At 71.6% G+C, this 49,485-nt stretch carries 55 protein-coding genes, 1 pseudogene and 1 riboswitch; of the genes and pseudogenes, 34 read left to right on the top strand and 22 right to left on the bottom strand.

Annotated features, from left to right (window positions below; translation table 11 throughout):
- Positions 1-101: 101 nt before the first annotated feature.
- The 6 genes from AB0B57_RS29745 (at position 102) to AB0B57_RS29770 (ending at position 5,797) form a co-directional block, all read left to right on the top strand.
- On the top strand, positions 102-386 hold the full coding sequence (locus AB0B57_RS29745; protein ID WP_357077067.1) for a GlsB/YeaQ/YmgE family stress response membrane protein: 285 nt from the start codon (positions 102-104) through the stop codon (positions 384-386).
- A gap of 248 nt (positions 387-634) precedes the next feature.
- Positions 635-1,921, top strand: a complete 1,287-nt coding sequence (locus AB0B57_RS29750; protein WP_357077070.1) for a sugar ABC transporter substrate-binding protein — start codon at positions 635-637, stop codon at positions 1,919-1,921.
- On the top strand, positions 1,918-2,904 hold the full coding sequence (locus AB0B57_RS29755; RefSeq protein WP_357077073.1) for a sugar ABC transporter permease: 987 nt from the start codon (positions 1,918-1,920) through the stop codon (positions 2,902-2,904). The genes AB0B57_RS29750 and AB0B57_RS29755 overlap by 4 nt, the downstream gene beginning before the upstream one ends.
- Entirely contained in the window at positions 2,901-3,731 is an 831-nt protein-coding gene (locus tag AB0B57_RS29760; protein WP_357077076.1) for a carbohydrate ABC transporter permease, read from the top strand. Before AB0B57_RS29755 ends, AB0B57_RS29760 begins: the two co-directional genes overlap by 4 nt.
- Positions 3,732-3,746: 15 nt before the next feature.
- A complete protein-coding gene (locus tag AB0B57_RS29765; RefSeq protein WP_357077079.1) occupies positions 3,747-4,388 on the top strand; it encodes an MOSC domain-containing protein in 642 nt (213 codons plus the stop codon).
- Positions 4,389-4,603: 215 nt separating this feature from the next.
- Positions 4,604-5,797 (top strand): low temperature requirement protein A, encoded by a 1,194-nt coding sequence (locus AB0B57_RS29770; protein ID WP_357077082.1) that lies wholly within the window; start codon positions 4,604-4,606, stop codon positions 5,795-5,797.
- 6 nt (positions 5,798-5,803) lie between these two features.
- On the opposite strand, the gene AB0B57_RS29775 is transcribed toward AB0B57_RS29770, so the two are convergent.
- The 3 genes from AB0B57_RS29775 to AB0B57_RS29785 all read right to left on the bottom strand — a co-directional run bounded on the left by AB0B57_RS29775 (position 5,804) and on the right by AB0B57_RS29785 (position 9,148).
- A complete protein-coding gene (locus AB0B57_RS29775; RefSeq protein ID WP_357077085.1) occupies positions 5,804-7,006 on the bottom strand; it encodes a low temperature requirement protein A in 1,203 nt (400 codons plus the stop codon).
- A gap of 157 nt (positions 7,007-7,163) precedes the next feature.
- Complete coding sequence (locus AB0B57_RS29780) at positions 7,164-8,066, bottom strand: phytanoyl-CoA dioxygenase family protein (protein WP_357077088.1); 903 nt, start codon at positions 8,064-8,066, stop codon at positions 7,164-7,166.
- 221 nt (positions 8,067-8,287) lie between these two features.
- Positions 8,288-9,148, bottom strand: coding sequence for a hypothetical protein (locus AB0B57_RS29785; RefSeq protein WP_357077091.1), 861 nt, complete (start codon positions 9,146-9,148; stop codon positions 8,288-8,290).
- Positions 9,149-9,526: 378 nt separating this feature from the next.
- Between AB0B57_RS29785 and AB0B57_RS29790 the strand changes: the two genes are divergently transcribed.
- Positions 9,527-10,291: an SDR family NAD(P)-dependent oxidoreductase gene (locus AB0B57_RS29790; RefSeq protein WP_357077094.1), complete on the top strand. Its 765-nt coding sequence runs from the start codon at positions 9,527-9,529 to the stop codon at positions 10,289-10,291.
- A gap of 60 nt (positions 10,292-10,351) precedes the next feature.
- Here AB0B57_RS29790 and AB0B57_RS29795 read toward each other — a convergent pair whose 3' ends face one another.
- Complete coding sequence (locus AB0B57_RS29795) at positions 10,352-11,161, bottom strand: enoyl-CoA hydratase-related protein (RefSeq protein ID WP_357077097.1); 810 nt, start codon at positions 11,159-11,161, stop codon at positions 10,352-10,354.
- 19 nt (positions 11,162-11,180) lie between these two features.
- Here AB0B57_RS29795 and hemW point away from each other — a divergent pair, with 19 nt between their 5' ends.
- Entirely contained in the window at positions 11,181-12,404 is a 1,224-nt protein-coding gene (gene hemW, locus AB0B57_RS29800) for a radical SAM family heme chaperone HemW (RefSeq protein WP_357077213.1), read from the top strand.
- 87 nt (positions 12,405-12,491) lie between these two features.
- Here the strand turns inward: hemW and AB0B57_RS29805 are convergent, their stop codons facing one another.
- The gene (locus AB0B57_RS29805; RefSeq protein WP_357077216.1) at positions 12,492-13,172 is read right to left on the bottom strand and encodes a DUF4870 domain-containing protein; all 681 of its coding nucleotides are present in this window, start codon (positions 13,170-13,172) and stop codon (positions 12,492-12,494) included.
- Between the two features lie 110 nt (positions 13,173-13,282).
- Between AB0B57_RS29805 and hrcA the strand changes: the two genes are divergently transcribed.
- The 3 genes from hrcA (at position 13,283) to AB0B57_RS29820 (ending at position 16,265) form a co-directional block, all read left to right on the top strand.
- On the top strand, positions 13,283-14,305 hold the full coding sequence (hrcA, locus tag AB0B57_RS29810; RefSeq protein WP_357077100.1) for a heat-inducible transcriptional repressor HrcA: 1,023 nt from the start codon (positions 13,283-13,285) through the stop codon (positions 14,303-14,305).
- Between the two features lie 75 nt (positions 14,306-14,380).
- Entirely contained in the window at positions 14,381-15,529 is a 1,149-nt protein-coding gene (dnaJ, locus tag AB0B57_RS29815; RefSeq protein ID WP_357077219.1) for a molecular chaperone DnaJ, read from the top strand.
- 1 nt (position 15,530) lies between these two features.
- Positions 15,531-16,265 (top strand): 16S rRNA (uracil(1498)-N(3))-methyltransferase, encoded by a 735-nt coding sequence (locus AB0B57_RS29820; protein ID WP_357077102.1) that lies wholly within the window; start codon positions 15,531-15,533, stop codon positions 16,263-16,265.
- A 16-nt stretch (positions 16,266-16,281) separates the two neighbouring features.
- Here the strand turns inward: AB0B57_RS29820 and ppk2 are convergent, their stop codons facing one another.
- Together ppk2 and AB0B57_RS29830 are read right to left on the bottom strand one after the other, a co-directional pair.
- Complete coding sequence (gene ppk2, locus AB0B57_RS29825; protein ID WP_357077105.1) at positions 16,282-17,193, bottom strand: polyphosphate kinase 2; 912 nt, start codon at positions 17,191-17,193, stop codon at positions 16,282-16,284.
- 72 nt (positions 17,194-17,265) lie between these two features.
- Positions 17,266-18,027 carry an SDR family oxidoreductase gene (locus tag AB0B57_RS29830; protein WP_357077108.1) on the bottom strand — a complete coding sequence of 254 codons (762 nt, stop codon included), beginning with the start codon at positions 18,025-18,027 and terminating at the stop codon, positions 17,266-17,268.
- A gap of 46 nt (positions 18,028-18,073) precedes the next feature.
- Here AB0B57_RS29830 and AB0B57_RS29835 point away from each other — a divergent pair, with 46 nt between their 5' ends.
- The 7 genes from AB0B57_RS29835 to era all read left to right on the top strand — a co-directional run bounded on the left by AB0B57_RS29835 (position 18,074) and on the right by era (position 24,175).
- The gene (locus tag AB0B57_RS29835) at positions 18,074-18,433 is read left to right on the top strand and encodes a histidine triad nucleotide-binding protein (RefSeq protein ID WP_238678505.1); all 360 of its coding nucleotides are present in this window, start codon (positions 18,074-18,076) and stop codon (positions 18,431-18,433) included.
- Positions 18,430-19,815, top strand: a complete 1,386-nt coding sequence (locus AB0B57_RS29840; RefSeq protein WP_357077112.1) for a serine hydrolase domain-containing protein — start codon at positions 18,430-18,432, stop codon at positions 19,813-19,815. The genes AB0B57_RS29835 and AB0B57_RS29840 overlap by 4 nt, the downstream gene beginning before the upstream one ends.
- Before the next feature lie 131 nt (positions 19,816-19,946).
- A complete protein-coding gene (locus AB0B57_RS29845; protein WP_357077115.1) occupies positions 19,947-21,005 on the top strand; it encodes a PhoH family protein in 1,059 nt (352 codons plus the stop codon).
- Positions 21,006-21,020: 15 nt separating this feature from the next.
- Complete coding sequence (gene ybeY, locus AB0B57_RS29850) at positions 21,021-21,494, top strand: rRNA maturation RNase YbeY (protein WP_357077118.1); 474 nt, start codon at positions 21,021-21,023, stop codon at positions 21,492-21,494.
- On the top strand, positions 21,470-22,894 hold the full coding sequence (locus AB0B57_RS29855) for a hemolysin family protein (RefSeq protein WP_357077222.1): 1,425 nt from the start codon (positions 21,470-21,472) through the stop codon (positions 22,892-22,894). The genes ybeY and AB0B57_RS29855 overlap by 25 nt, the downstream gene beginning before the upstream one ends.
- Positions 22,887-23,273, top strand: a complete 387-nt coding sequence (locus AB0B57_RS29860) for a cytidine deaminase (RefSeq protein ID WP_357077121.1) — start codon at positions 22,887-22,889, stop codon at positions 23,271-23,273. Before AB0B57_RS29855 ends, AB0B57_RS29860 begins: the two co-directional genes overlap by 8 nt.
- 5 nt (positions 23,274-23,278) lie before the next feature.
- Positions 23,279-24,175, top strand: coding sequence for a GTPase Era (gene era, locus AB0B57_RS29865; RefSeq protein ID WP_357077225.1), 897 nt, complete (start codon positions 23,279-23,281; stop codon positions 24,173-24,175).
- A gap of 210 nt (positions 24,176-24,385) precedes the next feature.
- On the opposite strand, the gene AB0B57_RS29870 is transcribed toward era, so the two are convergent.
- The gene (locus AB0B57_RS29870; RefSeq protein ID WP_357077123.1) at positions 24,386-25,192 is read right to left on the bottom strand and encodes a DUF4097 family beta strand repeat-containing protein; all 807 of its coding nucleotides are present in this window, start codon (positions 25,190-25,192) and stop codon (positions 24,386-24,388) included.
- Positions 25,193-25,294: 102 nt separating this feature from the next.
- On the opposite strand from AB0B57_RS29870, the gene recO reads away from it, so the two are divergent.
- The 5 genes from recO to AB0B57_RS29895 all read left to right on the top strand — a co-directional run bounded on the left by recO (position 25,295) and on the right by AB0B57_RS29895 (position 28,550).
- Complete coding sequence (gene recO, locus AB0B57_RS29875; RefSeq protein ID WP_357077126.1) at positions 25,295-26,161, top strand: DNA repair protein RecO; 867 nt, start codon at positions 25,295-25,297, stop codon at positions 26,159-26,161.
- Between the two features lie 4 nt (positions 26,162-26,165).
- On the top strand, positions 26,166-26,978 hold the full coding sequence (locus AB0B57_RS29880) for an isoprenyl transferase (RefSeq protein WP_357077130.1): 813 nt from the start codon (positions 26,166-26,168) through the stop codon (positions 26,976-26,978).
- 71 nt (positions 26,979-27,049) lie between these two features.
- On the top strand, positions 27,050-27,235 hold the full coding sequence (locus AB0B57_RS29885; protein ID WP_179780512.1) for a hypothetical protein: 186 nt from the start codon (positions 27,050-27,052) through the stop codon (positions 27,233-27,235).
- Positions 27,236-27,444: 209 nt separating this feature from the next.
- Complete coding sequence (locus AB0B57_RS29890; RefSeq protein ID WP_357077133.1) at positions 27,445-27,792, top strand: hypothetical protein; 348 nt, start codon at positions 27,445-27,447, stop codon at positions 27,790-27,792.
- Positions 27,789-28,550 carry a pirin family protein gene (locus tag AB0B57_RS29895; RefSeq protein ID WP_357077136.1) on the top strand — a complete coding sequence of 254 codons (762 nt, stop codon included), beginning with the start codon at positions 27,789-27,791 and terminating at the stop codon, positions 28,548-28,550. Before AB0B57_RS29890 ends, AB0B57_RS29895 begins: the two co-directional genes overlap by 4 nt.
- Before the next feature lie 159 nt (positions 28,551-28,709).
- Here AB0B57_RS29895 and gndA read toward each other — a convergent pair whose 3' ends face one another.
- Both gndA and AB0B57_RS29905 read right to left on the bottom strand, forming a co-directional pair.
- Positions 28,710-30,152, bottom strand: a complete 1,443-nt coding sequence (gene gndA, locus AB0B57_RS29900) for an NADP-dependent phosphogluconate dehydrogenase (protein WP_357077139.1) — start codon at positions 30,150-30,152, stop codon at positions 28,710-28,712.
- Positions 30,153-30,339: 187 nt separating this feature from the next.
- Complete coding sequence (locus tag AB0B57_RS29905; RefSeq protein ID WP_357077142.1) at positions 30,340-30,636, bottom strand: thiamine-binding protein; 297 nt, start codon at positions 30,634-30,636, stop codon at positions 30,340-30,342.
- Positions 30,637-30,928: 292 nt separating this feature from the next.
- On the opposite strand from AB0B57_RS29905, the gene AB0B57_RS29910 reads away from it, so the two are divergent.
- Entirely contained in the window at positions 30,929-31,417 is a 489-nt protein-coding gene (locus tag AB0B57_RS29910) for a hypothetical protein (RefSeq protein ID WP_357077145.1), read from the top strand.
- A 132-nt stretch (positions 31,418-31,549) separates the two neighbouring features.
- Here the strand turns inward: AB0B57_RS29910 and AB0B57_RS29915 are convergent, their stop codons facing one another.
- The 3 genes from AB0B57_RS29915 to AB0B57_RS29925 all read right to left on the bottom strand — a co-directional run bounded on the left by AB0B57_RS29915 (position 31,550) and on the right by AB0B57_RS29925 (position 34,551).
- The gene (locus AB0B57_RS29915) at positions 31,550-32,350 is read right to left on the bottom strand and encodes an energy-coupling factor transporter transmembrane component T (RefSeq protein ID WP_357077149.1); all 801 of its coding nucleotides are present in this window, start codon (positions 32,348-32,350) and stop codon (positions 31,550-31,552) included.
- Positions 32,347-33,843 carry an ABC transporter ATP-binding protein gene (locus tag AB0B57_RS29920; protein ID WP_357077152.1) on the bottom strand — a complete coding sequence of 499 codons (1,497 nt, stop codon included), beginning with the start codon at positions 33,841-33,843 and terminating at the stop codon, positions 32,347-32,349. Before AB0B57_RS29920 ends, AB0B57_RS29915 begins: the two co-directional genes overlap by 4 nt.
- A gap of 114 nt (positions 33,844-33,957) precedes the next feature.
- Positions 33,958-34,551, bottom strand: coding sequence for an ECF transporter S component (locus AB0B57_RS29925; RefSeq protein ID WP_357077155.1), 594 nt, complete (start codon positions 34,549-34,551; stop codon positions 33,958-33,960).
- Between the two features lie 75 nt (positions 34,552-34,626).
- A riboswitch (TPP riboswitch) is annotated at positions 34,627-34,731 on the bottom strand.
- A 106-nt stretch (positions 34,732-34,837) separates the two neighbouring features.
- Here AB0B57_RS29925 and AB0B57_RS29930 point away from each other — a divergent pair.
- The 5 genes from AB0B57_RS29930 to AB0B57_RS29950 all read left to right on the top strand — a co-directional run bounded on the left by AB0B57_RS29930 (position 34,838) and on the right by AB0B57_RS29950 (position 40,004).
- Positions 34,838-35,668: an alpha/beta fold hydrolase gene (locus AB0B57_RS29930; protein WP_357077158.1), complete on the top strand. Its 831-nt coding sequence runs from the start codon at positions 34,838-34,840 to the stop codon at positions 35,666-35,668.
- 29 nt (positions 35,669-35,697) lie between these two features.
- Complete coding sequence (locus tag AB0B57_RS29935) at positions 35,698-36,504, top strand: AAC(3) family N-acetyltransferase (protein WP_357077161.1); 807 nt, start codon at positions 35,698-35,700, stop codon at positions 36,502-36,504.
- The gene (locus AB0B57_RS29940; protein ID WP_357077164.1) at positions 36,501-37,250 is read left to right on the top strand and encodes an SIS domain-containing protein; all 750 of its coding nucleotides are present in this window, start codon (positions 36,501-36,503) and stop codon (positions 37,248-37,250) included. Before AB0B57_RS29935 ends, AB0B57_RS29940 begins: the two co-directional genes overlap by 4 nt.
- Before the next feature lie 139 nt (positions 37,251-37,389).
- Positions 37,390-37,893 carry a DUF6328 family protein gene (locus tag AB0B57_RS29945; RefSeq protein ID WP_357077167.1) on the top strand — a complete coding sequence of 168 codons (504 nt, stop codon included), beginning with the start codon at positions 37,390-37,392 and terminating at the stop codon, positions 37,891-37,893.
- Between the two features lie 104 nt (positions 37,894-37,997).
- Positions 37,998-40,004 carry an acyl-CoA dehydrogenase family protein gene (locus AB0B57_RS29950; protein WP_357077170.1) on the top strand — a complete coding sequence of 669 codons (2,007 nt, stop codon included), beginning with the start codon at positions 37,998-38,000 and terminating at the stop codon, positions 40,002-40,004.
- Positions 40,005-40,147: 143 nt separating this feature from the next.
- On the opposite strand, the gene AB0B57_RS29955 is transcribed toward AB0B57_RS29950, so the two are convergent.
- The 8 genes from AB0B57_RS29955 to AB0B57_RS29990 form a co-directional block, all read right to left on the bottom strand.
- Positions 40,148-40,315 (bottom strand): hypothetical protein, encoded by a 168-nt coding sequence (locus AB0B57_RS29955; RefSeq protein WP_357077173.1) that lies wholly within the window; start codon positions 40,313-40,315, stop codon positions 40,148-40,150.
- 198 nt (positions 40,316-40,513) lie between these two features.
- A complete protein-coding gene (locus AB0B57_RS29960) occupies positions 40,514-41,122 on the bottom strand; it encodes a hypothetical protein (RefSeq protein WP_357077176.1) in 609 nt (202 codons plus the stop codon).
- Positions 41,123-41,173: 51 nt separating this feature from the next.
- Positions 41,174-41,578, bottom strand: coding sequence for a Fur family transcriptional regulator (locus AB0B57_RS29965; RefSeq protein ID WP_357077180.1), 405 nt, complete (start codon positions 41,576-41,578; stop codon positions 41,174-41,176).
- Positions 41,575-41,874 carry a metalloregulator ArsR/SmtB family transcription factor gene (locus AB0B57_RS29970; protein ID WP_355030824.1) on the bottom strand — a complete coding sequence of 100 codons (300 nt, stop codon included), beginning with the start codon at positions 41,872-41,874 and terminating at the stop codon, positions 41,575-41,577. Before AB0B57_RS29970 ends, AB0B57_RS29965 begins: the two co-directional genes overlap by 4 nt.
- 37 nt (positions 41,875-41,911) lie before the next feature.
- Positions 41,912-42,784, bottom strand: a complete 873-nt coding sequence (locus AB0B57_RS29975) for a metal ABC transporter permease (protein WP_357077185.1) — start codon at positions 42,782-42,784, stop codon at positions 41,912-41,914.
- Positions 42,785-42,787: 3 nt separating this feature from the next.
- Complete coding sequence (locus AB0B57_RS29980) at positions 42,788-43,549, bottom strand: metal ABC transporter ATP-binding protein (protein WP_357077188.1); 762 nt, start codon at positions 43,547-43,549, stop codon at positions 42,788-42,790.
- Positions 43,546-44,490: a metal ABC transporter substrate-binding protein gene (locus tag AB0B57_RS29985; RefSeq protein ID WP_357077191.1), complete on the bottom strand. Its 945-nt coding sequence runs from the start codon at positions 44,488-44,490 to the stop codon at positions 43,546-43,548. The genes AB0B57_RS29980 and AB0B57_RS29985 overlap by 4 nt, the downstream gene beginning before the upstream one ends.
- Before the next feature lie 54 nt (positions 44,491-44,544).
- On the bottom strand, positions 44,545-44,802 hold the full coding sequence (locus tag AB0B57_RS29990; RefSeq protein ID WP_357077194.1) for a hypothetical protein: 258 nt from the start codon (positions 44,800-44,802) through the stop codon (positions 44,545-44,547).
- Between the two features lie 29 nt (positions 44,803-44,831).
- Between AB0B57_RS29990 and AB0B57_RS29995 the strand changes: the two genes are divergently transcribed.
- From AB0B57_RS29995 to dusB, 5 genes are all read left to right on the top strand, one after another.
- Positions 44,832-45,173, top strand: a complete 342-nt coding sequence (locus AB0B57_RS29995; RefSeq protein ID WP_354979695.1) for an antibiotic biosynthesis monooxygenase — start codon at positions 44,832-44,834, stop codon at positions 45,171-45,173.
- A gap of 24 nt (positions 45,174-45,197) precedes the next feature.
- A complete protein-coding gene (locus AB0B57_RS30000; RefSeq protein WP_357077199.1) occupies positions 45,198-45,677 on the top strand; it encodes a hypothetical protein in 480 nt (159 codons plus the stop codon).
- 114 nt (positions 45,678-45,791) lie between these two features.
- A complete protein-coding gene (locus AB0B57_RS30005; protein ID WP_357077200.1) occupies positions 45,792-47,171 on the top strand; it encodes a glycine--tRNA ligase in 1,380 nt (459 codons plus the stop codon).
- A gap of 141 nt (positions 47,172-47,312) precedes the next feature.
- Positions 47,313-47,996 carry a hypothetical protein gene (locus tag AB0B57_RS30010; RefSeq protein ID WP_357077203.1) on the top strand — a complete coding sequence of 228 codons (684 nt, stop codon included), beginning with the start codon at positions 47,313-47,315 and terminating at the stop codon, positions 47,994-47,996.
- A gap of 87 nt (positions 47,997-48,083) precedes the next feature.
- On the top strand, positions 48,084-49,256 hold the full coding sequence (gene dusB, locus AB0B57_RS30015; protein WP_357077207.1) for a tRNA dihydrouridine synthase DusB: 1,173 nt from the start codon (positions 48,084-48,086) through the stop codon (positions 49,254-49,256).
- Between the two features lie 142 nt (positions 49,257-49,398).
- Here dusB and AB0B57_RS30020 read toward each other — a convergent pair.
- Positions 49,399-49,485: pseudogene (locus AB0B57_RS30020) on the bottom strand (phytochelatin synthase); the annotation flags it as partial.

A 49,485-nucleotide genomic window follows, 5' to 3' on the forward strand; every position in this document is an offset into this window, starting at 1 on the left:
TGGCTGGAGTCGGTTTGGATTTTCTGTGGGGCGGGCACTTAGCGGTCACGACAGGAAGCACACACCTCGTGTGACAGACATTCTTTGTAAGGAGGGTGGCCGTGGAGCTCACCGTCTGGGGCATCATCACTGCGATCGTTGTTGGTCTCATCGTCGGCGCGCTCGGCCGCCTGGTTGTTCCGGGCCGGCAGAACATGCCGATCTGGCTGCACCTGCTGATCGGTATCGGCGCGGCCCTGCTCGGTACGGTGCTGGCGCGGGCCGTCGGCATCGCGACCGAGACGAGCGGCATCGACTGGACCGAGTTGCTGGTGCAGGTGGTGGTTGCCGCGATCGCGGTCGCGTTGGTGGCCGGCGTTGGTGGCCGGCGCCGCGTCACCCGATAACGACCTGGCATCACCTGGCGAGGCAGCACTACCGCAGGACAGCACGATGGAAAGAGCGCCCGGCCGTGAGTCGGGCGCTCTTTCGTGGCATGTGCCCGACTTTGGCCCCATGGTGGAGCGCCGTTCGTCGGGCCTCTGCGATACGGTCGCGACGCTTTGGCCGGTCCCGCCCACTGTCGTAAAAGAATTCTCCGTACTAGGGTGCGGCGGAGAAGGTTAGTTCCAGGCGGCGCGAGGGGAGAAGTGGCGTGAACAGGTGGAAGCGGTTGGCCCCGGTCACCGCCATGGTGGCCTCGGCCGCGATGGTGCTGACCGGCTGCGGGGGTTCCGGTGAGGACGCGGCCGACGACAGCAAGCTCACGGTCTGGATGATGGGCGAGGGCGGCGACGCGCAGAACGCCTTCCTCGACTCCGTCGAGACCGAGTTCCGCCAGAAGCACCCCGACACCGACGTGGTGGTGCAGTACATTCCCTGGCTCGAGGCGCCCAAGAAGTTCCAGGCCGCGCTCGCCGGGGGAGAGGGCCCGGACATCACCGAGCTGGGTAACACCGAGACTCAGGGCTGGGCCGCCCAGGAGGCGCTCGCCGACGTGAGTGGTCGGATGGGCGGCTGGGCCGACGGCAAGGATCTGCTGCCGGACCTGGTGCGCAACGCGCAGCTCGACGGCAAGCAGTACGGCGTGCCCTGGTACGCGGGCGTGCGCGCGATCTACTACCGCACCGACTGGTTCGCCGAGGCCGGCGTGCAGCCCCCGAAGACCTGGGACGACCTGGTCACCGTGGCCAAGGCGGTGCAGGCGAAGAAGAAGGGCACCTACGGCATCGCCCTGCCGGGCAACTCGGAGCTGCCGTTCTACTCCTTCCTGTGGGGTGCCGGCGGCGAGATCGCCAGCAACCAGGGCGGCACCTGGAAGTCCGGCTACACCACGCCGGAGGCGCAGCGGGCCGTCAAGTTCTGGACCGACCTGGTGACCGTGCACAAGGTCGCCCCGCCGGCGGCGGCGGGCTGGAACGAGATCGACGCGCGCACCCAGTTCGCCACCGGCAAGGCCGCGATGGCGTTCGCCGGCAGCTGGCAGCAGGGTGCCATCAAGAAGGACAACCCCGAGATCGAGAAGGTCTGGGGTACGTTCCCGATCCCCGGCCCGGACGGCAAGGCGGCACCCGGTTTCGCCGGTGGTTCGGACGTGGCGATCTGGAAGGACAGCGAGCGGCAGGACCTGGCCTGGGACTACCTGACCGTGCTGCTGAACAAGAAGAACGCGCAGAGCTTCGCGAGCAGCCTCGGCTTCTTCCCGGTCTACCAGGACCTCGTCGCCGGTGACACGTACGCCAACGACAAGGTGATGGCGGCGTTCGCCACCACCATGCAGAACACCAAGCTCACGCCGCTCACCCCGAAGTGGGTGGAGGTCAGCCGGACCAAGACGGTGACCCAGGCGATGAACAGCTCGGTCATGAAGGGTCAGAAGACGGTCGAGAAGGCTACCGCCGACGCGGCCGGTGAGATGGAAAGCATTCTCAACGCCAAGTGACCACGCTGACCGAGGCGCCAGAGGCGGCCGCCGCGCGGGAGACCCCCGCGCGGCGGCGTCGCCGGGTGGACCGCCTGCCCTACCTGCTGCTCCTGCCCGCACTACTGATCATCGGGGTGCTGCTGCTCTGGCCGCTCGGCCAGGTGGTGGTGATGTCCTTCTACCGGCTGAACTCCGTGCGGCAGCTGCGCGGCGATCGGGAGTGGCCGTGGGTGGGGCTCGGCAACTACGCCGACATCCTCTCCGATCCGTTCTTCCTGACCGTGCTGCGCAACACGGTCCTGTTCGCCGCGGCCAACGTGCTGCTCACGATGGTCCTCGGCACGCTTGTCGGGCTGCTGCTCAACCGGCTCGGCCGCAAGATGGCGACCTTCGTGGCCAGTTGCGTGATGCTCGCCTGGGCCACGCCGGCGCTGACCGGCACCATCGTCTGGAAGTGGATCTTCGACGACACGAGCGGCCTCGTCACGTGGTTGTTCAACGCGCTGCCCGACGGGCTCTCCAACAGCCTGTTCGGTCGGAGCGACTGGACCGGCTATGGCTGGTTCAACTCGCCGCTGCTCTTCTTCGCCATCCTCACCCTGGTGGTGGTCTGGCACTCGTTCCCGTTCATCGCGGTGAGCGTGCTGGCCGGTCTCAAGAGCGTGCCGAGCGAGCTGCACGAGGCGGCCCGGGTGGACGGCGCCAGCCCCTGGCGGGTCTTCTGGAAGATCACCTTCCCGCTGCTGCGCCCGGTCTTCGGGATCCTGATCGTGCTCTCCACCATCTGGGACTTCAAGGTTCTCACCCAGCAGTTCGTGCTGGCCGGCGGCACCCAGGACCGGCCGACGTTCATGCTCGCCATCTACTCGTACGCCGAAGCCTTCTCCCCGCCGCCGAAGTACGGACTCGGCGCGGCCATCGCGGTGATCCTCACGCTGATCCTGCTGGTGGTCACCGGCTTCTACGTACGGATGGTGCTCAGGCAGGAGGACGAGTCGTGAAGAAGGTCGCCCTCAACGCCGCCGGGCTGCTGGTCGCGCTCTTCGCGGCGTTCCCGGTCTACTGGATGATCTCCACCTCGCTGAAGCCGAGCAACGAGATCTTCTCGGCCACCCCGCAGCCGGTGCCGACCCACCCGACGCTGGCGCACTACCGGGAGATCCTGACCGGCAACCTGATCCCCGGCGTGAGCTTCCTCGACTTCTTCCTCAACAGCGCGCTGGTCGCCGTCTCCACGGTGGTGCTCAGCGGCCTGGTCGCGTTGCTCGCCGCGACCGCGGTGGCGCGGTTCCGCTTCAAGCTGCGGACCAGCTTCCTGATCATGCTGCTGGTGGTGCAGATGATCCCGCTGGAGGCGCTGGTCATCCCGCTGTTCCTGATGATCCAACGGTTGGGGCTCTACAACACCCTGCCCAGCCTGATCCTCACGTACCTCGGTTTCTCGCTGCCGTTCGCGGTCTGGATGCTGCGCGGCTTCGTCGCCGCGGTGCCCAAGGAGTTGGAGGAGGCGGCGGCCATCGACGGCGCCAGCCGGGCCCAGATCTTCCGCCGGGTCCTCTTTCCGCTTGTCGCGCCCGGCCTGGTGGCCACCAGCATCTTCTCCTTCATCACGGCGTGGAACGAGCTGATCTTCGCGTTGACGTTCATCAACGACCAGGGCAGCTACACGCTGCCGGTGGCGATGACGTTCTTCTTCGGCCGGGACGACACCAACTGGGGGCCGGTGATGGCCGCGTCCACCCTGTTCACCCTGCCGGTCATCATCTTCTTCCTGCTGGTGCAGCGCCGGATGGTCTCCGGTCTGGTGGCCGGAGCCGTCAAGGGCTGACCTAGGCTGACCGTCATGACGGGCAGGGTGGCAGCGGTGAACATCGGCGTGGTGACCGAGGCGGAGTGGGCCGGTGACGCGAGCGGCCGCAGCGGCATCGACAAGCGGCCGGTGGATGGCCCGGTGACGCTGCTCACCGAGGGCGTGGCCGGTGACTTCATCGGCGAGCGGGCTCACCACGGCGGGCCGGAGAAGGCCGTCTACGCGTACGCCGAGGAGGACGCCGCGTGGTGGGCGGCCGAGATCGGCCGGTCCATCCGTCCGGGCGGCTTCGGTGAGAATCTGACCACCTACGCGGTCGATGTGACAGGCGCGGTCGTCGGCGAGCAGTGGGCCGTCGGCACGGCGGTGCTCCAGGTGACGGTGCCACGCACCCCGTGCACAACGTTCGCCGGTTTCTGGGGGGTGCCCGACCTGATCCGGCGCTTCACCGTCCGCGCCACGCCGGGGGCGTACCTGCGGGTGCTGCGCGAGGGCGAGGTGGGCGCCGGCGACCCGATCGAGGTGGTGGAGCGGCCCGCGCACGGGGTGACCATCGGCGAGGTGTTCCGGGCGATCACCCTGGAGCCGGAGTTGCTGCCCCGGCTGCTCGACGCGACGGACCTGCCGGAGAAGCTCCGGGACAACGTCCAGCGCCGCCTCGCCTCCCGGCGCTGACCACGGGCCGCACGGCCCCCACGCTCCGGTCCGGGCCGCGACGGCCCCACGCCCTGGTCCGGGCCGCGATGCCTCCGCGCCCCGATCCGGGCCGCGGCGGACGGCGGGCAGGCCACCGGTTTCGGTCCCGAAGACCCGGATGACGGGGCCGACCGCCTGCGGTTGCCCGTATCGTCCCCATCGGGGGTGTGCGGCGGGGGGCCGGGTGGTGCGCGATGTCGATGGCAACGGACGGCGGTGCCGCCGCGGCGGCACCAACCGACCCGAGCCTGCGGCGTCCGGCGTTCCTGGAGCTCTTCTTCGACCTCGTGTACGTCTTCGCCCTGACCACTCTGGCGACCATGCTGGCCGAGGACCTGACCTGGACCGGCATCGCCGAGACGCTGGTGCTCCTGCTCGCGTTCACGATGATCTGGGCGTTGACCGTGTGGACGGCCGACACCATCGACCTGACCCGCCCGTCCGGGCAGGTGCATCTCATCGGGGTGGCGGCGGCCAGCCTGCTGTTGGCCGCGGCCGCGGCCGACGCGTACGGCGATCACGCACTGCTCTTCGCGATCACCTACCTGGTCATTCCCCTCAGCACCACCGCCTACTACGTCGTTGTCGTCTCGGGCCGGACCGTGCCGCGTTCGACCGTCCGGATCCAGACCTGGAAGTCCATCGCCGGTGTCGGCTGGATCGCCGGGGCGCTCGTCGGCGGTTCGGCCCAGTTGCCGATCTGGGCGTTCGTGATCGTTGTCGAGTACGCCGCGGGCGCTCTCGGTTGGCCGCTGCCCCGCATCGGTCGCTCACAACCGCTGGACTGGCGGCTGGTCGACGCGCGGGTGGCCGAGCGCTACCGGCAGTTCGTCATCATCGCGCTCGGTGTGTCGATCTTCGTGACCGGAACGACCTTCAGCATGGGCGAGTACACGTTGGAGCGCGCCTGGGCGCTGCTCGTGGTGTTCGGCACCGTGGTGTTGATGTGGCGGATCTACATCTACCGTGCCGGTGAGCTGCTGACCGACGCGATCGCCCGGTCGACCAACCCGGCGCTGCTCACCCAGTCCGCCGCGGTCACCCATCTGATCATGGTGGCGGGAATCTCCGGTGCGGCGGTCACCAGTCACCTCGTGGTGGGCCGCCCGCTGGGCGAGACTCCACAGTCGTGGGCCGCGGTCATCCTCGGCGGCCCCGCGTTGTTCCTGCTCGGCCGGGGCGTACTCGACTTCACCGTGTTCGGGCGGATCTCGCGGTCCCGACTGGCCGGTGTGGTGCTGCTGGCGGGTCTGGCGCCGGCCACGCCCCTGCTGCCGCCGGTCGTGGTCGCGCTGCTCGCCACGACCGTGCTGGCCCTGATCGCCGTGGCGAACCTGGTCAGCACCCGGCGACACGCCCGTACGCCGGCACCGCCGATGCTGCGCTGAGACCCCTCATCGTGCCGGCGCGGTGGCCTCGACCGGTTCGCGACGTGCCGCCAGCCCCTCCCCGACCAGGGTGAGCAGCAGGACCAGGTTCGCCACCACCAGGACGGTCAGCGGCGGCAGTGGGATCATGGAGGGCGCCGCCAGGGCGCCCAGCAGCACGATCGCCAGCACGGCGATCGCCAGCACCCGGGACCAGAGGATCCGGGCGGTCACCACGGCATCGAACAGCACGCTGCCGAGCAGGAACAGGACCGGTCCGCCGAGGATGGCCACCATCAGCTCCACCGACGTGCGACCGAACGGCCGGGTGATGACCAGCGAGGTGCCTGTCGAGACGACCACCACCCCGGCGACCATCACCAGATGGGTGTACGAGGTGGAGGTGCCGGAGCGGACCCGCTCCACCGTCGCGACGCCCGGTGGGGCCAGGATCCGCCGGATCCGCTGGAAGTAGAGCTGGAACAGCAGGACCGCGCTGACGAACGCGACCGCGCAGGTGGTCACCTCACCGGCGGTGAACCCGCTGCCGGCCAGCCCCCTTCCGGTGCTCAGGATCAACTCGCCGAGCGCGACGATGAAGATCGCCCGGTGCCGCTCGGAGAGGTGCAACCCGGTGAAGATCTGGCTGGCCAACTCGGTACGCCCCAGCCTCGGCGTCGGCCAGCCGATCCGCGCCGAACCGAGGTCGACCGCCACGGCGAGCGACCAGAGCACCAGGCGGGCCGTCTCGTCCACGAACACCCCGGCCACCCAGGGCGTCACCGTGACGCCGAACCAGAAGAAGACCCGGATGCTCCGCGCCTGGATGGGCCGGTTCACCCGGGTGCCGGGGATCAGGACGGCGTCACGGACCAGGCGGATGCCGAAGTACGCGGCGACGAACAGCCACCCGTACCGGCCGAAGGCGTGCGGTGTCGCGATCGCCATCAGCAGGGTGCCGAGCATGACCAGCAGGACTGTCGCCTGGATGATCGGCAGTCGGGGGTCGAACAGGTCGGTGAGCCACGCCGTGAGCACCCAGACCCACCAGGCGGCGAGCAGGAGGACCGCGGTCTGCGCCGCGCCCCGAACGGTGAGGTTCTCGGCCAGGCTGGTGGCGAGCCGGGACAGCATGAAGATGTAGACCAGGTCGAAGAAGAGTTCCAGGAAGGTCGGATATTCCGGCTCGCCGCGGCGGCGGAGGATCCGGGGGAGCGGAGCGGACGTCACTGCGGCTGCCCTCCTGTGCCACCCCGCACCCCGGGCGAGAGCCCCCCGACCCTGCGTACCCGTCAGGCTACCGACAGTGCGGCGTCGGGTGGCCCGGAAGTGGATACGCGGCGGCCCCCCGCCAGCGTTGGCGGGGGGCCGGTGGTCGCGCGGGTGATCAGCGGAGCCAGGGGATGTTTCGGTCGAGCAGGCCGCGCTCCTTGAGCTCCCTGCGCAGCGGGATCTCGTCGTCGACGTACCCGTCCCAGTTGATGCCCCAGTAGTTGGCGGTGTGGGTGCCCTCGCCGATCAGCTGGCGCTGCACCGGGGTGCGGTTGCGGTACCACTCGCCGTTCACGTCGGGGTGCAGCTCGTCCAGCGGACGGATCCACCGGTAGGTGTAGCCGACGAAGAGCATCTTGCGGGTGATCGTCGACAGGTTCGTCGAGCGCGAGTGCCACTGCCGCCGGTCGAAGATGAAGGCGTCGCCCGGGTTGGCGGTGATCTCCACCGTGCCCTCCGGGTCCGGGTTCTGCACGGTGAGGTCCGCCGGCCGGGGCAGCGAGTTCTTCAGGTGGCTGCCCGGGATGACCTTGGTGGCGCCGCGGCCGGTCTCGGAGAGGTCGGACAGCACGTACGCGACCTTCAGCGAGAACATCGGGCGGGGCAGGTTCGGGTCCATCGTCTCCGGGTCGGAGTTCTGCCGGTACCCGTCCTGGTGCCAACCCCAGTACGGCTTCTCCGGCTCGGCGGCCGGCGGGGTGACGTCCAGGTGGTTGTGGTGGGTGTAGATGTTCCAGCCGGCCAGCCCCCACATGTACGGGAAGGCGATCGGGTGGGTGAGCAGCTCACCGAAGAGCTCGTCGCGCTCCAGGAAGCCCAGCAGGTGCAGGGTGCCGTCCTTCTTGGTGGTGCCCTTGGCCTGCTCCTCCGCGTAGACGCGGTCGACCGCCGCCTCCAGCGCCGCCCGGTGGTCCTCCGTCAGGACGTTTCGCAGCAGGAGGAAGCCCTGCTCGTGGAACTCCTTGCGGTCAGTGTCGCTGATCGGTTCGTAGCCGGTCCGGTCGCCGTAATCGAACACCGCGTCGTACCCCTCCCCATGAGGTGAAACCTTTTCTGGCACAGGCCGCCGATCGTAACGCGCTGGCCAATGCATCGGGGAGGGCGTGTTGCGCGAGTGGCCCGGGAGGGAACCCCGCGCAGCGGGAAGGCTGCGTACGGTGAGATCTTCGTGATCAATAGGGGGTCTTGCGGGTTTTTGTCCGATTGTGCGGTCACTGCCGGTTAAGAGATCCGGCCCGATCACCCCTCGTCGAACACCTCGGCCACGACCTGTCCGCCGGAGTTCTGCTGGCCGGTCACCCGACCCCAGGTGCCGTCCCGGGCGGTCCACTCCAACTCGCCGAAGCGGACGCGCTTCACCCCGTGGTCCTGTGCGTGCGAGACCAGCCAGTGCGCGTACCGCCAGCCGTCGCGCGGATCACCCGCGGTCACCGTCAGCCCGGTCGGGTCGTTCGGGTCGACACCCTTGAGGCCCCAGTCCAGCACGAGGTTGCGGGTGAGCTGCGCGGCCGCCGCCGCCCCGTGCATCACCGGGGTACGCCCCACCGTGCAGGCGACCGCGCCGGTGGCGTCGCCCATCAGTGCCCGGCTGAGCACCTCGGAGTCGTCGGCCCATTTCTGGTAGGCCTCGGGGAAGGCCGAGCGCTGCACCCGCTGGGCGGCGTCGGTGACGCGCATCTTCTCCCAGCCGCGCACCTTCTTGAGTGCCGCGTAGAACCGGTTGGCCGCGTAACGCGGGTCGCGGATCTGCGCCGAGGTGCCCCAGCCCTGACTCGGCCGCTGTTGGAACAGGCCGACCGAGTCGCGGTCGCCGTCGGCGAGGTTGCGCAGCCCGGACTCCTGGTACGCGGTGGCCAGCGCGACCACCACGGCCCGCTCGGGCATGCCGCGCTTTGCGCCGATCGCCGCGATGGTGGCCGCGTTGGCCATCTGGTCGGCGTCCAGGGCCACCCGGCCGTCGGCCTGCACGGTGCACTTGCGTGCCGCCAACGGCAGCCGCAGACCGCCCCCGACCTGCCGGACGACGAGCCAGATCGCGATCACGGCGACGAGGATGAGGACCACTCCACCCGCAACGGCTGCCCGAGTTCGCACCCACACCCCTTAGATCGACAAGTCTGCCAAGCGTACGTCCCCGTCGCGCCCAACGGGCCGTCCAGGCCGGCTCGGCGGCTCCGTCCCGGTTCGGGGTCGGCTCCGCCGGCGCGTTCCGATCGAGGCATTCCCGCTCCGGCCCCGCTCTCACCTGCCCGTATGGCTCTCGCGCACACCCTGACTCAACGACAATCCGAGAGGTCTGGTGCCGGTTGTCGTTGCCCAGGTGATCGGCGTCCGCCGGCCTGTCGTGCGTGTCACCGCCTCGGCCGGGCGGGGAAGTGGTTGACCGGTCAAGGAGTTACTACGGTTGACATGTCAATCGCTGACCCGCCCGGTACGCGAAAGCCGACCGAGTTGGGTCACGGAGCAAGGAGGAGTTCCATGGGAACGCTCGACGGCAAGGTTGTGCTCATCACCGGCACCGGCGGCGGTCTGGGACGCGTCGCCGCGCAGATCTTCGCCCGCGAAGGCGCGAAGGTCGTCGGGGCCGACATCCAGGTCGCCGGCAACGACGAGACCGTCGAACTCGTCCGCGCCGCCGGCGGTGAGATGACCGGCATCGCGCCTGTCGACCTCACCGATCCGGACCAGGTGCGCACGTTCGTCGAGGACGCCGCCGCGGCCTACGGCGGTCTCGACGTGGTCTACAACAACGCGGCCGCGCTCCGCTTCGGCCCGATGCCGGACTTCTCCGTCGAGGACTGGCGGTACACCATCACCGGTGAACTGGACATTCCGTACTTCGTGTCGAAGTTCGCCTGGCCGCACCTGGTCCAGCGCGGCGGTGGCGTCATCATCAACGCCGCCTCCATGGCCGGCCTGATCGCCGGTCACGTGCCCCCGATGGTGGGTCACACCGCCGCCAACGCCGGCGTCATTGGCCTGACGCGTCAGCTCGCGCTCGAAGGCGCGCCGCACGGGATCCGCGCGGTGGCGGTCAGCCCGGGGCCGATCATCAGCCCCGCAAGCGAGCGCGACCTGGGTGACAACCAGGCGGCTCGGGACGCGATCACCGGCAAGACGCTGCTCAAGCGGTTCGCCCAACCCGAGGAGGTCGCCGAACTGGTGGTGTTCCTCGCCTCCGACCGGGCGTCGTACATCACCGGGGCGAACTACCCGGTCGACGGCGGCGCGACCGCCTGGTGACCCGACCGGATGGCCCGGGGCCGCCACCGCACGCAGGCGGCGTCCCCGGCACCCCCGGTCCTACCCGGCATGATGGCCGGCACCCCCGTCCACAGCGGCCACCCATCGAGCTAGTCTTTTTTCTCGGAAGGCCGTGACCCCCTCGCGTCCCTCGTCGGACAGGAAGTACCCGGTCGACAGGGCGGACAGCCGGGCCAGGTCGGCACGCAGTTCGGCGGTGCCCGGCCGGCGCAGCAGCTCCTTCGCGCCGGCCAACGCACCGGGCGCGCCGCGCACCAGCGAGTCGCAGTAGCGCCGCACCGCGTCGTCCAGCCCGTCCGCCGGGACCGAGGCCGTGACCAGGCCGATCTCGGCGGCCCGTCGGCCGTCGAAGGTGTCGCCGGTCAGGTACAGCTCGGCGGCGGCGCGCGGGTGCAGCCGGGGCAGCACGGTCGCCGAGATCACCGCCGGGATCACCCCGATCCGTACCTCGGTGAACGCGAACGTCGCCTCGTCGGCGCAGACCGCCAGGTCGGCGGCGGCGATCAGGCCCAGCCCGCCGGCCCGCGCCGGCCCGCCCACCCTGGCCAGCACCGGCTTCGGGCACGCCCAGAGCGCCGCGAGCACGTCACCCAGCATGCCGGCCGGCACGGTCCCGCTGGTGTACGCCGCGGCCGTCTCCTTCAGATCCGCCCCCGAGCAGAAGACCGGGCCGGTGTGGTCGAGCACGATCACCCGAACCGCCTCGTCGGCGACCGCGTCCGCCAGCCCGGCCAGCAGCTGGTTCATCAGGCCGGTGGAGAGCGCGTTGCGGTTGTGCGGGCTGTCCAGGGTGAGGGTGGTCACCCCACGGGCCGTGGCGACCCGCACGAGGACGTCGGGAGAGGTCATGCCGGGCACACTAGTGGCCATGCCCGGCCTCCTTCCAGATGGTGAGACCGTCCCCGTCGACGGATCGCTGCCCGCCACCGCCACCGCTGCGGTCGGCGCGCGCGGCTTCGGCGTGTACGTGCACGTGCCGTTCTGTGCCAGCCGCTGCGGCTACTGCGACTTCAACACCTACACGGCGGCCGAGCTGGGCGGCGGTGCCAGCCGCGAGGGGTACGCCGACACCGTGCTGGCCGAGCTGACGCTCGCCGCCCGGGTGCTCGGTGACACCCCGCCGCCCCGGGTCGACACCGTCTTCGTCGGCGGTGGCACACCCACCCTGCTCCCCGCCGACGACCTGGCCCGCATCCTCGACGGCATCGACCGCACCTGGGGGCTGGCCGCCGACGCCGAGGTGACCACCGAGGCCAACCCCGAGTCGGTCACCCCGGAGTCGTTGAAGCTGCTGCGGGCCGCCGGCTACACCCGGATCTCGCTGGGCATGCAGTCCGCCTCCCCGGGGGTGCTGGCGATCCTGGACCGCAAACACAGCGCCGGCCGGGCCACCGCCGCCGCCCTGGAGGCGCGCGACGCCGGATTCGAGCACGTCAACCTGGACCTGATCTACGGCACCCCGGGGGAGCGGCCCGAGGACTTCGCCGCCTCGCTGGAGCAGGTCGTGGCCGCCGGGGTGGACCACGTCAGCGCGTACGCCCTGATCGTCGAGGACGGCACCCGACTCGCCGCCCGGATGCGGCGCGGCGAGCTGGCGTACCCCAGTGACGACGTGGCCGCGGACCGCTACCTGGCCGCGGAGGCCGCCCTCGACGCGGCCGGGCTCTCCTGGTACGAGGTCTCCAACTGGGCCCGCAGCGACGACGCCCGGTGCCGGCACAACCTGCTGTACTGGACCGGCGCGGACTGGTGGGGCCTGGGGCCGGGGGCGCACAGCCACGTCGGCGGGGTGCGCTGGTGGAACGTCAAACACCCCTCGGCGTACGCCAGGCGGTTGGCCGCGGGCGAGTCTCCCGGCCTGGCCCGGGAGGTGCTCACGGCCGACGAGACGCACATGGAGGACGTGATGCTGCGGCTGCGGCTCGCCAGCGGCCTGCCGCTGGCGGTGCTCGACGCGGCCGGCCGGGCCGGCGCCGAGCGGGCCCTGGCCGAGGGCCTGCTGGCCGCCGACGAGTACGCGGCCGGCCGGGCGGTGCTCACCCTGCGTGGGCGGTTGCTCGCCGACGCGGTCGTGCGTGACCTGCTGCCCTGAAGCGGGCCCGCCGCCCCGGGCCGAGCAGCGGTGCACCGGGGTGCGGCGGCAGTGCACCGGACCGGCCGGGGGAGCGGCCGGCCCGGGTCACTTGATGATGTTGGCCGAGAGCGGGTAGCGGTAGAGCTGACCCTCGTTGGCCTTGACGCCGGCGATGATGCCGAACACGGCACCGAGGATGATGGCCGCCCCGACGCCGAGGAAGCCGATCACGATGCAGGACAGCACCCAGCCGACCAGGCCGACGATCGACCAGATGAGCTGGAAGTTGAGCGCCGCCACGGCGTGCGCCCGGGCCGTCGGAGACTGGTTGCCGCGGGCCAGCAGCGCCACCAGCGGGCCGATCCAGCCGAGCACACCCCCGCTGATGATCATGCCGGCCGCGCCGCCGAAGTGCGCGACGAGCGCCCAGGTCTTGTCCTCGTTGTTGGCGTAGCCGCCGCTGGGGCCGCCGCCGGTCGGATATCCGCCAGCGGGGTAGCCGCCGGGCGGATAGCCTCCGGGCGGCGGATAGCCACCCGCCGGAGGGTAGCCACCTGACGGCGGTTGGTCACCGGTGGGTGGCGGATAGCCACCGGCCGGGGGATAGTCGCCCGGGCCAGACGCCCCGGACAGTGGTGCGGTGGGTGGCTCGGCCGAGGGGTACGAACTCGGCTCCGGCGGATAGTTGCCGGGGTCACCCGCGCCGGGAGGGCGAGGAGGTTCAGTCATGGGTGTCACGGTAGGTGCCCGTGGCAACGCAGCACCAGAGGGGCCACCGTTGATCATCGCGCCGGTGGGTACGCCGAAGTAGACTGGCACTCGTTACAGTCGAGTGCCAGGGCGGCTCGACCGGCCCCACGGCGCCGGCGGCCGACGTGCGACAGGAGGTGCGGAGGATGGGTCTCGACGACCGGAAACTCGCCGTGCTCCGCGCGATCGTCGAGGACTACGTCTCCACCCAGGAGCCGGTCGGCAGCAAGGCGCTTGTCGAGCGGCACCAGCTCGGGGTGTCCCCGGCCACGGTCCGCAACGACATGGCCGTGCTGGAGGAGGAGGGCTACATCCGGCAGCCGCACACGAGTGCCGGCCGGGTGCCCACCGACCGCGGCTACCGGCTCTTCGTCGACCGGTTGTCCCGGGTCAAGCCACTCAGCCCGGCCGAGCGGCGGGCCATCGAGCGTTTCCTGGTCGGCGCGGTCGACCTCGACGACGTGGTGCACCGCACGGTGCGACTGCTCGCCCAGCTGACCCGGCAGGTGGCCGTCGTGCAGTACCCGAGCCTGGCCCGCTCCTCGGTTCGGCACCTGGAGTTGGTGCCGATCTCCACCACCCGGCTGATGCTCGTCATGATCGCGGACACCGGGCGGGTCGAGCAGCGGCTGGTGGAGCTGCCCGGGCCGGTGCCGGCCGACGACGTCATGGACCTGCGCCGGCTGGTCAACGAAAAGCTCGCCGGCGCGCGGCTGTCCGACACGCCACCGTTGGTGCAGGCGCTTGTCGAGGAGGCGCCGGCCGGGCTGCGTCCGACCATGACCACACTCGCCACCGTCCTGCTGGAGACGCTCGTCGAGCGGCACGAGGAACGCATCGCGCTGGCCGGCACCGCCAACCTCACCCGGGGCGGTCTGCTCGACTTCCAGGGTTCCCTGCGCCCGATCCTCGAGGCGTTGGAGGAGGAGGTCGTGCTGCTCAAGCTCATCGGCGAGACCGAGCCGAGCACGACCCGTGTGCTGATCGGCGACGAGAACGAGTTCGACAACCTGCGGGCCGCCTCCGTGGTCAGCACCGGCTACGGCCCGGGCACCACCATCCTGGGTGGCCTGGGGGTGCTGGGGCCGACGCGGATGGACTACCCCGGCAACATCGCCACGGTCCGCGCCGTGGCACGCTACGTGGGCGAGTTGCTGGCCCAGAACTGATTGGTCAGGGCCGATGCGGCCGGCTGCGGCCGCCGACCGGCACAACGCGAGACGAACATGAGGACACGGAACGCAGTGGCCAGGGACTACTACGGCATTCTCGGTGTGAGCCGGGAAGCCTCCGATGACGAGATCAAGCGCGCCTACCGCAAGCTGGCGCGCCAGTTCCACCCGGACGTCAATCCGGACCCGGAGGCTCAGGAGAAGTTCAAGGACATCAACGCCGCGTACGAGGTCCTCTCGGACGACCGGAAGCGGCAGATCGTCGACCTGGGTGGCGACCCGCTCGCCCCGGGTGGCGGTGGTGCCGGCGGTCCGGGCGGTCCGGGTGGTGCCGGCGGCCCGTTCGTCGGTTTCCAGGACATCATGGACGCGTTCTTCGGTGGCGCGGCCGGTGGTGCCCGGGGCCCGCGACCACGGACCCGCCCGGGTGCCGACGCGATCCTGCGACTCGAACTGGACCTGCACGAGACGGCGTTCGGCGTCGAGGCGCCGATCACCGTCGACACCGCGGTGCTCTGCACCACCTGCTCCGGTGCCGGCACGGCCGCCGGCACGCACCTGGCGACCTGCGAGGCGTGCGGTGGCCGCGGTGAGGTGCAGTCGGTGCAGCGCACCTTCCTCGGCCAGGTGGTCTCGGCCCGGCCGTGCACCGTCTGCCAGGGTTACGGCACCACCATCCCGCACCCCTGCCCCACCTGCGCCGGTGACGGCCGGGTGCGCACCCGCCGTTCGCTGACCGTCAAGATCCCGGCCGGCGTCGAGGACGGCATGCGGATCCGGCTGGCCCAGCAGGGCGAGGTCGGTCCGGGTGGCGGCACCGCCGGTGACCTCTACGTGGAGATCCACGAGCGGCCACACGACGTGTACTCCCGCAAGGGCGACGACCTGCACTGCCGCGTCACGGTCCCGATGACGGCGGCGGCGCTCGGCACCCGGCTGACCATCAAGACCCTGGACAGCGAGGAGACGGTCGACGTCAAGGCCGGCACCCAGCCGGCCAGCACGCTGCGACTGCGCGCCCGGGGCGTGCCGCACCTGCGCGGCACCGGCCGAGGTGACCTCTACGTGCACCTGGACGTGCGCACGCCGACCAAGCTCGACCCCGACCAGGAGAAGATGCTGCGCGACTTCGCCAAGACCCGTGGCGAGGAGGTCGCCGAGTTATCCAAGCAGGGCGGCTTCTTCTCCCGGATGCGCGACGCGTTCAACGGGCACGCCTGAGGTGTCCGCGCCGCTGTTCCTGGTCGAGACGCTGCCCATCGGCGACGCGCTGACCCTGGACGGCCCGGAGGGGCACCACGCCGCCACCGTGCAACGGCTGCGCGTCGGCGAGGAGTTGCTGCTCGCCGACGGCCGGGGTGGCACGGCCGCCGCCGTGGTCACCGCCGTCGGCCGGGGCAGCCTGGAGGTCACCATCACCTCCCGGGGGTACGCGGACGCGCCAGTACCCCGGATCGTCACCGTGCAGGGCATCGCCAAGGGCGACCGGGGCGAGCTGGCCGTGCAGGCGATGACCGAGGTCGGGGTGGACGAGATCGTGCCCTGGGCGGCGTCGCGCTCGGTGACCCAGTGGCGCGGCGACCGGGGCGTACGCGCCCGGGAGAAGTGGGTGGCCACCGCTCGGGAGGCCGCCAAGCAGGCCCGCCGCCCGTGGCTGCCGGTGGTGGCCGGCGCGCCGGACGAGTCCACCGCCACCGTCGCCCGCCGCATCGCCGGCGCTGCCGCCGGGTTCGTGCTGCACGAGGAGGCCGAGGAGCGGCTGACCACCGCCGAACTGCCCGCCGCCGGTGAGATCGTCCTGGTGGTCGGCCCGGAGGGCGGCATCGCCCCGGCGGAGCTGACCGCGTTCCGCGACGCCGGCGGCCAACCGGTGCGGCTCGGGCCGTCAGTGCTGCGCACCTCGACGGCCGGGGTGGCGGCGCTCAGCGTCCTGGCGACCCGCCTCGGCCGCTGGTGATCGACCGGCGGCTCGCTCAGGGGCGGGGAAAGACCGGCACGACCTCCTCCTCCGGCGTCAGGTCCAGCCCGGCCGGGCCGATGATCTGCGGATCCGGTGTGCCGACCACCTCCGGATCCTTGCCGGCGTAGTCGAAGCGGTGCAGCACGTGCCGCATCGCCTCGATGCGGGCCCGCTTCTTGTCGTTGCTCTTCACGACGGTCCACGGCGCGTCGGCCGTGTCGGTCCAGAAGAACTTCGCCTCCTTCGCCTCCGTGTACTCGTCCCAGCGGTCCAGTGAGGCGATGTCCATCGGGGACAGCTTCCACTGGCGAACCGGGTCCACCTGGCGGATCGCGAAGCGGGTGCGCTGCTCGTTCTGCGACACCGAGAACCAGAACTTGACCAGCCGGATGCCGGAGCGCACCAGCATCCGTTCCAACTCCGGGGCCTGCCGCAGGAACTCCAGGTACTCCTTGCGGGAGCAGAAGCCCATCACCCGCTCGACGCCGGCCCGGTTGTACCACGACCGGTCGAACAGCACGATCTCACCGGCCGCCGGCAGGTGGGCCAGCCACCGCTGGAAGTACCACTGGCCGGCTTCCCGCTCGTCCGGCTTGGCCAGCGCCACCACCGACGCGCCACGCGGGTTGAGGTGCTCCATGAAGCGTTTGATGGTGCCGCCCTTGCCGGCCGCGTCCCGACCCTCGAAGAGGATCACCAGCCGCTCGCCCGACTCCTTGATCCAGTCCTGGAGTTTCAGCAACTCGATCTGGAGTAGCCGCTTGTCCCGGTCGTACTCGTCGCGGTCCATCCGTTCGTCGTACGGGTAGTCCTCCCGCCAGGTCTCCACGGGGGTGCCGTCCGGCCGGAGCAGGACGGGATCGTCGTCGTGGCCATCGGCCACCCGGTAGTCGGCGGTCAGGTCCAGCAGTGCGGAGTCGGTCATGTCGGTGAGACTTACCCTCCTCGTGCCGCAACCCACCCCCCTGGCCGGGTGATGTGGGCGGCTGTTCCGCCGTCAGCTGCGCAGGTAGGAGGCGCCGTTGAGGTCGACGATGGTGCCGGAGGCCCACTCGGCCTGCGGCGAGGCCAGCCAGTGCACGGCGGCGGCGATCTCCTCCGGCTGGGCCACCCGGTCGAACGGGCTCTGCGCCCGGATGGCCGCGCCGCTCTCGCCGCGCAGGTGCTCGGTGGTCATGTCGGTCGCCACGAAACCCGGCGCGACCGTGGCGACCGTGATGCCGTACGGCGCGAGCGCCACCGCCAGGGACTGGCCCAGCGCGTTCAGTCCCGCCTTGCTGGCGCCGTACGCCGGCTGGTCCGGCTCGCCGCGGAACGCGCCCCGGGACGAGACGTTGACGATCCGACCGCCACGCTCGCGCATGTGCTGGGCGGCGCACCAGGTGACGTTGCCGGCGCCGGTCAGGTTGGTCTCCAGCACCTGCCGCCAGCGCTGCTGCCACTGCTCGTAGGAGGCGCCGAAGATCGGGTGCGGGTCGTCCCGGTCGCCGTACGTGCCGGCGTTGTTGACCAGCACGTCCAGCCCGCCGAGCAGCTCGGCGGCCCGGTCGACCATGGCCCGGACCGCGTCCGGGTCGGTGAGATCGGCGCGGACCACCACGTGCCCGGCACCGGGCAGCAGCGCGCGCAGTTCCTCGGCCGCGTCGGTGGAGTCGCGGTGGTGGATCGCCACCCGGTCGCCGCCGGCCGCGAAGGCTGTCGCCACCGCGCGGCCGATCCCGCGCGAGGCCCCGGTCACGAGTACCGCTCGATCCGTCATGGCGGCCATCCTGCCCGGCCGCCGCTAGTCTCTCTACACTGCCCCGATGGGATCCGACTGCCTGTTCTGCCGCATCGTCGCCGGGGAGATCCCGGCCACCGTGGTCCGCGAGACCGAGACCACGCTCGCCTTCCGTGACATCGACCCGAAGGCGCCGGTGCACGTCCTGGTCATTCCGAAGGAGCACTACGCCGACGTCGCCACCCTCGCCCAGGGTGACCCGGCGCTGGCCGCGGACGTGCTGGCGACGTCCGCCGCGGTGGCCGAGGACGAGGGCCTGCTCGGCGACGGTTTCCGGCTGATGTTCAACACCGGCGCGTACGGCGGGCAGGAGGTGTTCCACGTGCACGCGCACCTGCTCGGTGGCGCACCGCTCGGCCCGATGCTCGCCCGGAACCTGGCGTGACGGCCGTCCCCGACGTGCACGAGCGACTGGGTCGGCTGGTCCGCAGGGTGCAGGCCGACGCCCGGGTGCCGGCGGTGTCGGCGGCGCTGCACCGGGCCGACCGGCCGCTGTGGAGCTGCACCGTCGGCGCGACCGGCACCGACACCCCGTTGGGGTCGGGCACCCAGTTCCGCATCGGCTCGGTCACCAAGACCTTCACCGCGGTGCTGGTCCTCCAGTGCCGCGACGACGGGCTGCTGGACCTGGACGACCCGGTCGGCCGGCACCTGGACCTTCCGGCACACGGCGAGCTGACCGTCCGCCGGTTGTTGTCGCACACCGCCGGCCTGCAACGCGAGCCGTTCGGTGACGTCTGGGACAGCCTGCGCGCGCCGGACGCCGACCAGCTGGTGGCCGAGCTGGACCGGGCCGAGCGGGTGCTGCCGACCGGCCGTCGGTTCCACTACTCCAACCTGGGCATGGCCGTACTCGGCCAACTCGTCGCCCGGCTCCGGGGCGGAAGCTGGGCGCGGTCGCTCACCGATCGGATCCTGACCCCGCTGGGGCTGACCGATACGACGGTGACCCCTCGGCCCACGGCGGCCACCGGGTTCCTGGTCGACGCGTACTCCGACGAGGCGCACCCGGAACCGCCCACCGACTTCGGCGCGGTCGGCCCGGCCGCCCAGCTCTGGAGCACCGCTACCGACATGGCCCGCTGGGCGGCGTTCCTCGCCGACCCGGCCGCACTGGACCCGGCCGGCGCGGTCCTCGCCGCCACCACGCTCGACGAGATGCGCTGGCCGCTGACCACCACCGACGAGACGCTCTGGGGCGCGGGCTTCGGGCTCGGCCTGATCCTCGTCCCGCAGGGGGAACGGGTGGTGCACGTGGGGCACGACGGGGCGATGCCCGGTTTCCTCGCCGGGGTGTACGGCCGGCGGGGCGGCGACGGCACGGCCGGCGCGATGGGTGCCGCGGTGCTCGGCTCGTCCGGCACGGCGGCCGAGCTGTTCGACCTGCCGCACCGACTGCTCGCCGCGGCGGTCGAGCACGACCCGGCCGAGGTCGAGCCCTGGCGGCCCGGCGCGCCGGCTCCGGCCGACCTGCGGGGAGCGCTCGGCCGCTGGTGGGGCGAGGGCTTCGAGTACGTCTTCTCCTGGCACGACGGCGCCCTGCGGGCGCGCGGGGCCGCCGATCCGGCCGGACGTCCGCCGGCGATCTTCACCCCGCTGCCGGACCAGCCGGACGTGTTCCGCACGGTCTCCGGCCGGGAGGTCGGTGAGCTGCTGCGGCTGACCCGCGACGAGGCCGGCGCGGTGGTCCGGATGCACTGGGCGACGTACCGGTTCACCCGTCACCAGGAGACCTTCGACAGGTACGACTTCCGGGCCGGGCGTTGATCGCGGCCAGCGGAAATGGGCGCGGTGCGGCCCGGGTTGAACGGATACGATGGGTGTAACGTCCGCACGCCGTGCCAGCAGGGCCGGCGCCGAGATCGAGAGCAGGTGCGCAGGGCCCTTCGGCCCAACCTATGACCGGCACCCCACCTCCCGGCCCGCCCCGGGTGCAGACCAAGATCACCGTGCCCGACTCGAAGATCATGGTCAATCTGCTCGGCGCAGGTGACGAGATCCTCCGGCTCGTCGAACGCTCGGTCAGCAGCGACGTGCACGTCCGCGGCAACGAGATCACCATCACCGGTGACCCCGCGGACAACGCCCTCGCCGAGCGGGTCTTCAGCGAGCTGCTCGAACTCATCGAGAAAGGCGAGACCCTGACCACTGACGCCGTCCGGCGTACCGTCGGCATGCTCGAGCAGGGCAGCGCCGAGCGGCCCGCCGAGGTTCTGACGCTCAACATCCTCTCCCGTCGCGGGCGCACCATCCGTCCCAAGACGCTCGGGCAGAAGCGGTACGTCGACGCGATCGACACCCACACCATCGTCTTCGGTATCGGCCCGGCCGGCACCGGCAAGACCTACCTGGCGATGGCGAAGGCCGTCCAGGCGTTGCAGGCCAAGCAGGTCAACCGGATCATCCTCACCCGGCCGGCGGTCGAGGCGGGCGAGCGACTGGGCTTCCTGCCCGGCACGCTCAACGAGAAGATCGACCCCTACCTGCGCCCGCTCTACGACGCGCTGCACGAGATGCTCGACCCGGAGACGATCCCCAAGCTGATGGCCCAGGGGACGATCGAGGTCGCCCCGCTGGCCTACATGCGGGGCCGGACGCTCTCCGACGCGTTCATCATCCTGGACGAGGCGCAGAACACGACGCCCGAGCAGATGAAGATGTTCCTCACCCGACTAGGCTTCAATTCCAAGATCGTCGTGACCGGTGACATCACCCAGGTGGACCTTCCCGGCGGGACGAGCAGCGGTCTGCGGGTCGTCCGGGAGATCCTGGAAAACGTCGAGGACGTGCACTTCTCCCAGTTGTCCAGCTCCGACGTGGTCCGCCACCGGCTGGTGGGGGAGATCGTCGACGCGTACGCCCGCTGGGACGCCGAGCGGGAGAACCAGCAGGCGCAGGGCGTCCACGCCGTGCCCGGGCGACCCGCCCAGGGCGGCCGGGCCGGCCGCCGCCGCTAAAGCAGAGGAAAGCAGTTGTCCATCGAGATCGCCAACGAGTCCGGTGTCGAGGTCGACACCGATGCCGTGCTCGCCGTCGCCCGGCACGCTCTCGACGAGATGGGGGTCAACCCCCTCGCCGAGTTGTCCGTGCTGCTTGTCGACATCGACTACATGACCGAGCTGAACCACCGCTGGATGGGTGGCGACGGTCCGACCGACGTGCTCGCGTTCCCCATGGACGAGGGCAGCGTCGACCACGGCCCGGGGGAGTCCGCCCCCGCCGGCGGCGAGCCCGCCCTGCTCGGCGACATCGTGCTCTGCCCGGAGGTCGCGGCCAAGCAGGCGGCGACCGCCGGGCACGCCTCGGCCGACGAGCTGCACCTGCTCACCGTGCACGGGGTGCTGCACCTGCTCGGCTATGACCACGCCGAGCCGGAGGAGGAGCGGGAGATGTTCGCCCTCCAGGCCCGCCTGCTGTCGAGCTGGCGGTCGACCCGCACCCAGTGATGTCCACTCCTCCGTTACTGGCGGCCGGCGCCACCGCCGGCCTTCCCGACCTGCAGCTGATCGTCTTCGCGGCCGGCCTGGTGGTGTTGGCCGGCCTGATCGCGATGACCGAGGCGGCGCTCGCCGCGATCTCGCCGGCGCGCGCCGGCGAGCTGGCGCGCGACGGTGTGCGGGGCGCCCGCACCCTGCAGGCCGTGGCCGGCGACGTCGTCCGGCACCTCAACCTGCTTCTGCTGTTGCGGCTGCTCGCCGAGCTGACCGCCACCACCCTGGTGGCGCTTGTCGCGGTGGACAGCTTCGGCGCCGGCTGGCGGGCCGCGCTGGTCACCGCCGGCGCGATGACCGTGGTCAGCTTCGTGGTGGTCGGCGTCGCCCCGCGCACCATCGGCCGGCAGCACGCGTACGCCGTGGGTCGCGCGGTGGCGCCGCTGGTCCGCTGGCTGGGCCGGGCGCTCAACCCGCTCGCCTCGCTGCTGATCCTGATCGGCAACGCGGTCACGCCGGGCCGCGGCTTCCGGGAGGGGCCGTTCGCCAGCCAGGTCGAGTTGCGTGAGCTGGTCGACCTGGCCGAGCAGCGCGGCGTCGTCGAGCACGGCGAACGTCAGATGATCCACTCGGTCTTCGCGCTCGGTGACACCATCGCCCGTGAGGTGATGGTGCCGCGTACCGAGATGGTGTGGATCGAGGAGGGCAAGACGCTCGCGCAGGCGCTTGTGCTCTTCCTGCGTTCCGGGTTCTCCCGCATCCCGGTGATCGGCGAGAGCGTCGACGACGTGCTCGGTGTGCTCTACCTCAAGGATCTGATCCGGCGCTCCCGTGGTGGAGACCCGGCGGCCGAGCAGTTGCCGGTGGCCGAGCTGATGCGCCCGGCGACCTTCGTGCCGGAGTCCAAGCCGGTCGACGACCTGCTGTCGGAGATGCAGGCGGCCCGCAACCACCTGGTCATCGTGGTCGACGAGTACGGCGGCACCGGCGGTCTGGTCACCATCGAGGACATCCTGGAGGAGATCGTCGGTGAGATCACCGACGAGTACGATGTCGAACGCCCGCCCGTCGAACGTCTGACGGACTCCTCGGTACGGGTGACCGCCCGCCTGCCAGTGGAGAGTCTGGGCGAGATGTTCGACACCGATCTGCCCACCGACGAGGTGGAGACGGTCGGTGGCCTGCTGGCCCAGTCTCTGGGGCGGGTGCCGATCCCCGGCGCGGAGGTCGAGGTCGCCGGTCTCCGGCTGCTCGCCGAGGGCACCACCGGTCGGCGCAACCGGATCGACACCGTCCTGGTCAGCCGGGTGGAGTCGGGCCATGAGCAGGACACCGCGGGGCGTGGCGAGCAGGCCGGCTCCGGGAACGACACGACCAACTACCGAGACGACGAGAGGCAGTCCGCCGATGCCTGACACACCCCCCGTGCCTGCCGCTCGGCCCGCCCCCAGCGCGCCGACGCCCCTGAGCGCCGAGGACGCCAAGCTGGTCGTCCTAGCCCGGGGAGCCCGCGGCCGGGTCGCCGCCGTGGAGGGCGCCGCGGTCCGGGATCAGGACGGCCGGACGTACGCGGCGGCCAGCGTCGCATTGCCGTCGCTGACCCTCACCGCGTTGCAGTTGGCGGTCGCGTCGGCCGTGGCCGCCGGGGCGAGCCGGCTGGAGGCCGCGGTGGTGGTGACCGAGGCGTCGACACTTGACGGCGCCGGGCACGCGGCCGTGCGTGACCTCACGGTGGACGCGCCGATCCACGTGGCCGCGCCGGACGGCACGGTCCTCGGCACGGTGGCGCAGTGAGCTCCGTGCCGGACCCGCAGGCGCAGCCGTACCGGGCCGGGTTCGGTTGCTTCGTCGGCCGGCCCAACGCCGGCAAGTCGACGCTGACCAACGCCATCGTCGGCACCAAGATCGCGATTACCTCGAACAAGCCGCAGACCACCAGGCACGTCATCCGGGCCGTGCTGCACCGTCCGGAGTCGCAGCTGGTCCTGGTCGACACGCCGGGCCTGCACCGCCCCCGTACGCTGCTCGGCGAACGTCTCAACGACCTGGTCCGGTCCACCTGGACGGAGGTCGACGTGATCGGCCTCTGCATCCCGGCCGACGAGCCGGTGGGGCGCGGCGACCGGTTCATCACCGGCGAGCTGGCCGAGCTGAAGGCCACCGTGTTGGCGGTGGTCACCAAGACCGACCTGGTCGACAAGCGCCGCCTGGCGGAGCAGTTGCTCGCGGTGAGCCAGATGGGAGAGTTCACCGAGATCGTGCCGGTGAGCGCCGTCTCCGGGCACCAGGTGGACACGCTCGTCGACGTGATGACCAAATACCTGCCGCCGTCGCCGCAGCTCTACCCGGACGACATGCTCACCGACGACCCCGAGCAGGTGCTGGTCGCGGAGCTGATCCGGGAGGCCGCCCTGGAGGGGGTCCGGGACGAGCTGCCGCACTCCATCGCCGTGGTGGTGGAGGAGATGATCCCCGAGGGTCAGGTCATGAAGATCTACGCCGACCTGTACGTGGAACGGCCCAGCCAGAAGGCGATCGTGCTCGGCCACAAGGCGAGCCGGCTCAAGGAGGTCGGCACCAACGCTCGCCGGCAGATCGAGGAGCTGCTCGGCAGCCGGGTCTATCTCGACCTGCACGTGCGGGTCGCGAAGGACTGGCAGCGCGACCCGAGGCAGCTGCGCAAGCTGGGCTTCTGAGCGTTCTCGCCGAGGCGGCCAACCGGGCCCGCCTCCGAGCGGTGCGGCCCGCCCGCCTTGCGGCCGGGCGGCGCGGCCGTGCCGGCTTGAGGCCGAGCGGCGCGGCAGTGCCGTCTTGCGGCCGAGCGGCGCGGCAGTGCCGTCTTGCGGCCGAGCGGCGCGGCACCGTGCCGCCTTGCGGCCGGGTCGGCCCGGTGGCGGGCGGCGCCGTCAGCGCTGGCTGATGGTCACGTTGCCGCTGCCGGCCGAACCGTCGAGCACCAGTGACGCGGCCGGGTCGTCGGCGACGGTGACCCGCGCGTCGCCGGAGCCGGTGTTGGACCGGACCCGGTAGCTGCCCGCCGGCACCAGCAGCGTGACATCACCGCTGGAGGCATGGGCGCGGGCGGCGGCGGGCTTGTCCAGCTCGACGTTGACATTGCCGGACCCGGCCTCCGCGTCGACCGCGCCACCCAACCGGCGCGCGGTGATGTCCCCGGAGCCGGCGCGCAGCCGGACCGCCCCGCTGGCCTCGCTCACCTCGATGTCACCGGAACCCGTCTCGACCCCGACCGCGCCGGACGCGCCGACGATCCGTACGTCGCCGGAGCCCAGCCGCAGATCCACCGTGCCGACCCGGCTCAGCTCGACGTCGCCGGAGCCGGACTCGCCCTGGAGAGCCACACCCTCCGGCAGGGCCACCTCGTAGGAAATGCTGCACCGGTCCCCGCAGTCGGTGTCCAGCACCAACTCGCTGCCCTTGATCTCGTACCGGGCATGGGGTTCGCCACCCTGGTAGCGCACCACTCGCTTGATCCGCGCCTCGCCCGCCGTGCCGTTGCCCCGGACGATCACGTCGCCCGCACCCGGCAGGACCCGGATGGTGGTGATCTTCGCCGACTCGGTGTCGTCGTAGTCGAGCCGACGCATGGCCAGGTTGTCGCACCCGGCGAGCAGGATGAGGGTCGTTGCCAGGCCCAGAGCGACGGGTGCGGTGGCGCGCCGACGGACGGCGCCGGTGGTGGGGTGCATTGCCATGACCCGCACGCTACGGCCGGTGACGAGTCGGGCGCATCGGGGTTCGTCCGCGCATCCACCCCGAACCAACCCTGATTTCACACCCCGAGGGAGAATGGCCCGATGGCCGGGTATCGCCGACAGCTCTACCGCGACGACGCGGTGGTGCTGCGTGTGCAAAAGCTCGGCGAGTCCGACCGGATCATCACCCTGCTCACCCGTCGACACGGCCGGCTGCGCGCGGTGGCCCGGGGGATTCGCCGCACCACCAGCAAGTTCGGCGCCCGGCTGGAGCCGTTCGGCCACGTCGACCTCCAGCTCGCCGGCGACCCGAAGGGCAACCACGGCAGCTCGCTGCACAGCGTCAGCCAGGTCGAGGGCATCGACCTGTACGGCAAGCGGTTCCTCGGGGACTATCCCCGCTACACGGCGGCCAGTGCGATCGCCGAGACCGCCGAGCGGTTGACCCCGGTCGAGCGGGAGCCGTCGCTGCGGCTGTTCCAGCTCACCGTCGGCGCGCTGAAGGCGCTGTCCCGGGGCGAGCACGCCACCACCCTGGTGCTCGACGCGTACCTGCTGCGGGGGATGGCCCTCGCCGGCTGGGCGCCGGCGCTGATCGCCTGTGCGGTCTGCGGCACCCCCGGGCGACACCGGGCGTTCTCCGTACCGGCGGGTGGCGCGGTCTGCCCGGACTGCCGACCACCCGGCGCGGCCCACCCCGCGCCGGCCACCATCGACCTGATGTCCGCACTGACCACCGGCGACTGGGTGCTGGCCGACGCCACCGACACCGGCGTACGCCGGGAGTGCAGCGGGCTGGTCGCGGCTCACCTGCAGTGGCACCTGGAGCGCGCGCTACGCTCGCTGCCGCTGGTCGACCGGGGTCCCTCGGCGGCCGGCACGACCTCGCCGCCGGATGGCACCGGGGTCGTGGTGCTCCGGCCACGTGGCGACGTTGAGGCCGGGGCGGACGGCACGAACAGGGAGTGACCGAGTGATCCGATCGAAGAAGGCGGGCCGGCGCGAGCCGACGCCGCCGACACCGCACCCGTCCGGCGCCCGGCCGCCGGCACTGCCCACCGAGGCGGTGCCGAAGCACGTGGCGGTGGTGATGGACGGCAACGGTCGCTGGGCCAAGGATCGTGGGTTGGCGCGCACCAAGGGTCACGAGGCGGGAGAGCACAGCCTCTTCGACACCATCGAGGGCGCGATCGAGATGGGCATCCCGTACCTGACGGCGTACGCGTTCTCCACCGAGAACTGGCGGCGCTCGCCCGACGAGGTCCGGTTTCTGATGGGGTTCAACCGGGACGTGATCCGTCGGCGCCGTGACCAGTTGGTCGACCTCGGCGTACGGGTGGTCTGGTCGGGTCGGTCCGGCCGGTTGTGGAAGAGCGTCATCTCCGAGTTGCAGACCGCCGAGGAGATGTCCCAGGACAACTCGACGTTGACCCTGCAGTTCTGCGTCAACTACGGCGGGCAGGCCGAGATCGGCGACGCGGCCGCCGCGATCGCCCGCGACGTGGCGGCCGGCCGACTGGACCCGGCCAAGGTCACCGAGAAGACCGTGGCGAAATACCTCTACCACCCGGAGATCCCGGAGGTGGACCTGTTCCTGCGTCCCTCCGGGGAGGAACGGATCTCCAACTTCATGCTCTGGCAGTCCGCGTACGCCGAACTGGTCTTCCTGGACACGCTCTGGCCCGACTTCGACCGCCGCCACCTCTGGTATGCGTGCGAGCTGTACGCGCAACGGGACCGACGCTTCGGCGGGGCACTGCCCAACCCGGTCGCCCCGGTGATCTGAGCCGACGCGCTTACTCTCCCGTCACTCTGGGTATCACCCATGTCAGAAGCCACTGACGGAGGTGAACCCACATGATCCAGAAGCGCATTGCCCAGTGGGCGGTGATGGCGGTTGCGGTGCCCCTGGCGGCTGCCGGTGCCCGCCGGCTCAGCCACACCCTGGAGGCCCGCCGTGGTCCCTCCGGAGTGACCCGGTTGCTGACCAAGGGCGCGGACCTGATGCGTCCCCAGAAGGCCAAGCGTCGCCGCTTCTTCTAACCAGCCCTCGCCCGTCCCCGGCGCCGCCCGCACCCACCCGGTGCGGGCGGCGCCGCGTGCTTCGGGCTCCGCCCGCCCCCACCCCACGCCCGCCCCCGCCCCGCCCCCACCCCACCCCCACCCCCGCCCCCACCCGCCGCCCGGCCGATCATGGAGTTGTGGTGGGCGGTTCCGGCGCTTTCCCGACTTTTGTGCGGCACCACAAGTGCATGATCGACGCGGCCGGGGTGGAGGGCTTTCGGCCGGGGGAGCGTCTGCTGTTTCGGCGTCTTCCGGAAGCGGGGCGGGTAGGGTCCGAAGCTGGCGGGTTTACGGCGTTTGGGGTGGATGTGCGGGATCTTCGGTTCAAGATGATCATGGCGTTGAACGCGGCCGATCTGGGCGACCCGATCTGCGAACAGGTGGCCGACATCTGTGCCGAGATCGCCGAGCAGCACTGCGCCGAGTTCGGTCACACACCGCAGATCCGCACCGGTGAGATCGCCGAGCTGGCCACCGGCGAGCCGGCCCTGACCTGGGCGCCGTCGACCCCCGACGCCGGGCAGCGTGCCTGGTGACCGCGCCCGCTCCCGCCGTCGACGTGCGTCGCGCCGATGACCGCTTCGCCACCCGGATCTCCTGGCTGGACTCCAAGCACTCGTTCTCGTTCTCCCGGCACTACGACCCGGCCAATACCCACCACGGTCTGCTGCTGGTCAACAACGACGACGTGGTACGCCCGGGGGCTGGCTTCGAAACCCACCCGCACCAGGACATGGAGATCATCACCTGGGTGCTGCGCGGCTCCCTGGTGCACCAGGACTCCACCGGGCACTCCGGGGTGATCTACCCGGGCCTGGCCCAGCGAATGAGCGCCGGCACCGGCATCCTGCACTCGGAGAAGAACGACGCCTGGCGACTCGACAACCAGGAGCCGCACACCGACCCGGTCCACTTCGTGCAGATGTGGGTGCTCCCCGACGAGCAGGGCGTCGACCCCGGCTACGAGCAACTGGAGATCGAGGACGAACTCCTCCGCGGCGGCCTGGTGCCGATCGCCTCCGGAATGGACCGCTACGACGGTGCGTCCGCGATCCGGATCCGCAACCGGTACGCCACCCTGCACGCCGCCCGTCTCGCCCCCGGCGACGAGGTCACCATCCCCGACGCACCCTTCGTGCACCTGTACGTGCCCAACGGCACGGTGACCCTGGAGGGCAGCGGCCCGCTCGGCACCGGCGACGCGGTCCGGCTCACCAGGACCGGAGGCCGGCGGGTCACCGCCGACGAACCGGCCGAGATCCTGGTCTGGGAGATGCACGCCACCGTCGCCTGACCGTTGCCCGGCCGGGAGGCGCGCACCGCCCTGCCGCATGAGCGCGCACCGCCCTGCCCCCACGATCTCGCCCGAACATGGATGTAGTGGCCTTCCGAGGGCGGAAGGCCACTACATCATGGATCGAGCACGATCACGGCGCCGCGGGCGCCGCGCCGACTACGCCGGGGACTCGGCGCGGTCACCGGCCCAGGTGGTGTGGAACGAGCCCTCGCGGTCGACCCGCTGGTAGGTGTGCGCGCCGAAGTTGTCCCGCAGACCCTGGATCAACGCGGCGGGCAGGCGCTCGGCGCGCAGCGCGTCGAAGTACGCCAACGACGACGAGAACGCCGGGGTCGGCACACCGGCCCGGGTCGCGTCGGCCACCACCCGCCGCCAACTCGGCACGCCAGCGGCGACCGCCTCGGCGAAGTAGGGCGCCACCAGCAGCGTCGGCAGGTCCGGCTTCTCGTCGTACGCCTCGCGGATGCGGTCGAGGAAGCGGGCCCGGATGATGCAGCCGCCCCGCCAGATCGTCGCCGTGCCGCCGAGGTTGATGTCCCAGTCGTACTCCTGGCTGCCGGCGCGGATGTGGTCGAAGCCCTGCGCGTACGCGACGATCTTTGAAGCGAGCAGCGCCCGGCGGACGTCCTCGACGAACGCGTCCCGGTCGGTGACCTGCCACTTCTCACCCGCATCCGGGAACGCCCGGCGAGCGGCCTCGCGCTGGTCGACGTGCCCGGAGAGCGAGCGGGCGAAGGTCGCCTCGGCGATTCCGGTGATCGGGATGCCCAGATCCAGGGCACTCTGCACGGTCCACCGGCCGGTGCCCTTCTGCTCGGCCCGGTCCTGCACGATGTCCACGAAGGGGCGGCCGGTCGCCGCGTCGGTGTGCGCGAGCACATCGGCGGTGATCTCGATGAGGAACGACTCCAACTCGCCGTTGTTCCAGTCGCGGAAAATCTCCGCGATCTCCGCCGGCTTCGCGCCCAGACCGGCCCGAAGCAGGTCGTACGCCTCGGCGATGAGCTGCATGTCGGCGTACTCGATGCCGTTGTGCACCATCTTGACGAAGTGCCCGGCACCGTCCGGCCCGACATGGGTGCAGCACGACACGCCGTCCACCTGGGCGGCGATCTTCTCGAACATCGGCCCGAGCTTGGCGTACGACTCGGCGGAACCGCCGGGCATGATGCTCGGCCCGAGCAGCGCGCCCTCCTCGCCACCGGAGACGCCGGTGCCGCTGAAGTGCAGCCCCTGCGCGCGCAGCGCCTCCTCCCGGCGGCGGGTGTCGGCGAAGTGGGCGTTGCCGCAGTCGACGATGATGTCGCCCTCTTCCAGCAGCGGCACCAACTCGTCGATCACCGCGTCGGTGGGCGCACCCGCCTTGACCATGACGATCACCGCGCGGGGGCGTTCCAGTGACGCCACGAAGTCGGCCATCGTCTCACCGGGCACGAACGTGCCCTCGTCGCCATGCTCGGCGACCAGGCTCCGGGTGCGCGCGGGCGTCCGGTTGTGCACCGCCACCGTGAAGCCGTTGCGGGCCAGGTTGCGGGCCAGATTCCGGCCCATCACCGCCAACCCGGTCACACCGATCTGCGCCCTCGCCTGCTCAGCCATTCGTGCCGCCACCTCTCGTCACCACTATCAGCGTTTGGAAACTTACCGCGATGTGAGCCGATATGGACCAGTGATCCACCTCCCGTTTCTGCGAACAACATGCGCGTTGCGAATGGTGGCCTGGGCGCTCCGCAGTGGAGCCGGTAGGCCGTACCGGGAAACCTGTCGCCAACCCGCGCCGCGCGCGTCAGCCTTCGGCGAGGCGGGCTTCGATCCGGGCGATCTTCCCGTTGAGCGCGTCGGTGACCCCGGGCCGGACGTCGGCCTTGAGTACCACGCTCACCCGGGGCGCCTGCGCGGCGACCACGTCGACCGCCCGTTTCACCACCGCCATCACCTCGTCCCACTCGCCCTCGACGGTGGTGAACATGGCATCGGTCCGGTTGGGAAGGCCGGAGGCACGGACCACCCGCACCGCCTCGGCGACCAGGTCGCCCACGGAGTCGTCACCGCCGAGCGGGGTGATCGAGAACGCGATAAGCATGTGCCGATCGTGCCAGTAAAAACGGATGCGCGTCCGGTCGGGCGGTGGCTAGGGTACGGACATGCGTAACTGACGCCCCACTTTCCGAGCCGGCCCGCCGTCCCGCGTCGCGGTCCGTGCGCTCCCGGGCGTCCCGCATCTCCTCCCCGCCGTTCGGCGGCGCTGGCCCTGCCTGGCCCCGGTGAGCAGTCCCTTCTCCCTTCGACCGCCGCGCAACGGCGGTCACCAGCCGATCCGACCGACCGCCGCAGCGCGGGGCCGGCCGTGCCGGTCGGCATTGACGGAGGTCAGGATGCCTGCGAGGCGTAACCCGAAGAAGTTCCGTACCCCGAAAGCGACGCCGCTCGGCATCGACCCGGCGGCCGGCCCCGGCCCGCTCCCACCCACCCTCCCCGACCTGAACCTCGCGCTCGAACCGCCCCTGCCGGCGGAACCGGCGCTGGCCGGGCCGGCGGCTGTCCCGGACGTGCTGGCCGGGCCGACGGTGCTGGCCGAATCGACGGTGCTGGCCGGGCCGGCGCTGCCGGTGGCTGTCCCGGACGAGTTGGCCGTCCCGGTCGATGTAGCGGTTCCGGTCGCCGGGCCGGCAGCGGTCGATGCGCCGGCGGCGGTCGATGTGCCGGCGGTTGTCGACGCGCCGGCGGTGGGAGATCTGCCGAAGTCGACCGGGCGACCGAAGGCACCGACGGCCGGCCCGCCGCAGGGTGGTGGCAACCGCTCCGGCGGCGGACGCAGCCAGCAGGCTGGCCAGACCCGCCGCTACGCCTTCCGCCGCAGCTGATCGAGCCGCCTGCGGCCCACCTCGCCCCGCGATCTTGCACTTTCTGTCCTCACGAAACTGGCACACCAGGACGGAACGGCGACAGAAACCGCAAGATCGGCGAGGGTGCTGCGTGGGCGCGGCGGCTGGGGTTTAGCTGATCAAGGGGCGGAAGGTGCCTGCGATGATGCTTGTCGTGAGGGCGGCGCCGGCCAGCACTACCGCCCCGGCGATGAGGAGCGCGTCGGCGCGGGTGAAGTGCTGACGGCGGGCGACGGTGCGGGGTGTGCCGGCGTCGAAGCCACGGGCGTCCATCGCCACCGCGAGCCTGGTGCCCCGGCGGATCGCCCCGACCAGCAGCGCGAACGCGGTGGAGGCGAACAGTCGCAGCTTCGCCACCGGGTTGCGGCCCGCGTCGACGCCGCGTGCGCGTCGGGCCATGCTGATCATCTGCCACTCCTGACCGAGCAGCGGCACCAGACGGAACGCGGCCAGGGCCCCGATGGCGAACCGGGCCGGTGCCTTCACGTTCTGGACCAACGCGTCGGCCAGGTCGGTGGGGTCGGTGGTCGCGAAGACGATCACGCCGGGCAGGGCCACCGCGAAGACCCGTAGCACCAGGCCGAGGGCGGTGAGCAGCACGCCGGTGGTCACCAGGATCGGTCCCGCGTCCAGGAGGACCCGGCCGGACCGGTCGGCGGCGAAGAGCACCAGGGTGACCAGGATGCCGGCGGCACTGAGGAGCAGTGGCCAGGCCCGTCGGGCCAGCACCCGGTAGCCGATGCCGAACAGCGGCAGCACGGCGAGTTCGAGCGCGATGGCGATCGCCGGGGCGAGGGGGTCCAGGGTGGCCAGCAGGGTGAACGAGAAGACCAGCGCGGCGGCGACCTTCGCCACCGGGTTGCGGCGGGCCAACGGCGCGTCGGGCGCGGCGACCGGCTCGATGCTGATCATCGGACGTCGTCCCGGCCAGGCTGGCCCGCCGGCCGACCTGGCCGATCACCTGCCGGGTCGGCGGGGACGGCGCCGGCCGCGGCCCGGTGCAGGGTGACGGTGCGGTCGGCGAGCGCGGCCACGAAGTCCGCGTCATGGGTGACCGCGACCACGCCGTGCCCGGCGTCGCGCAGGTCGGCGAAGAGGTCGACCAACTCCCGCCAGGTCCGCCGGTCCTGGCCGAAGGTGGGTTCGTCGCAGATCAGCAGGCGGGGCGCGGTGGCCAGGGCGGTCGCCACACTCAGCCGCCGCGCCTCACCACCGGAGAGGGTGTACGGGTTGGCAGCCGCGAGGCGGCCCAGGCGCAGCCGTTCCAGCAGCGCGGACACGGTCTCCTTGACGGCCGCCTCGGGTTGACCGGTCCGGCGGGGGCCGAGCGCCAGTTCGTCGAAGACGGTGCTGGTGACGAACTGGTGCTCCGGATCCTGGAAGACCGACCCGATCCGCCGGGCCAGTGCGGGGGCCGACCACCGGTGTGGGGGAGTGCGGTGGTCGGTGCCGGCCAACTCGACGGATGCGGTGACCCGTCCGGTGCCCGGCCGGAGCAACCCGCCGAGCAGCAACGCCAGGGTGGACTTGCCGGCGCCGTTGGGTCCGCGTACGGCGAGTGCCTCGCCGGCGCGTACCGCCAGGTCGGTGGAGCCCAGCCGGGGCGGCAGGCCGAGCCGGTCGGCGGTGAGCAACAGGTCCCCGGGCGCGGCGGTGGCTGGCCGGGGTGCGATGGGGTGACCGGGCACCCAGACCCCCTCGGCGGCGAGCGTGGCACCGTGGGCGGCGAAGACGGCCTCGGGTGTGCCGTCGGCGCGGACCCCGCCGCCCGGTTCCAGGACGACCACCCGGTCGACGAGCGGCAGCGCCTCGGCGATCCGGTGCTCGACCAGGATCAGCGTGGTGTCGGCGTCCAGGGCGCCGGCCACCGCCTGCCGGATCAGGTCGGCCCCGGCCGGGTCGAGGTTGGCGGTCGGCTCGTCGAGCAGCAGCAGTTCCGGACGCAGCGCCAGTGCGCCGGCCAGGGCGAGGCGTTGCTGTTCGCCGCCGGAGAGCGCGGCGGTGGGGCGGTCCCGGGGGTACGGGAAGCCGACGCGGCGCAGCGCCTCGTCCACCCGGGGCCAGATCTCGTCGGTCGGTACGCCGCGGTTCTCCAGCCCGAACGCGACGTCGTCGCCGCAGCGTGCCATCACCAGTTGGGTTTCCGGGTCCTGGAAGACGATGCCGACGCGTTCCCGCCCCTTGCGCGGGTCGAGTCCGTCGATCTCGACGGTGCCCTCCTGCTCGCCGGAGTCCTCGGGGAGCAGCCCGGCCAGCGCGCTGAGCAGGGTGCTCTTCCCGGCCCCGGAGGGCCCGAGCAGCAGAACCCGCTCCCCAGCCTCGACCCGCAGATCAACCCCGCGCAGAGCCCAGGCGCGCCGCCCAGCGTGCCGCCATCCGAACCCCCGCAGCAGTACCCCGCCCACCAAACCCACCCCCTCCCGGCCCGCCGCCCCTCACCCTGCCCGGTTGATCATGAGGTGGACGGGTGGTTCTGGAGATCCATCCGTCCACCTCATGATCGGCCCGAGTGGGTGGGGTCAGATCAGTGCTCGGTTCCGGCCTACCGGGAAGCGGTCCAGGACTCCGGTCCTGGCCAGGGACTCGGTCAGCAGCCAGCCGCCGGCACCGGCGATCACGGTGGCGCTGACGATGGTGATCAGCGCGTACGGGAGGCGGTAGTCGGCGAACGCGTAGTCGGCGTTCCAGACGAAGAAGTCGAACAATGCGGCGCTGAGACCGGTCAGTGCGCCGGCCAGCAGCGCGGTCGGCAGCCGGTACGACCGGTAGCGGAACGCGGCGAACGCCAGCTCGGCGCCGATGCCCTGCACGATGCCCTGCGGGATCACCGTGCCGGCCCACTGGCTGCCCAGCAGCGCGGAGAGAACCGCGGCCACCGTCTCGCAGTAGAGCGCGGCGCCGGGCTTGCGGATGACCAGGCCGCCGATCACGGCCGGCATCAGCCAGACGCCGTAGAGCAGCGCCTGCGCCGGCGGGAAGAAGGTGAACGCACCCTCGGTGGCGCTCCAGACCAGGCCCCAGGCCCAGAAGATGACCCCGAAGGCGACCGCGATCACCGAGGCGACCACGATGTCGATGGTCCGCCAGCGGCCCGTGTCGGTGGTGGAATTCATGTGTTGCTCCCAGTTCTGAATGCGAACCAGGAGAAGACGCACGCCGCACGCCCGGTGGCACCGGACGGCGGCGCGGCTGGAGGTCGACCGAACTCCCTGCGCTGGCATTACCCAGATCAGGTTCGAGGGTCTGCGGGCGTGCCCGCACTCTCAGCGCTGTGCGCTCCCCTGTCGGATGTGAAGTTGTCTCGTCGACGCTAACACCGACCAGGGGTGCCGGCCTAGCAGGGCTTCCGTCCGTCTCGGCGTTCGGCCGGCGGTGCGCCGGATGGGTAGGCTGACGATCATGCGGGTCGACGCGCGAGGTCTCACGTTCGAGGTAACCGCCGGCGGTCCGTCGGACGGCGTACCCGTCCTGCTGCTGCACGGCTTCCCCCAACACCGCGGCGAATGGGACGACGTGGTGCCCGCGCTGCACGCGGCCGGGCTGCGCACGTACGCGCTGGACCAGCGCGGCTACTCGCCCGGCGCGCGGCCGACGGCGGTGGCCGACTACCGGATCCCCGAGTTGGTCGCCGACGTGGTGGCGGTGCTCGACGCCCTGGGGCTGGACACCGTCCACCTGGTCGGCCACGACTGGGGCGCGATCGTGGCCTGGGCCGTCGCCGCTGGGCACCCCGACCGGGTCCGCACGCTGACCGCGGTGTCCGTGCCGCATCCGGCCGCCATGGCGTACGCCCTGGCCAACGACGGTCAGCAGAAGGCCCGCTCGTCGTACATCACGTTGTTCCGTAAGCCAAGGACCGCGGAGAGGGTGCTGCTGGCGTGGAACGCGACAGCGCTGCGCAAGATGCTCGGCGGGGTGGGCGACGCGCCCCGGGTGGACCGTTACGCCGCCCCGATGCGTGCGCCGGGGGCGCTCACCGCCGCGCTGAACTGGTACCGGGCGATGTCCCGCGCCGACCTGGCCGGCGTCGGCCCGGTCGCGGTGCCCACCACCTACGTCTGGAGTGACCGGGACGTCGCCATCGGCCGGAGTGCCGCCGAGGCGTGTGCCGCGAACGTCACCGGGGCGTACCGCTTCGTGCCGTTGACCGGTGTGAGTCACTGGATTCCGGACACCGCGCCGGGCCCACTCGCCGAGGCGATCCTGGCCCGGGCCGCCGGAACGGCCTGAGCCGTGCGGGTCGGTCGGAGAGGGGCACCGTGACGACGGGTACCAGCGGGCCGGGCACCCGGCGCTCGATCGCCGCGCAACTGCGCCTGCTGGGCGTACGCCCCGGCGCGACGCTGCTGGTGCACGCCGCGCTGCGTCCGCTCGGGTTCGTCTGCGGCGGACCGCACGCCGTGGTGCTCGCCCTGCGTGACGCGCTCGGCCCGGACGGCACGATCGTGGTGCCCACCCACACGCCCGACAACAGTGATCCCGCGCAGTGGCGCAACCCGCCGGTGCCGGCGGACTGGTGGCCGCTGATCCGCGCCGAGATGCCGGGTTTCGACCCGGCGGTGACCCCGAGCCATTTCATGGGCGCGCTCGCCGAGACGGTCCGTGGCTGGCCCGGTGCGCTGCGCAGTTCGCATCCGCACGTGTCGTTCGCCGCCCTCGGTCCGGCCGCCGAGCAGGTGGTGGCCGGGCACCGCCTGGCCGACATGCTCGGCGAGGGCTCGCCGCTGGCCCGGCTCTACGACCTGGACGCCGACGTTCTCCTGCTCGGCGTGGACCACTCCGTGAGCACCTCTCTGCACCTGGCCGAGTACCGCTGCCCGGGTTCGCCCCGGGAGCGGGTCGGCGCGGCGGTGCGGACCGGCGACGGCGGTCGGGAATGGGTGTGGTGGCAGGACGTACGGCTCGACGCGGACGACTTCGACGCGTTGGGCGCGGACCTGGAGGCCACCGGGGCGGTGCGCAGCGGACCGGTCGGCACCGGGACCGGCAGGTTGATGCGCCAGCGGGCGGCTGTCGACTTCGGGGTGCGCTGGCTGGACCGTAATCGAACGACGGAGGACGCATGACGGTGAGTGCCGAGGCCTACCTGGCCGTGGTGACCGAGACGATCGGTCGGGTGGCCGCCAGCCAGCGGGAGGCGGTGGGGCGGGCCGCCGACCTGATCGCCGACGCCGTACGCGCCGACGGGGTGGTGCACGCGTTCGGCACCGGACACTCCGAGGCCCTCGCCATGGAGATCGCCGGCCGGGCGGGTGGGCTGGTGCCGACCAACCGGATCGCGCTGCGTGACCTGGTGCTGCTCGGCGGCGAACCGGCCGAACGGCTCGGTCCGTTGCTGGAGCGGGACCCGGCGGTGGCCCACCGGCTCTACGAGCTGGCTCCGGTGCGGCCCGCCGACGTCTTCGTGCTCGCCTCGAGCTCCGGGGTCAACGGCGCGATGGTGGAGTTCGCCACGCTCGTCAAGGAACGCGGCCACGCCCTGGTGGCGATCACCTCGGCGCAGCACTCGGGTCGGATGACCTCCCGCCACCCGTCCGGGCGCAAGCTGGCCGACCTCGCGGACGTCGTGCTCGACAACGGTGCGCCGTACGGTGACGCGACGCTGCCGCTGCCCGGTGGCGGCGCGGTCGGCGCGGTCTCGTCGATCACCGCCGCGCTGCTGGCCCAGCAGGTCACGGTGGAGGTGGTGGCGCGGCTGCTGTCGGCGGGGGAGCGGCCGCCGGTCTACCTGTCGGCGAACATCCCCGACGGCGACGCGCACAACACGGAGCTGGAGGCCCGGTACGCCGGTCGAATCCGGCGCGGGTCCTGACGCGGTGCTGATGGCCGAGGTGCGTCCGGAAGGTGAACGACGGATGTCGTGAACCCGTTTCGCGCTCGCCCGGGTGGGGCATTGGCGTTGCTGCCGGCGGCCGGGACCGCCGGCAGTAGCGTCGCAGCGGAGGTAGCGCGTGTCCAAGGAGACCGAGAAGCAGCGTTGGCAGCGTAATTTCGCCGACCTGTTGCAGGAGTTGCGGGTCGCACAGACGGGCGTGCAGATCCTCTTCGCCTTCCTGCTCACCCTGCCGTTCAGTAACGGGTTCACCGAGACCACGGAGTTCCAGCGGGACGTCTACATCGTCGCGCTGCTCGCCGCGGCCGCCGCGACCGCGATGATCATCTCGCCGGTGGCGTTCCACCGGGCGCTGTTCCGGCAGGGGCGTAAGCCGGAGTTGGTGCGCTTCGCACACCGGATGGCCACCGGGGGTCTCGCCTTCATGCTGATCGCGATGGTCAGCGCGGTGCTGCTGATCACCGACTTCGTGCTGGACCGGCCGATCGCCTTCGTGCTCAGCGCACTGACCGGGCTCTGGTTCATCACCTTCTGGGCCGCCCTGCCGTTCGCTCGCCGCAACTGGGGTGAGGACGACATCGACGACGAGGACGACGACCCGGACGAGATCGCCGGCCGCTGATCTGACAGATCTCCACCGATGGCTACCTCCGGGTAACAACCGGGGGTAGCGTGACGATAGTCGCGCATGTCGACGCAGCCGCACCGAGGTTCGAGGGGGCAGCCGTGACCACGACGCAGGACGGCCGACCAGCACCGGACGGCCCCGATTCCGACGCCGCACCCCGCACCGCCGGTGCCGCGGCCCCGTTGCCCGAGGAGGCCGGGCAGGTCTCGGAGAAGGAGGCCCGGCAGGTCGCCGAGGCCGCCCGCGAGTCCACCTGGGACCGGCCCAGCTTCGGCAAGGAGCTGTTCCTTGGCCGCCTCCGACTCGACCTGATCGATCCGTGGCCCCGATCGGATCCGGACGACGTGGCGCGCGCCGAGGAGTTCCTTGGTCGGTTCCGCGCCTTCCTGACCGCCGAGGTGGACGGGGCCGCCATCGAGCGCGACGCGTCCATTCCGGACTCGGTGTTCCATGGCCTGGCCGACCTCGGCGCGTTCGGCATGAAGATCGACCGGAAGTACGGCGGGCTGGGGCTGAGCAACCTGCACTACTGCCGGGCGCTGATGCTGGCCGGCTCGGTCAGCCCGGCCATCGGCGCGCTGCTCTCCGCGCACCAGTCGATCGGGGTGCCGCAGCCGCTGAAGATGTTCGGCACCGCCGAGCAGAAGCAGCGCTTCCTGCCCCGGCTCGCCGCCGGCGAGGTGTCCGCGTTCCTGCTCACCGAACCAGACGTCGGCTCCGACCCGGCCCGGCTGGCCACCACCGCCGAGCCGACCGAGGACGGCACCGGCTACCGGCTCAACGGGGTGAAGCTCTGGGCCACCAACGGCATCGTGGCCACCCTGCTGGTGGTGATGGCCCGGGTGCCGGCCGCCGAGGGGCGGCGGGGCGGCATCACCGCGTTCGTGGTGGACGGCGACAGCGCCGGCATCACCGTCGAACGGCGCAACGAGTTCGTCGGCCTGCGCGGCCTGGAAAACAGCCTCACCCGGTTCCACGACGTGTTCGTGCCCGCCGAGAACGTCATCGGTGGCGAGGGCAAGGGGCTGAAGATCGCCCTGACCACCCTCAACACCGGTCGCCTGTCGCTGCCGGCGATGTGCGTGGGCGCCGGCAAGTGGGCGTTGAACGTGGCCCGGGGCTGGGCCGCCGACCGGGTCCAGTGGGGCCGGCCGGTAGGCGAGCACGAGGCGGTCGCGCAGAAGCTCTCCTTCATCGCCGCCACCACGTACGGCATGGAGACCATGCTCGACCTCTGCTGCCTGCTCGCCGACGACGACCACAACGACATCCGGATCGAGGCCGCGCTGGTCAAGCTGTACGCCAGCGAGATGGCCTGGAAGATCGGCGACGAGCTGGTCCAGATCCGGGGTGGGCGCGGCTACGAGACGGCCGACTCGCTGGCCGCCCGGGGCGAACGCCCGGCCAACGTCGAGCAGGTGCTCCGCGACCTGCGCATCAACCGGATCTTCGAGGGCTCCACCGAGATCATGCACCTGCTGATCGCGCGGGAGGCGGTCGACGCCCACCTGTCGGTGGCCGGCGACATCATCGACCCGGACGCGGGCCTGGGCCGCAAGGCACGCGCCGGCGCCCGAGCCGGTGCCTTCTACGCGAGGTGGCTGCCCACCCTGGCCGTCGGCCGGGGGCAGAGCCCATCGGCGTACGCCGAGTTCGGGCCGCTCGCCGCGCACCTGCGCCAGGTGGAGCGGTCGTCGCGCAAGCTGGCCCGGTCGACGTTCTACGCGATGTCCCGCTGGCAGGGAAAGATGGAACGTAAGCAGGCGTTCCTCGGCCGCGTGGTGGACATCGGCGCCGAGTTGTTCGCGATGTCCGCGGTCTGCGTCCGGGCCAACGCCGAGCGGGGCAGCCGCCCGGAAAATGTCGAGCTGGCCGACCTGTTCTGCCGGCAGGCGCGGGTGCGGGTGGACGCCCTGTTCAACGCCCTGTGGGACAACACCGACTCGGTCGACACCACCGCCGCGAAGCGCATCCTCGCCGGCCGCTACGCGGGCCTGGAGGAGGGCGTGATCACTCCGTCCGACGAACTGCCCTGGGTGGCCCGCTGGTCGCCCGGCCCGTCCACCGCCAAGGACGTCCGCCGCCGCATCCCGCCAAAGCCCTGACCCGCGCGCGCCGCCGGGCGCCACGTCGAGCCGAGCCGGCTCGACGGCGGCCGGCGCAGGTGCAGCGGGCCACGGTGCGGGTGCGGCGGGCCGCGGTGTGGGTGCAGCGGGCCGCGGCGCGGGTCGGCGGGCGACGGCGCGGGTCAGCGGCTGATCGCCCAGGCCAGCACTGCCGCCAGGATCAGGCCGTTGACCGCCGCCAGACCCAGGTACGCCGCGGGCGGGATCTTCTTGCCCCGGCGGACGAAGGACACCAGGACGGCGGCGTAGCCGAGCAGCAGGACGGCGATGACGACCAGGAAGTAGAACACTCGAAGACCTTAACGGTCTCTCGACCGCGCGGTCCGAGGTGGCGCGGTGGTCGGCACCGCCGATGCCATGATCAGGTGATGAAAAGTAGGTCCCCGGGCTGCTTCTGACCTACTTTTCATCACTTGATCACGGTGCGAGCGGTGGTCGGCGGCATCCGCGGGTCGCCGGTGCGAGCGGTGGTCGCGGGGAAGTCGGGGTCAGCGGGTCCGGCCGCGCAGGCCGAGGTGGCGCAACTCCAGCGCGGCCAGCGCGTCGACTGTCGCGTCGTCGCCGCGCCGCCACGCCTCGGCCACGTCGGGCCCGACCTGGGTCAGCCGGCCCAGCGGCTGGGTGGCCAACGCGCGCAGGGCGAGCAGGTCCCGGCCGGCCGGCCCGGCGGCCAGCTTCGCGGCCGACCCGGCCCGACGCATCCAGCGCAGCCGCAGCGGCAGCCAACCGAACAGCACCAGGCCGAGCGGGAAGATCAGCACCGCGATGGTGAGAGCGAGGGCGAGCTGATCGACCAGGTGCTGCTGGTCGCGGCCGGCGTCGGCGAGCCCTCGGGCAGCGTTGGCGGCCTGTTGGAAGGGCGCGGTCAGCTCGTCGCCGACCAGTGGCACCCGGCGAACCTTGCCGCCGGCGTCGGCGAGGTTGTCGGCGAGGCCACTGCCGGCGCCCTCCAATTTCTGCCCCGGTACGGCGAGCTTCTGCACCAGGTCGTGCAGCCACAGCGCGCCGCGGACCGCCGCGTACACCCAGGCGACGACGAGCAGGTCGGTGAGCAACTGACGGGCGGCGGTCGGGAACCGATCGGCATAGATTTTCACGCCGGACAGCGTGTCACGAACCGAGCGCTGACGGCACGGTCGGATCGACAGTCAGCGGACGCAGGTGGGGCAGGTGCCGAAGATTTCCAGGGTGTGGCTGACGTCGGCGTAGCCGTGCTGCGCGGCGACCCGGTCGGCCCAGCTCTCCACGGCGGGCCCGGCCACCTCGACGGTGCGCCCGCAGGCCCGGCAGACCAGGTGGTGATGGTGCCCCTCGCTGCACCGGCGGTAGAGGTGCTCGCCGCCCGGCGGCCGCATCACGTCGATCTCGCCCGCGTCGGCCAGCCCCTGCAGGGTGCGGTAGACGGTGGTCAGGCCGACCCGCTCGCCGCGCTGGCGCAGCATCGCGTGCAGGTCCTGGGCGCTGTGGAAGCCCTCCATCTCGGCCAGCAGCGCACTCACCGCCGAACGCTGTCGGGTGTTGCGCACCGCGGTGCCGCTCTCGCTCTCGCTCATGATCCCTCCCCGGCGTGGCTGACCGCGTCCGCCACGATGTGCGCGACGTGCTCGTCGACCAGGCTGTAGGCGATCTCGCGACCGCGGCGGGAACCCCGCACCACACCAGCGCCGCGCAGCACCCGCAGGTGCTGGGAGACCAGCGGTTGCGCGGCACCGAGTTTGTCCACCAGCTCGTGCACGCACCGCTCACCGCTGGCCAGCTCACTGACGATGGCCAGCCGGATGGGCGCCGACAGGGCGCGGAGCAACTCGCTGGCCCCGTCGAACCCCTCGTAGCCCGTTGCGCTGGTCATCCTGCAACGGTAACCAATACCAGCGCCAGCGCCCCGCTCAGGATCGGCCCAGCACGACCTCGTGAGGTTCGGCCGTTGGCGCGGCGGCCGGCGTCGACCGCCGGCGCAGTGTCCGCCAGACCCCACCGGCGACGGCGACCACCAGGAAGGAGGCGATCGCGACGAGCACCACCGAGGCACCCGGCGCGGTGTCCGCCGTGGCCGCCACCCAGACACCGGAGCCGGCGGCGAAGAGCCCGAGCGCCATCGCCGCGGTCATGGTGCTGCGGAAACCCCGGGTGACCTGCTGGGCGGTGGCGACCGGCACCACCATCAACGCGCTGATCAACAGCACCCCGACGGCCCGCATCGCGATGGTCACGGTGATCGCGGTGGCCACCGCGATCAGCAGGTTCAGCGTACGCACCGGCAGGCCGGAGACCCGGGCGTACTCCTCGTCGTGGCTGACCGCGAAGAGGGCCGGGCGCAGCGCGATCATCGTGACCAGGATCGCCGCGCCGAGCACCGCGATGGTGATCACGTCGGCGAGGGAGGTGGTGATCAGCGACCCGAACAGGTAGGCGTTGAGGTTCGCGCTCGTCGCGTCGGAGAGGCCGACCAGCAACACGCCGCCCGCGATGCCGCCGTAGAAGAGCAGGGCCAGGGCCAGGTCACCGGAGGTACGCCCACGGGCGCGGACCACCTCGATGGCGATCGCGCCGGCGGTGGCGACGAGCACCGCGACCAGCACCGGTGAGCGGTTGAGCAGCAGGCCCGCCCCGACGCCGGTCAGGGCGACGTGCCCGACACCGTCGCCGATCAGCGCCAGCCGGCGCTGCACCAGGTAGATGCCGAGCGCCGGCGCGGCCAGGCCGATCACCAGCGCGCCGATCAGGGCATGCTGCATGTAGGAGTACTGGAAGAGTCCCATGGGTCAGTTGCTCCACAGCCCGGCGGGCTCGTCGTAGCAGTGCGGGTGCACGTGGTCGTGGTCCGGCTCCGCGTGGTGGCCGGCCGGGTCCGGCACCGCGCCGTCGTGGGCGATGCGGCCCTCGTGGACGACCACCGCCCGACTGATCACCGGTCGCAGTGGGCCCAGCTCGTGGGCGACGAGCAGCACCGTCCCGCCGCCGGCGACGAAGTCGCGCAGCGCGTCGGCGAATGCCTCCTGGCTGGCCGCGTCCACCCCCGCGGTGGGCTCGTCGAGGACCAGCAGCTCCGGGTGGCCGGCCAGGGCGCGGGCGATCAGGGTGCGTTGCTGCTGGCCGCCGGAGAGCGTGGCCACCGGGTCGCCGGCCCGGTCGGCGAGCCCGACCGCGAGCAGCGCGGCGTCGACGGCGGCCCGGTCGGCGCGACCCGGCGGGCGGAGCACCCCCCGGCGGGCCAGCCGCCCGGACGCCACCACCTCACGGACGGTCGCGGGCACGCCGCCGCCGGCACCCAGCCGCTGCGGAACGTACCCGATGCGCTCCCACTGCCGGAACCGGCGCAACGGCCGGTCGAAGAGGGTGACCGAGCCGGCGCTGAACGGCACCAGCCCGAGCACGGCGCGGATCAGGGTGGACTTGCCGGAGCCGTTGGCGCCGAGCACCGCGACCACCTCGCCGGCGGTCACGGTGAGCGAGATGTCCCGGAGCACGGGGCGGCCGTCGTAGCCGACCACCCCGTGCTCGACGGTGATGACAGGTGAGGTCACGAGCAGCCCAAGGCCGTCTGCAGGGTCCGCAGGTTGGTACGCATCACCGAAAGGTAGTCCCCGTTACTGCCGGCTGCGAGTCCTTCGATCGGGTCCAGTACGGCGGTCTTCGCGCCGACCTGACCGGCGATGGTCTCGGCGACCTTCGGGCTGACCAGGGTCTCGAAGAAGATCGTGGTGGCGTGGTGCTCCTTCGCCTCCTCGATCACCTGCGCGAGCCGCTGCGGCGAGGGCTCGACGTCCGGGCTCAGCCCGGTGATGCCGACCTGTTCGAGCTGGTAGCGGTCGGCGAGGTAGCCGAACGCGGCGTGGCTGGTCACGATCTCCCGCCGCTGGCAGGTCGCCAGGCCGTGCTTGAACTCGCCGTCCAGGGCCGTCAGGTCGGCGCGCAGCGCCGCGGCGCGGGCGGTGTAGTCGGCGGCGCGGTCCGGGTCGGCCTTGCCGAGCCGCTGGGCGAGCTGGTCACCGATGCCGGCGAGCCGGGTCGGGTCGAGCCAGACGTGCGGGTCCTTGCCGCCGTTGCCCTCCTCGGCGTGCCCCTCGTCGCCCTCGTGGTTGTGCCCGCCGGCGGTCGCGTCCAACAGCGGTTGCACGCTTGTCACGTCGAACGCCCGGTCGCCGCCGTTCTGGGCGACGGCGTCGTCCACCGCCGGCTGGAAACCCTTGAGGTAGACGATCAGCTCGGCCTCGCTGACCTGGCCGACCTGGCTCGGGTTGAGCTCCAGGTCGTGCGGCTCGGCGCCGGGCTTGGCCAGGTTGGTCACCCGGACCGCGTCGCCGCCGATCCGCTCGGCCAGGAACTGGAGGGGGTAGAACGCGGCCACCACGTCGACTCGTTGGGGGTCGGCGCCGCCGGCGCTGGTGGAGCAGGCGGCCCCGGCCCCCAGGGTGAGGAGGGCGGTGACGGCGGCCAGGACACGGGACGTGGTGCGGTTGCTCATGACGCCAACTGTCCGTGGCAACGATAATGATTGTCAAAAACGCATGATTGCATGTCAGAGCAGCTTCGCGAGGCCCACCGTCACCAGCAGCGTGAGCATCACCAGTCGAATCAGCCGGGTCTGTGGCGCCTGAACCGCCCAGGTCGTCGCCAACAGGGCGATCAGCACGGCGGCCAGCGCGAGCGTCAGCAGCCCGCCGATCACCCCCGGCGTGAAGAACGCCACCAGCACCACCACCAGGGTGATCAGGAACACCGACGTCGGGTTGGCCCCGGCCAACCGGGCCAGCAGAGGGCGCTGCGTACGCTGCATCCCACAGACTCTACGAGGAGGGACACCCGTTGCTGGTGACCAACCGGTTCGTGGTCGACGTCGATGTCGCCGACGACTTCACCGAACGGGCGCACGCCGCCCTCACCGCACTGGCCGCCTGCCCCGGCTACCTGCGCGGTCAACTGGTCCGGGCGCTCGACGACCCCCGGTACTGGTCGCTGGTCACCGAGTGGGAGTCGGTCGGCACCTACCGCCGGGCACTGGGCGCCTTCGAGGTCAAGGTCAGCGCCGTACCGCTGCTCGCCGAGTCGGTCGACGAGCCCTCCGCGTACGAGGCGCTGGCCACCGCAGCCCCCGGCGGGGCCGTGGTCGTCGCCGAGAGTGATCGGGCTGCGGGTCCTTACCGCTGAGCCGGCGGACACTACGCTGCTCCTATGACCGCACCCGCCCCGCCACCCGGTCCCGGGGTGGCTCCGCCGTTCGCCGCGCCGCCCACCGAGGGGCGCCGGACCCGGCTCTGGATCGGCCTCGGCGTCGGCGCGCTCGCCGTGGTGCTCTGCTGCGGCGGGGGCGGCAGCGCCGTCGTCGGCCTGTTCGTCACCGGCGTGCAGGCGGTCCGGGAGCAGGCCCGCACCGTGACCGGCGACTACTACCAGGCGCTTGTCGAGCGGAACTACGGGCGGGCGTACGAGCAGCTCTGCGACGACGCGCAGCAGCGCGAGTCCCAGCCCGAGTTCGAACGGCGTGCCGCCGCCGAACCGCAGGTGGCCGCGTTCCGGTTGGGTGAGGTGGACACCATCAACCTGACCATGCCGGTCGACGTGACGCTCGACGGCGGTGGCCGGGAGCAGCAGCAGGTCATCCTGGGGCGCGACGGCCAGACTGGTGGCGTGGAGGTCTGCGGGGTCAGCTGACCCGCCCCCGGTATTCTGCTGGGCTCAGGGCGACGGTGGTCGTACCGTTGTCCCGAACCGACCGATCCATCCACATCTCGCCCCCGCCGACCGCCAGCCGGCGTAGGAGGAAACATGCCAGCCGACCGTATCGACGCCGTCGTCAGCCTCGCCAAGCGACGAGGCTTCGTCTTCCCCTCCAGCGAGATCTATGGGGGCACCCGATCGGCGTGGGATTATGGCCCGCTCGGCGTGGAACTCAAGGAGAACGTCCGCCGGCAGTGGTGGAAGACCATGGTCCAGCAGCGCGACGACGTCGTCGGCTTGGACTCCGCGGTGATCCTGGCCCGCAAGGTGTGGGAGGCGTCCGGCCACATCGCCGAGTTCGTCGACCCGCTCACCGAGTGCCAGTTCTGCCACAAGCGGTTCCGGGCGGACCACCTGGAGGAGGCGTACGAGGCCAAGCACGGCAAGCCGCCGGTCTCGCTCGCCGAGCTCAACTGCCCCAACTGCGGCAACAAGGGCACCTTCACCGAGCCGAAGATGTTCAACGGCCTGATGAAGACCTACCTGGGCCCGGTGGAGAGCGACGAGGGGCTGCACTACCTGCGCCCGGAAACCGCCCAGGGCATCTTCGTCAACTACAAGAACGTCGAGACGGTCGCCCGCAAGAAGCCGCCGTTCGGCATCGCGCAGACCGGCAAGTCGTTCCGCAACGAGATCACCCCAGGCAACTTTATCTTCCGGACCCGCGAGTTCGAGCAGATGGAGATGGAGTTCTTCGTCGAGCCGGGCACCGACGAGCAGTGGCACGAGTACTGGCTCCAGGAGCGCTGGAACTGGTATCTCGATCTCGGCCTGTCGGCGGACAATCTGCGCCTGTACGAGCACCCCAAGGAGAAGCTCTCCCACTACTCGAAGCGCACTGTCGACATCGAGTACCGCTTCCAGTTCGGCGGCACCGAGTTCGCCGAGTTGGAGGGTGTCGCCAACCGCACCGACTTCGACCTCTCCACGCACAGCAAGCACTCCGGCGTCGACCTGTCGTACTTCGACCAGACCAAGAGTGAGCGCTGGATGCCGTACGTCATCGAGCCGGCCGCGGGTCTGACCCGCGCGGTGCTCGCCTTCCTGCTGGAGGCGTACGACGAGGACGAGGCACCGAACACCAAGGGTGGCGTGGACAAGCGCACCGTGATGCGGTTCGACCCGCGGCTGGCCCCGGTCAAGGTCGCGGTGCTGCCGCTGTCGCGCAACGAGGCGCTGTCGCCGAAGGCCAAGGACCTGGCGACGCTGCTGCGCAAGCGTTGGGTGGTGGAGTTCGACGACTCGCAGGCGATCGGCCGCCGCTACCGTCGGCAGGACGAGATCGGCACCCCGTTCTGTGTGACAGTCGACTTCGACACCCTGGACGACAACGCCGTGACGGTGCGCAACCGGGACACCATGGCTCAGGAGCGGGTCTCCCTGGACCAGGTCGAGCGCTACCTGATCGAGCGCCTCCCCGGCTGCTGACGTACTCCGGAAAGTGGCCCCTTCTCCACGGTGGTGGAGAGGGGGCCACTTCGTGGTCTACCAGGCAAAACGCCGGTCGATGAAATTAATTCAATGCCATCTTTCGATATCTTGGTCGTGATCGGAAGAAGGTGGGTTGACATGGCGAAGCGACTTCTCGTCCTCCGCGTGACCGCCGCGGCGGCAATCGTCGCGGGACTGCCGGCGCTCTCGGGCTCCACCGCCCACCGCGGTGCCGTCCAGGTGCTCCCCGCCCAGGCTGCCGCCTCCGCCCCGCCGGACGTGTCATCCGCGTCACGCGGGTCGGCCGGTTCGGTCGACCCGGCCGCGCCGTCCATGTCGTCCGCCGAGGGGATGATCGAGGCCGCCCAGGCGAGGCTTGAGCCGAGGGTCGCCTCCCGCCGCGGTCCCGCGCGCAGCGCGTCCCCGCGAGCCCCCGTCATCCCGCCGGTCGTCGGTGCGGCCGGTGGTGCGCGCAGTACGCCCCCGCAGGCCCCCACGACACGTCTCGCCCCCGTCACGGCCATCCACTCGCAGGCCGCGATCGACCGCGGAGCGCTCGTCACCTGGACGACCTCGCCGACGTGTCTCCTGGCGGGGCACGACACCATGGGTTGGGCGTGGCTGGACGACCTCCCGGCGGGGCGGGTGGTGCGGGTCGTGTCGGGGCCGTGCGCGGGCACCTACCAGGTGGTCGGGCGCCGCTGGCAGCCGCGCAAGGGAGGCACGATGCCGCACTGGGCGAGCCGATACGATCTCGTGCTCCAGACCTGCACGGGGCCCAGCGGGACAGGCTTCAGCACCGCCCGACGGCTGTCCCGGTAGGCCCGCTCGGGTCGCCCCCCGGGCGTCGACCCGAGCGTCCGCCCGGCGGCGGGCATAGGGGGAGGAACCCCTCCGTATACTTGCGGGGTGAGTGATGTCGCGGTGGCGCCCGGACGCCCGTTGACCCTCGGTGGCTACCAGGTGTGGCCGCCGGTGGTGCTCGCGCCGATGGCCGGGATCACCAACGTCGGTTTTCGCCGGCTCTGCCGTGAGCAGGGCGGCGGCATCTACGTCTGCGAGATGATCACCACTCGGGCGCTCGTCGAGCGCAACCCGAAGACGCTGCGCATGATCGCGTTCGGCGACGACGAGAAGCCGCGCAGCCTCCAGCTCTACGGCACCGACCCGGACATCACCGCCGCCGCCGTCCGGATCGTCGTCGAGCGCAACCTGGCCGATCACATCGACCTCAACTTCGGCTGCCCCGTACCCAAGGTCACCCGGCGTGGTGGCGGCGCGGCGCTGCCGTGGCGACGCCGGCTCTTCGCGCGGCTGGTGCGGGCCGCGGTGGACGCCGCGTCGCCGGCCGGGGTGCCGGTCACGGTCAAGATGCGCAAGGGCATCGACGACGACCACCTGACGTACGTCGAAGCCGGGCTCGCCGCCCAGGAGGCCGGCGTGGCCGCGGTGGCCCTGCACGGGCGGACGGCCGCGCAGCGCTACTCGGGCACCGCCGACTGGGACGCGATCGCCACCCTGAAGCAGGCCCTCGACGTGCCGGTGCTCGGCAACGGCGACATCTGGGAGGCCGACGACGCGCTGCGGATGGTCGCGCACACCGGGGTCGACGGCGTGGTCGTCGGGCGTGGCTGCCTGGGTCGCCCGTGGCTCTTCGCCGACCTGGAAGCCGCCTTCGACGGTCGTCCGCAGCGACGGCTGCCCACCCTCGGCGAGGTGGCGGTGACCATGCGCCGGCACGCCGAGCTGCTTGTCGACCAGTTCGTGGCCGGCGCCCGCAACCCGGCTCGGGGCGAGCGGGACGGCTGCACCGATTTCCGCAAGCACGTCGCCTGGTACCTCAAGGGCTTCCCGGTCGGCGGCGAACTGCGCCGCTCGCTGGCGATGATCGAAAGCCTGGCCCAGCTCGACGACCTGCTCGGCAAGCTCGATCCGGCGGAGCCGTTCCCGGTGACCGCCCTGGGCCAGCCGCGGGGGCGCACCAACTCGCCGGGCAAGGTCTTCCTGCCGGAGGGTTGGCTGGCCAGTCGGGACGACGACGCCGTCCCCGAGGGTGCCGAAATGGACGACTCCGGCGGCTGAGCCGCACCCGTTGGTGTGTGCCGTGACGCGCGGGCGGGCGGCCTGCCGAGGCCCCGTCGGACGCGGGACCGTGTGCGTTCCGGCTTGCGGTTATGCCGAACAGGGCCGGACCCCTGGAGGGTCCGGCCCTGTTCGGTGTGGGTCAGCTGGTGGCGTAGCCGCGGGTGGCGATCCAGTCGGCGAGGTGCTCGACGGTGATGTCGTAGGCGGCCTGGTTGGGGTCGGCGGA

The sequence above is a fragment of the Micromonospora sp. NPDC049101 genome, assembly GCF_040648675.1.
Taxonomy (GTDB): Bacteria; Actinomycetota; Actinomycetes; order Mycobacteriales; family Micromonosporaceae; genus Micromonospora.

Coding starts and splice junctions, on each gene's coding strand:
- AB0B57_RS29845 (WP_357077115.1), top strand. CDS start 19,947: ATGACCGGCACCCCACCTCCCGGCCCGCCCCGGGTGCAGACCAAGATC.
- AB0B57_RS29925 (WP_357077155.1), bottom strand. CDS start 34,551: ATGAATTCCACCACCGACACGGGCCGCTGGCGGACCATCGACATCGTG.
- gndA (WP_357077139.1), bottom strand. CDS start 30,152: ATGGCTGAGCAGGCGAGGGCGCAGATCGGTGTGACCGGGTTGGCGGTG.
- AB0B57_RS29790 (WP_357077094.1), top strand. CDS start 9,527: ATGGGAACGCTCGACGGCAAGGTTGTGCTCATCACCGGCACCGGCGGC.
- AB0B57_RS29870 (WP_357077123.1), bottom strand. CDS start 25,192: ATGGCAATGCACCCCACCACCGGCGCCGTCCGTCGGCGCGCCACCGCA.
- AB0B57_RS29890 (WP_357077133.1), top strand. CDS start 27,445: ATGATCGACGCGGCCGGGGTGGAGGGCTTTCGGCCGGGGGAGCGTCTG.
- AB0B57_RS29830 (WP_357077108.1), bottom strand. CDS start 18,027: ATGACGGATCGAGCGGTACTCGTGACCGGGGCCTCGCGCGGGATCGGC.
- AB0B57_RS29765 (WP_357077079.1), top strand. CDS start 3,747: ATGACGGGCAGGGTGGCAGCGGTGAACATCGGCGTGGTGACCGAGGCG.
- AB0B57_RS29770 (WP_357077082.1), top strand. CDS start 4,604: ATGTCGATGGCAACGGACGGCGGTGCCGCCGCGGCGGCACCAACCGAC.
- AB0B57_RS29805 (WP_357077216.1), bottom strand. CDS start 13,172: ATGATCAACGGTGGCCCCTCTGGTGCTGCGTTGCCACGGGCACCTACC.
- AB0B57_RS29940 (WP_357077164.1), top strand. CDS start 36,501: ATGACGGTGAGTGCCGAGGCCTACCTGGCCGTGGTGACCGAGACGATC.
- recO (WP_357077126.1), top strand. CDS start 25,295: ATGGCCGGGTATCGCCGACAGCTCTACCGCGACGACGCGGTGGTGCTG.
- AB0B57_RS29915 (WP_357077149.1), bottom strand. CDS start 32,350: ATGATCAGCATCGAGCCGGTCGCCGCGCCCGACGCGCCGTTGGCCCGC.
- AB0B57_RS29930 (WP_357077158.1), top strand. CDS start 34,838: ATGCGGGTCGACGCGCGAGGTCTCACGTTCGAGGTAACCGCCGGCGGT.
- AB0B57_RS30000 (WP_357077199.1), top strand. CDS start 45,198: ATGACCGCACCCGCCCCGCCACCCGGTCCCGGGGTGGCTCCGCCGTTC.
- AB0B57_RS30005 (WP_357077200.1), top strand. CDS start 45,792: ATGCCAGCCGACCGTATCGACGCCGTCGTCAGCCTCGCCAAGCGACGA.
- AB0B57_RS29905 (WP_357077142.1), bottom strand. CDS start 30,636: ATGCTTATCGCGTTCTCGATCACCCCGCTCGGCGGTGACGACTCCGTG.
- AB0B57_RS29835 (WP_238678505.1), top strand. CDS start 18,074: ATGGGATCCGACTGCCTGTTCTGCCGCATCGTCGCCGGGGAGATCCCG.
- hrcA (WP_357077100.1), top strand. CDS start 13,283: ATGGGTCTCGACGACCGGAAACTCGCCGTGCTCCGCGCGATCGTCGAG.
- AB0B57_RS29910 (WP_357077145.1), top strand. CDS start 30,929: ATGCCTGCGAGGCGTAACCCGAAGAAGTTCCGTACCCCGAAAGCGACG.
- hemW (WP_357077213.1), top strand. CDS start 11,181: ATGCCCGGCCTCCTTCCAGATGGTGAGACCGTCCCCGTCGACGGATCG.
- AB0B57_RS29885 (WP_179780512.1), top strand. CDS start 27,050: ATGATCCAGAAGCGCATTGCCCAGTGGGCGGTGATGGCGGTTGCGGTG.
- AB0B57_RS29990 (WP_357077194.1), bottom strand. CDS start 44,802: ATGCAGCGTACGCAGCGCCCTCTGCTGGCCCGGTTGGCCGGGGCCAAC.
- AB0B57_RS29975 (WP_357077185.1), bottom strand. CDS start 42,784: ATGGGACTCTTCCAGTACTCCTACATGCAGCATGCCCTGATCGGCGCG.
- AB0B57_RS29970 (WP_355030824.1), bottom strand. CDS start 41,874: ATGACCAGCGCAACGGGCTACGAGGGGTTCGACGGGGCCAGCGAGTTG.
- AB0B57_RS29860 (WP_357077121.1), top strand. CDS start 22,887: ATGCCTGACACACCCCCCGTGCCTGCCGCTCGGCCCGCCCCCAGCGCG.
- AB0B57_RS30010 (WP_357077203.1), top strand. CDS start 47,313: ATGGCGAAGCGACTTCTCGTCCTCCGCGTGACCGCCGCGGCGGCAATC.
- ppk2 (WP_357077105.1), bottom strand. CDS start 17,193: ATGACCGACTCCGCACTGCTGGACCTGACCGCCGACTACCGGGTGGCC.
- AB0B57_RS29965 (WP_357077180.1), bottom strand. CDS start 41,578: ATGAGCGAGAGCGAGAGCGGCACCGCGGTGCGCAACACCCGACAGCGT.
- AB0B57_RS29985 (WP_357077191.1), bottom strand. CDS start 44,490: ATGAGCAACCGCACCACGTCCCGTGTCCTGGCCGCCGTCACCGCCCTC.
- AB0B57_RS29795 (WP_357077097.1), bottom strand. CDS start 11,161: ATGACCTCTCCCGACGTCCTCGTGCGGGTCGCCACGGCCCGTGGGGTG.